The sequence below is a fragment of the Lysobacter sp. CCNWLW3 genome, from assembly GCF_036697405.1.
In the GTDB taxonomy this organism is placed as follows: Bacteria; Pseudomonadota; Gammaproteobacteria; order Xanthomonadales; family Xanthomonadaceae; genus Lysobacter.
In genome coordinates, this window is the sequence record NZ_JBAHWA010000007.1 from 115,344 (window position 1) to 171,938 (window position 56,595).

Annotated in this window: 53 protein-coding genes (1 of these 53 cut by a window edge); 23 read left to right on the top strand and 30 right to left on the bottom strand. The window is 69.3% G+C overall.

The genetic code is table 11. The features are described from left to right. From V1318_RS13250 to V1318_RS13260, 3 genes are all read right to left on the bottom strand, one after another. On the bottom strand, positions 1-515 hold the 5' portion of the coding sequence (locus V1318_RS13250) for an ESPR-type extended signal peptide-containing protein (protein ID WP_332940161.1). The gene continues 7,828 nt to the left of window position 1, outside the view; the window shows 515 of its 8,343 coding nt (coding positions 1-515); the start codon lies at positions 513-515; the stop codon falls past the left edge of the window. Between the two features lie 13 nt (positions 516-528). Further along, positions 529-915, bottom strand: coding sequence for a hypothetical protein (locus V1318_RS13255; protein ID WP_332940162.1), 387 nt, complete (start codon positions 913-915; stop codon positions 529-531). A 187-nt stretch (positions 916-1,102) separates the two neighbouring features. Beyond that, positions 1,103-1,534 carry a hypothetical protein gene (locus V1318_RS13260; protein ID WP_332940164.1) on the bottom strand — a complete coding sequence of 144 codons (432 nt, stop codon included), beginning with the start codon at positions 1,532-1,534 and terminating at the stop codon, positions 1,103-1,105. Between the two features lie 249 nt (positions 1,535-1,783). Between V1318_RS13260 and V1318_RS13265 the strand changes: the two genes are divergently transcribed. Further along, on the top strand, positions 1,784-3,157 hold the full coding sequence (locus V1318_RS13265; protein WP_332940165.1) for an ATP-binding protein: 1,374 nt from the start codon (positions 1,784-1,786) through the stop codon (positions 3,155-3,157). A 20-nt stretch (positions 3,158-3,177) separates the two neighbouring features. Here the strand turns inward: V1318_RS13265 and V1318_RS13270 are convergent, their stop codons facing one another. Together V1318_RS13270 and V1318_RS13275 are read right to left on the bottom strand one after the other, a co-directional pair. Beyond that, positions 3,178-5,499: a two-component regulator propeller domain-containing protein gene (locus V1318_RS13270; protein WP_332940167.1), complete on the bottom strand. Its 2,322-nt coding sequence runs from the start codon at positions 5,497-5,499 to the stop codon at positions 3,178-3,180. A 72-nt stretch (positions 5,500-5,571) separates the two neighbouring features. Next, positions 5,572-6,270, bottom strand: coding sequence for a response regulator transcription factor (locus V1318_RS13275; protein ID WP_332940169.1), 699 nt, complete (start codon positions 6,268-6,270; stop codon positions 5,572-5,574). Between the two features lie 165 nt (positions 6,271-6,435). Between V1318_RS13275 and V1318_RS13280 the strand changes: the two genes are divergently transcribed. The 11 genes from V1318_RS13280 (at position 6,436) to V1318_RS13330 (ending at position 17,715) form a co-directional block, all read left to right on the top strand. Then, complete coding sequence (locus V1318_RS13280; RefSeq protein ID WP_332940171.1) at positions 6,436-6,738, top strand: hypothetical protein; 303 nt, start codon at positions 6,436-6,438, stop codon at positions 6,736-6,738. 584 nt (positions 6,739-7,322) lie between these two features. Then, entirely contained in the window at positions 7,323-9,368 is a 2,046-nt protein-coding gene (gene pgaA / locus V1318_RS13285; RefSeq protein WP_332940172.1) for a poly-beta-1,6 N-acetyl-D-glucosamine export porin PgaA, read from the top strand. A 70-nt stretch (positions 9,369-9,438) separates the two neighbouring features. Next, positions 9,439-11,259, top strand: coding sequence for a poly-beta-1,6-N-acetyl-D-glucosamine N-deacetylase PgaB (gene pgaB / locus V1318_RS13290; protein WP_332940283.1), 1,821 nt, complete (start codon positions 9,439-9,441; stop codon positions 11,257-11,259). A gap of 4 nt (positions 11,260-11,263) precedes the next feature. Continuing rightward, positions 11,264-12,517 (top strand): poly-beta-1,6-N-acetyl-D-glucosamine synthase, encoded by a 1,254-nt coding sequence (gene pgaC, locus V1318_RS13295; protein WP_332940173.1) that lies wholly within the window; start codon positions 11,264-11,266, stop codon positions 12,515-12,517. Then, a complete protein-coding gene (gene pgaD / locus V1318_RS13300) occupies positions 12,514-13,023 on the top strand; it encodes a poly-beta-1,6-N-acetyl-D-glucosamine biosynthesis protein PgaD (protein ID WP_332940174.1) in 510 nt (169 codons plus the stop codon). The genes pgaC and pgaD overlap by 4 nt, the downstream gene beginning before the upstream one ends. A gap of 367 nt (positions 13,024-13,390) precedes the next feature. After that, positions 13,391-13,858, top strand: a complete 468-nt coding sequence (locus V1318_RS13305; protein WP_332940175.1) for a hypothetical protein — start codon at positions 13,391-13,393, stop codon at positions 13,856-13,858. A 69-nt stretch (positions 13,859-13,927) separates the two neighbouring features. Continuing rightward, positions 13,928-14,569 (top strand): hypothetical protein, encoded by a 642-nt coding sequence (locus V1318_RS13310; protein ID WP_332940177.1) that lies wholly within the window; start codon positions 13,928-13,930, stop codon positions 14,567-14,569. Between the two features lie 52 nt (positions 14,570-14,621). Beyond that, positions 14,622-14,960 (top strand): YciI family protein, encoded by a 339-nt coding sequence (locus V1318_RS13315; protein ID WP_332940178.1) that lies wholly within the window; start codon positions 14,622-14,624, stop codon positions 14,958-14,960. An 89-nt stretch (positions 14,961-15,049) separates the two neighbouring features. Continuing rightward, entirely contained in the window at positions 15,050-15,661 is a 612-nt protein-coding gene (locus V1318_RS13320) for a hypothetical protein (RefSeq protein WP_332940180.1), read from the top strand. Positions 15,662-16,004: 343 nt separating this feature from the next. Continuing rightward, positions 16,005-17,048: a helix-turn-helix domain-containing protein gene (locus V1318_RS13325; RefSeq protein WP_332940181.1), complete on the top strand. Its 1,044-nt coding sequence runs from the start codon at positions 16,005-16,007 to the stop codon at positions 17,046-17,048. A gap of 460 nt (positions 17,049-17,508) precedes the next feature. Then, entirely contained in the window at positions 17,509-17,715 is a 207-nt protein-coding gene (locus V1318_RS13330) for a hypothetical protein (protein ID WP_332940182.1), read from the top strand. Between the two features lie 193 nt (positions 17,716-17,908). On the opposite strand, the gene V1318_RS13335 is transcribed toward V1318_RS13330, so the two are convergent. Further along, the gene (locus V1318_RS13335) at positions 17,909-18,754 is read right to left on the bottom strand and encodes a uracil-DNA glycosylase family protein (protein WP_332940183.1); all 846 of its coding nucleotides are present in this window, start codon (positions 18,752-18,754) and stop codon (positions 17,909-17,911) included. Between the two features lie 283 nt (positions 18,755-19,037). Between V1318_RS13335 and V1318_RS13340 the strand changes: the two genes are divergently transcribed. Then, positions 19,038-19,442 (top strand): hypothetical protein, encoded by a 405-nt coding sequence (locus V1318_RS13340; protein ID WP_332940184.1) that lies wholly within the window; start codon positions 19,038-19,040, stop codon positions 19,440-19,442. A gap of 54 nt (positions 19,443-19,496) precedes the next feature. Here V1318_RS13340 and V1318_RS13345 read toward each other — a convergent pair whose 3' ends face one another. The 4 genes from V1318_RS13345 to V1318_RS13360 form a co-directional block, all read right to left on the bottom strand. Beyond that, positions 19,497-20,498, bottom strand: a complete 1,002-nt coding sequence (locus V1318_RS13345; protein WP_332940185.1) for an NADP-dependent oxidoreductase — start codon at positions 20,496-20,498, stop codon at positions 19,497-19,499. Positions 20,499-20,566: 68 nt separating this feature from the next. Next, positions 20,567-21,430, bottom strand: coding sequence for an alpha/beta hydrolase (locus V1318_RS13350; RefSeq protein ID WP_332940186.1), 864 nt, complete (start codon positions 21,428-21,430; stop codon positions 20,567-20,569). A 60-nt stretch (positions 21,431-21,490) separates the two neighbouring features. Beyond that, positions 21,491-22,279 (bottom strand): SDR family oxidoreductase, encoded by a 789-nt coding sequence (locus tag V1318_RS13355; protein WP_332940284.1) that lies wholly within the window; start codon positions 22,277-22,279, stop codon positions 21,491-21,493. A gap of 96 nt (positions 22,280-22,375) precedes the next feature. Beyond that, positions 22,376-23,470, bottom strand: coding sequence for an alkene reductase (locus V1318_RS13360; RefSeq protein WP_332940187.1), 1,095 nt, complete (start codon positions 23,468-23,470; stop codon positions 22,376-22,378). 168 nt (positions 23,471-23,638) lie between these two features. Here V1318_RS13360 and V1318_RS13365 point away from each other — a divergent pair, with 168 nt between their 5' ends. From V1318_RS13365 to V1318_RS13375, 3 genes are all read left to right on the top strand, one after another. Next, entirely contained in the window at positions 23,639-24,211 is a 573-nt protein-coding gene (locus V1318_RS13365; protein ID WP_332940188.1) for a TetR family transcriptional regulator, read from the top strand. A 441-nt stretch (positions 24,212-24,652) separates the two neighbouring features. Next, positions 24,653-25,129: an Hsp20/alpha crystallin family protein gene (locus V1318_RS13370; protein WP_332940189.1), complete on the top strand. Its 477-nt coding sequence runs from the start codon at positions 24,653-24,655 to the stop codon at positions 25,127-25,129. 73 nt (positions 25,130-25,202) lie between these two features. Further along, entirely contained in the window at positions 25,203-25,469 is a 267-nt protein-coding gene (locus V1318_RS13375; RefSeq protein WP_332940190.1) for a hypothetical protein, read from the top strand. A 181-nt stretch (positions 25,470-25,650) separates the two neighbouring features. On the opposite strand, the gene V1318_RS13380 is transcribed toward V1318_RS13375, so the two are convergent. The 12 genes from V1318_RS13380 to V1318_RS13435 all read right to left on the bottom strand — a co-directional run bounded on the left by V1318_RS13380 (position 25,651) and on the right by V1318_RS13435 (position 40,117). Then, positions 25,651-26,388, bottom strand: a complete 738-nt coding sequence (locus V1318_RS13380) for a methyltransferase domain-containing protein (RefSeq protein ID WP_332940191.1) — start codon at positions 26,386-26,388, stop codon at positions 25,651-25,653. Positions 26,389-26,577: 189 nt separating this feature from the next. Next, a complete protein-coding gene (locus V1318_RS13385) occupies positions 26,578-28,881 on the bottom strand; it encodes a CocE/NonD family hydrolase (RefSeq protein ID WP_332940192.1) in 2,304 nt (767 codons plus the stop codon). An 89-nt stretch (positions 28,882-28,970) separates the two neighbouring features. Continuing rightward, on the bottom strand, positions 28,971-30,239 hold the full coding sequence (locus V1318_RS13390) for a glutamate-5-semialdehyde dehydrogenase (protein WP_332940193.1): 1,269 nt from the start codon (positions 30,237-30,239) through the stop codon (positions 28,971-28,973). Continuing rightward, entirely contained in the window at positions 30,236-31,417 is a 1,182-nt protein-coding gene (gene proB, locus V1318_RS13395; protein WP_332940194.1) for a glutamate 5-kinase, read from the bottom strand. Before proB ends, V1318_RS13390 begins: the two co-directional genes overlap by 4 nt. Then, positions 31,414-32,703, bottom strand: a complete 1,290-nt coding sequence (gene argH, locus V1318_RS13400) for an argininosuccinate lyase (RefSeq protein ID WP_332940195.1) — start codon at positions 32,701-32,703, stop codon at positions 31,414-31,416. The genes proB and argH overlap by 4 nt, the downstream gene beginning before the upstream one ends. Before the next feature lie 11 nt (positions 32,704-32,714). Next, positions 32,715-33,659, bottom strand: a complete 945-nt coding sequence (gene argC, locus V1318_RS13405; protein WP_332940196.1) for an N-acetyl-gamma-glutamyl-phosphate reductase — start codon at positions 33,657-33,659, stop codon at positions 32,715-32,717. After that, a complete protein-coding gene (locus tag V1318_RS13410; RefSeq protein WP_332940197.1) occupies positions 33,652-34,281 on the bottom strand; it encodes a GNAT family N-acetyltransferase in 630 nt (209 codons plus the stop codon). The genes argC and V1318_RS13410 overlap by 8 nt, the downstream gene beginning before the upstream one ends. Before the next feature lie 3 nt (positions 34,282-34,284). Then, positions 34,285-35,613 carry an acetylglutamate kinase gene (locus V1318_RS13415; protein WP_332940198.1) on the bottom strand — a complete coding sequence of 443 codons (1,329 nt, stop codon included), beginning with the start codon at positions 35,611-35,613 and terminating at the stop codon, positions 34,285-34,287. Further along, the gene (locus V1318_RS13420; RefSeq protein ID WP_332940199.1) at positions 35,613-36,704 is read right to left on the bottom strand and encodes an acetylornithine deacetylase; all 1,092 of its coding nucleotides are present in this window, start codon (positions 36,702-36,704) and stop codon (positions 35,613-35,615) included. Before V1318_RS13420 ends, V1318_RS13415 begins: the two co-directional genes overlap by 1 nt. A gap of 211 nt (positions 36,705-36,915) precedes the next feature. Continuing rightward, entirely contained in the window at positions 36,916-38,112 is a 1,197-nt protein-coding gene (locus V1318_RS13425; RefSeq protein ID WP_332940200.1) for an argininosuccinate synthase, read from the bottom strand. 149 nt (positions 38,113-38,261) lie between these two features. Continuing rightward, positions 38,262-39,269 (bottom strand): N-acetylornithine carbamoyltransferase, encoded by a 1,008-nt coding sequence (locus V1318_RS13430; RefSeq protein ID WP_091635085.1) that lies wholly within the window; start codon positions 39,267-39,269, stop codon positions 38,262-38,264. A 374-nt stretch (positions 39,270-39,643) separates the two neighbouring features. Further along, positions 39,644-40,117 carry a hypothetical protein gene (locus V1318_RS13435; RefSeq protein WP_332940201.1) on the bottom strand — a complete coding sequence of 158 codons (474 nt, stop codon included), beginning with the start codon at positions 40,115-40,117 and terminating at the stop codon, positions 39,644-39,646. A 252-nt stretch (positions 40,118-40,369) separates the two neighbouring features. Between V1318_RS13435 and cysS the strand changes: the two genes are divergently transcribed. The 3 genes from cysS to V1318_RS13450 all read left to right on the top strand — a co-directional run bounded on the left by cysS (position 40,370) and on the right by V1318_RS13450 (position 43,559). Next, positions 40,370-41,740: a cysteine--tRNA ligase gene (gene cysS / locus V1318_RS13440; RefSeq protein ID WP_332940202.1), complete on the top strand. Its 1,371-nt coding sequence runs from the start codon at positions 40,370-40,372 to the stop codon at positions 41,738-41,740. Positions 41,741-41,856: 116 nt separating this feature from the next. Further along, complete coding sequence (locus V1318_RS13445; protein WP_332940203.1) at positions 41,857-42,309, top strand: SufE family protein; 453 nt, start codon at positions 41,857-41,859, stop codon at positions 42,307-42,309. After that, complete coding sequence (locus V1318_RS13450; protein ID WP_332940204.1) at positions 42,306-43,559, top strand: MFS transporter; 1,254 nt, start codon at positions 42,306-42,308, stop codon at positions 43,557-43,559. The genes V1318_RS13445 and V1318_RS13450 overlap by 4 nt, the downstream gene beginning before the upstream one ends. Before the next feature lie 217 nt (positions 43,560-43,776). Here the strand turns inward: V1318_RS13450 and dksA are convergent, their stop codons facing one another. Continuing rightward, positions 43,777-44,850: an RNA polymerase-binding protein DksA gene (gene dksA / locus V1318_RS13455; protein WP_332940205.1), complete on the bottom strand. Its 1,074-nt coding sequence runs from the start codon at positions 44,848-44,850 to the stop codon at positions 43,777-43,779. Positions 44,851-45,128: 278 nt separating this feature from the next. Here dksA and yidD point away from each other — a divergent pair, with 278 nt between their 5' ends. From yidD to V1318_RS13470, 3 genes are read left to right on the top strand one after another with little or no spacing between them, the layout of a single operon-like run. After that, positions 45,129-45,377 carry a membrane protein insertion efficiency factor YidD gene (gene yidD / locus V1318_RS13460; RefSeq protein WP_200943927.1) on the top strand — a complete coding sequence of 83 codons (249 nt, stop codon included), beginning with the start codon at positions 45,129-45,131 and terminating at the stop codon, positions 45,375-45,377. Then, the gene (locus V1318_RS13465; RefSeq protein WP_332940207.1) at positions 45,362-46,693 is read left to right on the top strand and encodes a dihydroorotase; all 1,332 of its coding nucleotides are present in this window, start codon (positions 45,362-45,364) and stop codon (positions 46,691-46,693) included. Before yidD ends, V1318_RS13465 begins: the two co-directional genes overlap by 16 nt. Then, entirely contained in the window at positions 46,690-47,589 is a 900-nt protein-coding gene (locus V1318_RS13470; protein ID WP_332940208.1) for a M23 family metallopeptidase, read from the top strand. The genes V1318_RS13465 and V1318_RS13470 overlap by 4 nt, the downstream gene beginning before the upstream one ends. A gap of 21 nt (positions 47,590-47,610) precedes the next feature. Here the strand turns inward: V1318_RS13470 and V1318_RS13475 are convergent, their stop codons facing one another. The 7 genes from V1318_RS13475 to efp all read right to left on the bottom strand — a co-directional run bounded on the left by V1318_RS13475 (position 47,611) and on the right by efp (position 55,310). Then, positions 47,611-49,254, bottom strand: coding sequence for a diguanylate cyclase (locus tag V1318_RS13475; RefSeq protein WP_332940209.1), 1,644 nt, complete (start codon positions 49,252-49,254; stop codon positions 47,611-47,613). Positions 49,255-49,736: 482 nt separating this feature from the next. After that, positions 49,737-50,669: a GTP cyclohydrolase FolE2 gene (gene folE2 / locus V1318_RS13480; protein WP_332940210.1), complete on the bottom strand. Its 933-nt coding sequence runs from the start codon at positions 50,667-50,669 to the stop codon at positions 49,737-49,739. A 146-nt stretch (positions 50,670-50,815) separates the two neighbouring features. After that, positions 50,816-51,571 carry a squalene/phytoene synthase family protein gene (locus V1318_RS13485; protein WP_332940211.1) on the bottom strand — a complete coding sequence of 252 codons (756 nt, stop codon included), beginning with the start codon at positions 51,569-51,571 and terminating at the stop codon, positions 50,816-50,818. Further along, a complete protein-coding gene (locus V1318_RS13490; protein WP_332940212.1) occupies positions 51,568-52,254 on the bottom strand; it encodes a phosphoglycolate phosphatase in 687 nt (228 codons plus the stop codon). The genes V1318_RS13485 and V1318_RS13490 overlap by 4 nt, the downstream gene beginning before the upstream one ends. After that, positions 52,251-53,000: a bifunctional 2-polyprenyl-6-hydroxyphenol methylase/3-demethylubiquinol 3-O-methyltransferase UbiG gene (gene ubiG, locus V1318_RS13495; RefSeq protein WP_332940213.1), complete on the bottom strand. Its 750-nt coding sequence runs from the start codon at positions 52,998-53,000 to the stop codon at positions 52,251-52,253. Before ubiG ends, V1318_RS13490 begins: the two co-directional genes overlap by 4 nt. Before the next feature lie 43 nt (positions 53,001-53,043). Next, the gene (locus tag V1318_RS13500) at positions 53,044-54,384 is read right to left on the bottom strand and encodes a TRZ/ATZ family hydrolase (protein ID WP_332940214.1); all 1,341 of its coding nucleotides are present in this window, start codon (positions 54,382-54,384) and stop codon (positions 53,044-53,046) included. A gap of 359 nt (positions 54,385-54,743) precedes the next feature. Continuing rightward, positions 54,744-55,310 (bottom strand): elongation factor P, encoded by a 567-nt coding sequence (gene efp / locus V1318_RS13505; RefSeq protein WP_091635119.1) that lies wholly within the window; start codon positions 55,308-55,310, stop codon positions 54,744-54,746. Between the two features lie 214 nt (positions 55,311-55,524). Between efp and epmB the strand changes: the two genes are divergently transcribed. Continuing rightward, positions 55,525-56,556 (top strand): EF-P beta-lysylation protein EpmB, encoded by a 1,032-nt coding sequence (epmB, locus tag V1318_RS13510; RefSeq protein WP_332940215.1) that lies wholly within the window; start codon positions 55,525-55,527, stop codon positions 56,554-56,556. Positions 56,557-56,595 lie beyond the last annotated feature (39 nt).

Here is a 56,595-nt window from a genome sequence, read left to right on the forward strand (position 1 = left end):
CCCGCGGCGATGGCATGGGCAGCACTGGCGGTCACGTCCGTGCCGATAGCGATGGCGCCGTCCAGCAGTGCGCCCGTGCCCGCGGCGGTGCGCGCGCCCAGATAAATGGAGTTGCCGCCCGCGGAATAGGCCTGGAACCCGAGAGAAATGGAATTCTGCGCGGCGCTGCGGGAGTTGTATCCGACCGCGAGCCCGCCGAGGAGATCGACGCGCGCCAGAGAACCCAGCGCGGTCGCACCGATCCCCGAAGCCACGGCGTTGAGGCCCATGCACGATGCGGTGCCGTTGTATTCGTCCCAAGGCGCCGTGTCGCAGTTCACCGCCTGCGCCTGCGCCGATGGCGCCCATCCGACCCAGCCGATCGCCAGCAGCGCGGCCACGATTCCGGTGCGCGCGATCCGCGCCGAGGCCCGCCGCCCGCCCGCGCGCCCCTTGCCGCGCGGCGCGGCCAGTTCGGACGCGACCACCAGCTGATTGAGGGAAGGACTCCATACGAGGCTGTAGATCTTGTTCATTAGGTGTTTCCCTTTAGCTAGCCAATGCGGCGGTCAGCGGATCGAGGCGGTCGGGTCCGTGGTCGGTAGCGGGAGGTCGGGATCGCAAGCTCGAACGCCGTGGCCGGTTTCCGTCGTCGCTCCACTGCCCATAGCGGTCCATGCCGGACTCTCTCTCCCGTTTGATCTTTGGCTCCGGCGCGGCGCCCTGGGCCGCTGTCCGGCGACGCCCGCATGCGCGGGCGCGATGGACGTCGGCCGGATCGGCGCCCACATTCGGGCTGAGGTTCCGATCGGCGCGCAGGCCGGCGATGTCGTCGGCGGCCGTACTCGCGCATACCGGCCGCGACGCGTTGGCAACCGAGGTAGCGATGGCCATGCGCACGAACGTCCGCAGCGCCCGCAACATCGACGGCAGCAAGGCCGCGTATCCGCATGGTCCCTGGCCTGCGACAGACTCGGTCCCTGCCGTCGCACCGCCACTACGTCCGTCGATAGTCCGCTTCATGCACTGCCCATCCTGATGGCGGTCCGAAGCGCGCCGCTTCCGCTGTGCGGAGCCGCGCTACTGGTCTTACGTGACGAACGTTAGCGAGCGAAAACCGCGATTACACGCACGATTGCTCACGAAATATTTTCGGCGGCGCGCCTCGCGTGAAGCGCATGGGATCGACCCGGAACGCTCGATCGCGTGCGCCGATCGCGGCCCGCCGTTCGCTCGATTCCGGCGGCCTGCCACAGAAGCGTCTTGCCCGACTGCAGCGCAAAACAGCGGCGTGTTCCGATGGCCGGACCCGGTGGACGCGCGCTTGCGAAATCGGGCGCCCTTGAACCTCGCGCATGCGTCCGCACCGCAGGTATCGGGCTCGCCAACGAAACGAAGCTTCGATGCCGCGTCGCCAGAATTCGCGCGCCAACGACGACGCGCGCCGCGGCGCATGCGCGCGCGCAATCAAACGCTCACGGGCGGTGAGAAATCCAAGAAACGACGCCGAACGCCGGGCTCGGGCAAAGTCAGGCACCAAAAAGGTGACTTCCATTACGTTTTTCTGCTGAGACAGTGAGCCGTCCGTTGCCAGGCCGGACCACGCTGCTACTCTGCCACCGGTGGTCATTCAAGCCAGGAAACCGCGACCGGCCGCGTCCTCGAGTCGAGCGTGCGAGCGCTGCGCGGGAGGCTCCCGCCGCTCTCCGGCCAGCGACCACCACCCCATGCGCCCACGCCACCGATGACCTTCCGCGTATCGCTTTCCTCCTCATGGCATCGCGTCCTCGCTTGGGTGAGGCGCGTGCCCACGGCGGCCCACGACCAGCGCAACGCGCTGACGCTGCAGGCGCTGCTGGCCGTCACCTGCGTCACCTCGACGCTGCTCGCGATCGGCTCCTGCGCGGCCGCGGAAGACATGACCCGGATCACCGAGAACTGGCTGACGCTGGTGATCGGCGCCTATGCCTGGCTTTGCCTTTGCCTGCTGCGCAACGGCCTGTTCCGGCTGTCGGCCGGTCTCACCGTCGTCGGCGGCCTGGTCCTGATCGGCATGAGCTATCAGGCCTACGGATTGCGCGCGCAATCCGGGCTGCAGATCACCCACCTGCTGCCGTTGCTGTTCGCCGGCCTGCTGCTGGGGCGCAGCGCCGTGTGGTGGACGGCGCTGACGTACGCGGCGGTGCTGGCCCTGGGCACGCATACCGATCTGCGGCTGGCGGCGGATTCCAGCCAGGCCTCGGAGGCCTTGGCCAACCTGCTGCTGGCCAGCATGAATTTCCTGGTCCTGGCGACCATCCTCGATCGCCTGATCCTGTCGTCGCAGCGGGCGATCAAGCGCAGCGAGGAACTGGACGCAGCCTGCCGCGAACTCCGACGCCAGGTCGAAGAAAAGGAACGCGCCTACGAACGCCTGCTGCAGACGCAGAAGATGGAGACCATCGGCCGCCTGTCCACCGGCATCGCCCACGATTTCAACGCCATCCTCAGCGTGATCCTGGGCCATGCGACCTCGGTGGACATGCGCGGCGGTTCGATCGACGCCGTCCTGCCCGGGATACGTCAGGCCGCGCGGCGCGGCGCCACCCTGACCCGGCGCCTGCTCAGCTTCAGCCGCACGCATGTCCGGCAGATTTCCAGCTTCGACCTGGCCGAGGCGGTCGAGGAACTGCGGCCGCTGATCCTGCCGATGTTCCCGCGCTCGATCCAGGTGTCGCTGGACACCTCCGTCGCCGGCCTGACGGTCCAGGCCGACCGCGACGAATTGGTGCTGGCGCTGCTGAACATCGCCAGCAACGCCTGCGACGCCATGCCGCAGGGCGGCCGCTTCCAGGTAAGCGTCGCGGCCGACGGCGACCGCGCCTTGCTGACCCTGGAAGACAGCGGCATCGGGATGACACCGGAGGTACTGGCGCGCCTGTACGAGCCCTTCTTCACCACCAAGCCCAAGGACAAGGGCACCGGCATCGGCATGGCCACCGTGCATCGCTTCGTGGCCGACCACGGCGGCGACATCGAGGCCGACAGCGCCCCGGGCCGCGGCACGCGCATCCGGATCCGCCTGCCGCTGGCGCGAGCCGGGCAGACGGTCCACGACGATGCCGGCCATGAAGGCTCGCGCGAACTCGCGCGCACGGCGGAGTCGGCCATGATGCGCAACCGCGCCGTCGGTTCCTGAGCACGGCCCGGCGTCGCCGCCTAGTCGGAATGTTCCCCGCGCCCCAAGCCCATGTGGTTCGCGCCGAACTGGGTGCCGCCGACCAGGGCCAGCAGGCTCAACGAGGTCGCCAGGATCAGGATCCAGGTCCGCAGATACCAGGGCTGCGGATTGAGAATCTTCAGGCGGGCCGGAATCGGCGACCATCGTCCGCCCTGGGTGCGGGCCTGGACTTCGAACACATGCTCTCCCCACGGAATCGACGGGTAGAGAATGCTGCGGTTCTGCCCCGCTTCCACCCAGTCGGCATCGAATCCGCGTAGACGGAAACGGAAATAGGTTTCCCGCGGCCGGCTCAGATTGACGGCCGTATAGTGAATTTCCAGGCTGCGCGCGAACGGCTCCAGAGCCAGCGACGATCCGGCGATCTGCTGCGCGCGTCCGGAGACCGCGACCCCTTCTATGCGCGGCTTGAGCCGCACAGGCTGGACGTCGGGGAAGTCGGCCGGATCGAACACGGCGAACCCTTCCACCAGGGCGAACCAGAGCTTGCCTTGCGTATCGCGGTGGCAGGGAGTCGAATGCCCGCCGTTGATTTCGGAAGGGATCAGGCCATCGTTGGCTGCGTAACCGATGGACTCGATCTCGGCCGCGGCGTTCCGCGGCGCCGGCAACAGGGTGATGCCGCGATTGCCGCCCAGCCACAAGCGTCCGCGCTCGTCGCGCAGGATGCACGACACCGTATCGTCGAACAGGCCGTTGCGGCTGTCGTAGCGGAACACCTGGCCGTTGCGGATGCGGTTCAGACCGCCGCCGTAGAGTCCTACCCAGAGCGTGGCGGTGTCCTTGTCCTCGTACAAGGCCCGGGCGAAACGCGAGGACAGGCCTTCCCGCGGCGTCCATCGCTCGACCACCCGTTTATCGACCACTCGCCACACGCCGCGGTCGCCGACGAACCAGTCGCCGCCGCGCGCGGCGGGAACGATGTTGTTGACGCTCATGCCCTCCAGCGCGGGAATGCGCTGCTGCGCGACGATGCGCCCCTGGCTGTCGGTCCGGACATCGAACACGGAGCGCTGGGAGCTGACCAGAAAACGCCGGTCGCCGCGCTGCCAGACATTGATCGCGTTACCGATCGACCAGGCCCCGACCGCCGTGGCCTGGCCGTCGGCCACGCGTATCAATCGCCCCTCGACCGTTCCCACCCAGAGCGTGCCCTCGCGATCCAGGGCCAGGCTGGCCACGCAGCCGTTGCCCTGGCCCGACTGGATCGGATGGCGCCGCATGCTGCCGTCGGACGATCGATGCCACAGCCCCGCGCAAGCCGATCCCAGCCACAGCCCGCCGTGGCCGTCGGCGACCACCGCGCGTCCGGCCATGTTCATGCCCGATCCAGTGACCGAGACAAGCCCGAACAGCGGCTTGCGCACGCGCAACAAACCCTTGCCGCCGCTGCCTATCCACAGATTGCCTTCGTCGTCCCGCGCCAGACTGGTGATGCCCAGGCCGAACAGTTCGGGCACGTCACGCCATTGTCCGGAGTCGGACTCCCGGAACAGATGCCCGGATACCGTAGCCACCCACCATCGGCCGTCCGCGTCCTTCACGGCGGCCTTGGGGCCGATCACGCCCAACGGTTGCCAGTGTTCGCGCGCGGGATCGTAGCGATAGAGCGTGCGCTCCGTGCCCACCAGCAGGCCGCTGCCGCTGGCTTTCAGCAGCGGTATCCGCCGCTCCCCGTCGGGCAAGGGGATGCGTCGCAGGCGCCCATCGGCGACGACGAAGAAACCTTCGTTTCCAGCCACGTGGATGCGCCCCTGGCTGTCGCGCGCCAGGCGGGCGTAGCCGGTGCTGCCAGGATCGATCCAGGTTTCGCGCCCACGCACGGGATCCAGATTGAGCACGCCGACGCTGGTGGCCATCCACAGCGTGCGATCCGGCGTCTGCAGGATGTCGTTGATCTGACAGATGCCGCCGCAGATCGGCAGGTGGTGGAACATGCCCTGCTTGCGCACGCTCAGCCCGGCGTCCTGGGTGCCGACCCAGAGCCAGTCGCGATCGTCCTGATACAGCGCCAGGATGCGATCGCTGGCGGGGCCCGCTTGCGGTGCGCGTTCGGAAACGGGCGCATCGAACGTGGGCTTTCCGCGGAATATCGTGAACGCCAGGCCGTCGAAACGCGCCAGGCCGCCGAAGGTGCCGATCCAGAGATAGCCGTCGCGGCTCTGGACCACGGTATTCACGCCCGACTGCGGAAGGCCGTCGTCGCTGCTGAACGCGTGCGCGCCCACCCGGTGTCCGGGCAGCTCGGAGGGCGCCGCCGCAGCGGAGCCGCACAGGCCTAACACGGCGGCCAGCGCCATCCGTCGCAGCCGGATCCGCAAACTACTCACACGGCTCTTTTCCAAACGCCTGCCCGGCCCCGGCCCGATCCGCTACCAGTTCAATACGTATCCGACGCTGCGCACCGCGCGCAGCGGCAGTTCTTCTTCCGCGGCCTGCTGGCATTTCTTGCGCAGGCGGTGAATCAGCATTTCCAAACGATGCGGATCGAAATCGTGAGCGTTCTTGACCAAACGCGCGATCAGCGCCTCGCGCTGCACCGGCATGCCGGCCGCCGCGGCCAGCATCGCCATGACCTGGCGCTCGGCCAGATTCAGCTCGATCTGCATGCCTCTGGGGGTCAGGATGCACCAGCCTCGCTCGTCCAGGCGCCATCTCGCATGCGTGTGCACGGGGCTGGCTTCCGGAACGACCCAACGCGCCAGATTGCGCAACGTCGTCACCACCTCTTCCATGTCGACCGGCTTGGGCAGATAGGCGTCCGCGCCCGCGCGCAAGCCGCGCAAGCGGTCCTGAGTGGAGTCGTATCCGGTCAACATCACGATGCCGATGCGCGGTGCCAAGCCGCGCAGATGCGCGGCGATGCTGAAGCCGTCTTCGTCGGGCAGGCCGATGTCCAGCAGCACCAGATCGTAGGAGCGCCGCGTCATCGACCGGTACAGCTCCAGCGCTCCGCCCATTCCCACGACGGAGAATCCGGAATGGCTCAGCACGGGCATCAGCACGTCTTCCCTGAATGTCCGGTCGTCCTCCACCACCGCGAGCGTGGGCAGCCGATCCACGGCTTCCATCAAGCTTGCGACCATCGCCATTCCCCCTGCGGAACCAGATCCAGCTCCCTAGAAACACGCGAGTTCCGTTCCTGTTTTCGCGCGCGATCAAAGTAGCATGGCGTCATTCGCGGCAATGATTACGGACACCGCTTCCGTGATCAAAGTCACAGCGTCACATCGGCCATGCAAGCGCGCGATCTTGGCGAGGAATCGTTCTTGCGGTACGTGGGCAGATTGAGCGAGCGACCGCCGCAGGTCCACTACGACCTTCGTACTATTGCGGCGTTCGGCGCCCGGCGCCGGCCGTCGATGCGCAAGCATCCCGAACGCGGCAGCCGACCCGAGCCGCACGATGCGCGGCTGGTCGGCGCGCGATCGCGCATCGCGGATTTCCGCCGCTCCGACATCCGAGCTGGCTACGCACGACGCGGCGGATTCGCAGGCCGGCGTTCCCGCAGCAGCCAGCCATCGATACCCGCCGATTAATTTCGCGGCATCGGTTGTGGTCGTCCCTATCGACGCCGGTCCGAATGCGTTCGAAGACCAGCGGCTAGCCTCGGGCGACGCGCAATATGCCGAGTCTGTCGTTTCGCCCTCGCTTTGGCGCAAACCGCATCGTTGCGGCTCAACCGTATGCGGCGCGGCCGCATCCGTAACCGTGGCTCGCGTATCGTCGCCGCCGGCGCCGGGCGCGCAGCGACCGAGGATCGGTCCTGCCGACGCAGCTGCGACGAATCGGCCGCGGCGATCATCCCTAGGACTACGGGCCCGCCCCTGCCGGTCAGATTCGGCGCAGGCGGCCAGCTTTTGACAGGTTCTGCTCCTGTCCCCCAAACCGGCCCCGTGCCGGTTTTTTTTCGACGGCGCCGAGCTGGCGAACCTGAACGGGCCGCAAGCCCCCCTAGGGGGCCTCCAGCGCCTAAGTGCCTGCTCTAAATGAACAAAACCAGCCGGATGACTCACGCTGGCACAGACTTTGCGTCCACAACCTGTGACTTAGCTCACATTTTATAAGCCAGGTCTCCGGGGCCGCCCCAGCCCCCTCCAGCCACACGGGATACGGATCATCCATGCCGTCTTTACACCGACTCACGCTGTCCCTGGCCCTGGTACTGGCCGGTGGAACCTTCCACGCCACGTCAGTAGCTGCCGCTGAAGGGCAGGCCGCGACCGCGATCCCCTACCCCCGGATCGAACAACTGCGCGCCGACCGCGATTGGCTGGCGGCGCTGGCCCTGATCGAGCAACAGCTCGCCGCGCACCCCTCCGATGCGCGCTTGTACCGCTTGCGCGTGCTGACCCTGGCCGACATCGGCAGCCGCGACCGCGCGCGCCTGCTGTATCAGGGCCGCCCCGAACTGTTCAGCGCCGAAGAGGCGAGCCGCCTGGAAGCCGCCGGCCTGGCCCGGCGCATCGTCTGGAGCAAGCTCTACGCCGTCGACGAAGCAACCCGCTTGGAAGAAGCGCGCGCCGCCGACGCCGCCATCGACGCCTATCGCGCCCAGCTCGCGCGCAGCGGCACGCCGGAGCCCGACAGCCTGGCCTACGACCGCCTGATCGTACTCAACCGCCTCGGCCGCCATCAGGAAGTCGCCGACGACTACCAGCGCCTGGAGGCCGGCGGTCGTCCGGTACCCGGTTACGCGCTGGGCGCGGTCGGCGACTCGCTGCTCGCGCTGCGCCGTCCGGACGAGGCCGCGCCGGTCCTGGAGCGCGCGGTGCGGGCCGATCCCGACGATCCCGATTTGCCGATCCAGCTCGGCTACGCCCAACTCGAACGCGAACGCTACGACCTGGCCCTGCCGCTGCTGCGCGGGCTGGTCGACGCGCGCGCGCCCTGGCCGCGCGCGCCCGGTGCGCGCCGCGGCTACGAGAACTGGCCGCGCTACGACGCCGAAACCAACTACGCCCTCGCCCGCGCCTTCGGCGAGGACCTGCCCGGCGCCCAGGCCATGATCGAGCCGCTGGCCGCGATCGGCCCCAACAACGCCGACCTGCAGGCCACGCTCGGCTCCATCTATATGTTCCGCGGCTGGCCGACACGCGCGCTGGAACGTTTCTCGATCGCCAGCACCCTGGACGAACGCAACGTCGAAGCGCGCATCGGCCAGGTCGAAACCCTGTCGACCCTGCAGCGCTACGACCTGGCGCGCCCGATCCACGACCAGCTACTGGCGCGCTACCCGAACGAACCGCACGTGCGCTCGATGGACCGCAACTGGCGGATGCGCCGCGGCTGGCAGGCGCGCGCGTACGCGGCCGGCGGACGCAACCGCGACGGCGGCGGCGCCTCGCCGCTGGGCAACCGCGACCGCGAGTACGGTATCGAAGCCGCCACGCCGCTGATCGACGACCGCTGGCGCCTGCTCGCGCGCAGCGGCCGGCGCTGGGCCGATTTCCAGGGCGACCGCAGCGTCGCCCAGCGCAACGAAGTCGGCCTGAGCTACGCCTACGACCGCCTCGACGCCCAACTGCATGTCGGCCGCGACCGCGACGGCCTGGGCGGCACCGCCGTCGCCGTCGACGCCGGCTGGCGCATCGACGACCGTTACGCCCTGCGCGCGCGCGTCAGCCGCAACGACGCCGCCGCCTCGCTGCAGGCGCGTGCCTCCGGCATCGCCGGCGACCTGATCGAAGTGGGCGCCGACTACCGCCCCAGCGAACGCACCGCGCTGAGCGCGACCGCGCAACGCTGGCGCTACGACGACGGCAACGACCGCGACCAACTGAGCCTGGCATTGGACCAGCGTCTGCTCAGCCGCCCGCACCTGCTGATCAACGGCCTGGCCAGCCTCGGCGCCGGCCGTGGCAGCCGCGACGACGCGCCTTATTTCAATCCTTCGCGCGATGCCTCGGCGGAATTCGGCATCCGCCTGGACCATCTGGCCTGGCGCCGTTACGACCGCCATTTCCGCCAACGTCTGACCCTGTCGTCGGGCGCCTACTGGCAGCAGGACTACGGCACGGCCTGGGTGCCGTCGCTGCGTTACGAACACGAGTGGCAGTTCGCCCCGGGGCGGGTGCTGAGCTACGGCCTGAACTGGTCGCGCCCGGTTTACGACGGCCAGCGCGAACAGCGCCTGGGCTTCGATGCCGAATTGCGCTGGGGAGAATGAGATGAACCGTCCGCACCGCCCCTCGCGGCTGATCCTGATCGTGCTGGTGCTGTACGCGCTGGTGTTCTGCATGCTGCTGCCCGCGGCCGCGCGCGCGGCCGAACCTCTGCTGGTGCTGAGTTACCACGACGTGCGCGACGACGTCGCGCGCAAGGGCGACGGCGACGCCTACGCCGTCAGCACGCAGAACTTCGCCGCTCATCTGGACTGGCTGTCCGGCCACGGCTACCACCCGGTTTCGCTGTCTCAGGTGATCGCCGCCAACAACGGCGGCGCCGCGCTGCCGAGCAAACCGGTGCTGATCACCTTCGACGACGGCCTGCGCAGCCTGTACACGCGCGCCTTTCCGCTGCTGCGCGCCTACAACTACCCGGCCCTGGCCGCGGTGGTCACGCATTGGGTCGAGCTGCCCGCCGGCGAAAGCGTCGACTACGGTCCGCGCCCGTTCACCGGCGAAGACTTCGTGACCTGGGCGCAGCTGCGCGAGATGCAGGCCAGCGGCCTGGTCGAGGTCGCCAGCCACAGCGACGACCTGCACCACGGCATCGTCTCCAATCCGCAGGGCAACTCGACGCCGGCCGCGGTCACCCGCCGCTACGACCCGGCCACCGCACGCTACGAGACCGAGTCCGAATACCTCGCGCGCGTGCGCGCCGACCTGGAACGCAGCAAGCAGCGTCTGCAACAGGAACTCGGCCGCGCCCCGCGCGCGGTGGTGTGGCCGTACGCGGCCTACAACGGCGTCACCAACGGCATCGCCGACCAACTCGGCATGTCGGTCTCGTTCGACCTGGAAGGCCGCAGCACGCCGATGCCGTCCGACCTGCACGGCCTGGCGCGTCTGCTGGTGATGAACAACCCCAACGTCGGCGATCTGGCCTATCAGCTGCGCCACGACGAAGAGCGCACCGGCGTGCGCGCGCTGCAGGTGGACCTGGACTCGGTCTACGACGCCGACCCGGCCCAGACCGAGCGCAATCTCGACGCCCTGATCGAAAGGGTCAAGCAGATCGCGCCCAGCCATGTGTTCCTGCAGGCCTTCGCCGACCCGGACGGCAACGGTTCGGCCGACGCCCTGTACTTCCCCAACCACGCCCTGCCGATGCGCGCGGACCTGTTCAACCGCGTCGCCTGGCAGCTCAAGTCGCGCGCCGGCGTGGTGGTCTACGCCTGGCTGCCGGTGCTGGGCTACGAACTGCCCGACCCCGCCCAGCGCGCCGCGCTGGCGATCCACAGCACGGGCGCCGACGAGGTCTACCGCCTCGACTACACCCGGCCGGAAGTGCGCCGCCTGGTCGCCGGCATCTACGCCGACCTCGCCGCCGGCTCCTATCTGGAAGGCCTGCTGTTCCACGACGACGCCTACCTGCGCGACACCGAACTCCAGGGCAGCGCGGCGCCGGAATCGCAGGCGCGCACCCAAGAGCTGATCGACTTCACCCTGGAACTCAAGCGCGCCGCCGAACGCTGGCGGCCCAAGCTCAAGACCGTGCGCAACCTGTACGCGCGCCCGGTGCTGGAGCCGCAGAGCGAGGCCTGGTTCGCCCAGCGCCTGGACAGCTTCAACCGCGCCTACGACTACACCGCGCTGATGGCGATGCCGTGGATGGAAGGCAGCCGCCAGCCCGAACGCTGGCTGGACCGGCTGGTGGCGGCCGCGCGCGGCCACGACCCGCAGCTGACCCAGACCTTGTTCGAACTGCAGACCGTGGACTGGCGCAACCGCCAGCCGATTCCGGCCGAACGCCTGAAGGCGCAGGTACGGCGCCTGCTCGCCCAGGGCGTGCGCCACATCGGCTGGTATCCGGACGACTTCGTCGCCGACCGCCCGGACACCGCCGACGCGCGCGAAGCGCTGTCGGCGCGTTCCTTCCCTTACCTGGAAAAGTGAGGAAATGGCCATGTATCGTTTCCTTCACCTCCTGTTCGAATTCGCGTTCTTCTATCCGATCCTGATGTCGTTCTTCTGGATCTCGGGCGGCCTCTACTACTACCTGCGACGCGAGCGCCACGCGCGCCCGCGCACCGACCCGCCGCCGCTGGTGGAGACGCCGCCGGTGTCGATCCTGATCCCCTGCCACAACGAAGGCGACAACGTCCAGGAGACCATCGCCGCGGCGATGGCGCAGCGCTATCCGGACTTCGAAGTCATCGCCATCAACGACGGCAGCCGCGACGACACCGCCGAGAAACTCAACGCGCTCGCCCAGCAGTACCCGCGCCTGCGCGTGATCCACCTGGACCGCAACCTGGGCAAGGCCAACGCCATGCGCATGGGCGCGCTGGCCGCACGTTCGGAATACCTGGTCTGCATCGACGGCGACGCCCTGCTCGACGAGTACGCCACCCACTGGATGGTCTGGCACCTGGCCTCGGGCCAGCGCGTCGGCGCGGTCACCGGCAACCCGCGCATCCGCAACCGCTCCACCCTGCTCGGCCGTCTGCAGGTCGGCGAGTTCTCCTCGATCATCGGCATGATCAAGCGCGCCCAGCGCGTGTACGGTCGGCTGTTCACCGTCTCGGGCGTGATCTGCGCCTTCCGACGCACCGCCTTGCACCGGATCGGCTACTGGTCCGACAACATGGTGACCGAGGACATCGACATCAGCTGGCGCTTGCAGATGGACCACTGGGACATCCGCTACGAGCCCAACGCCATGTGCTTCATCCTGATGCCGGAAACCCTCAAGGGCCTGTGGCGCCAGCGCCTGCGCTGGGCCCAGGGCGGCGTCGAGGTGCTGCTGCGCCACAGCCGCGACCTGCTGTCGTGGCGCAAGCGGCGCATGTGGGCGGTCATGGCCGAGTACCTGCTCAGCGTGATCTGGGCCTACGCCATGGCCTTCATCATGCTGTTGTGGCTGATCGGGCTGGCCGTGCCGCTGCCGCCGGAGCTGTACATCCGCAGCCTGCTGCCGTCCTGGCACGGCATGATCCTGGCGATGGTCTGCCTGCTGCAGTTCGCGGCCAGCATCATCATCGACCGCCGCTACGAGACCGGCGTCGGCCGCAACTACTACTGGATGATCTGGTACCCGATGGCGTACTGGTTGTTGAGTTTCGCGACCACGGTCACCGCGTTGCCCAAGGCGCTGCTCAAGCGCCGCGACACGCGCGCGACCTGGGTCAGTCCTGACAGGGGAATCCGATGAACACCGCTCAAGACGTCCGCAAGAACGCGGCCAAATTCGACTCGCGCCTGATCCAGAAGCGGCGCGCGCAACCACGCCTGCGCCGCACCGCCTGGGGCTTCGTGACCGCGGTGTTCTGGGGCATGTACGTCTACCTGTGGATGCCGGTGATCACCTTCGTGCTGTGGGTGCTCGGCATACGCAACGCCTACTTCGAGCTCTACATGCGCGAGCACCGGGTCGAACCCTTCCTGCTGATCGCGCTGCCGAGCCTGGCCTTGTGCGCGGCGGCGGTGCTGATCGCCTGGGCCGAATACAACCGCTGGCGCTTCGCCGGCAAGGACCGCCGCGGCGCGCCGGCCAGCGCCACGCTGGACGAGATCGCGCTGGCGCTGGGCGCCAACGCCGAAGTCGGCACCGCGCTCAACGCCGGCCGGGTGATGGTGCTGCACATGGACGCCCAGGCGATCCCGCGCGGCGTGCGTCCGGTGCTCGCGCCCGCCGACGGGGTCCTGGTTTCCGCTTGAGGCTTGCAGGAGCGGCGCCGTCCGCGCCCGCGCGACGGCCCGTGACGTCAGCGCGCGGCCGCGGATCGCGCCGCTCTTGCAAAGCCCGCCTCCACGCCATCCGGCGCCGGGCCCTCCAACCCAGCCGAGCCGGGCCGCATCCCGACAAGAATTCCGCTTTCGAACCATTGCGGACCCGGCTCAAGAACGCCGGCGCATCCCCGGGTACGCAGGACGGAACGCCCGGCCGGCTATGCGCGGCTCGTCGGCTGGAGCCGGCAGCCACAAGGAGCGGTCGGCATCGAGGGTATAGTGCTCGCCAGGATGCGCTGGCGACCGCTCGCACCCGCGGATGGCCACGAGTCGAGGGCAGGGATCGGAGTTCTGAATGGGACAAGCCTTACAGGAGCAGGCCTTACAGGAGCAGGCCTCACAGGAGCAGCCCCCACAGGAGCGGGCACCACAGGAGCAGGCCTCGCACGTCAGCCTGGACACGGCCGTGACGCTGTCTTTCGACTACCTCAAGCAGCTGGGGACCATCGCCATGACGGCGGCGGCCGGACTCATCGCCCTGGTCCAGTTCGTGGAAGGCGACAAGAAATTCTTCGTCAAGCTCATGATCGCCGCCAGCCTCATGTTCCTGTCGGCGCTGCTGGCTTTCTTCGTGCAGTTCTCGCTGATGGATCGGATCCGGCAGAGCCATGAGATCCTGCGAAAGAGCGAACACGCGAGTTATTCCCACAAGAGCGCGATGAAGCTCGAAAGATTGTTCGAGGGAACGGCGCTGTGGACGCTGTCCATCGGCATGGGCATCGCCTTGCACGCGCTGGTCAGCGCCGGCATGCCGGTCAAATAGCCACTCGCGCCGATGCCGCTTCCCGGCACGGCTTCATGCGCCATATCCGGGCGCCCCCAACGATCCGCCATGACGCCGCCTTCCCTCGACCCCCAACTCGTTTTCGCCTGGCAAGCCGCCCACTCCATCGCCCGGGGCGCCCCGCCGCCGGTTCACGATCGTGGCGGCTTTCGCGTCGATACCCGATCGGACAAGGAAGTCACGCGCTGGGTGTTCCCGCAGCCGTGCGACGGCTTGCGCGAAATCGCCCACGAGATTTCGGCGCCGCGCCACTACTTGAAGCTGTGCGGCTCCGACGAGGAGCTGCGTAGCGCGCTGCCCGCGCGCTGGGAAATTCAGCCGACGAACTATTTCATGACTACCGCAGCGGCCGTCCGCGAGACCAGACCGTTGGCGGACGGATACCGGATGGAGCTGCGGCAGGCCGGATCGGTCACGCGCGCCAGCGTCATCGCGCCGGCGGGCGACGTGGCCGCGACCGGGTCCGCGGCGGAGACCGCGGAAGTATTCATTTACGACCGTATCGAGACGGCGCAGGATCATCGGCGCAAGGGCTTGGGCATCGCGGTGATGGCCGCACTGGCGGCGGCGAGACGATCCCCCGCGAGTTTGCCGCTGCTGGTCGCGACCGAAGACGGCCGCCGGCTCTATACGACCCTGGGCTGGACGGTGATGGCGCCGTTGGCGGCAGCCGCCATCCCGGAGGCGTGACCCCGACGCGGGCCGATCCTGCGGCCCGGCCATTGAGCACAGGAGAGCCGACATGGAGCGATACCTGATCTCGTTCGACGACGGATCGATGAGGATTTCCGAAGCCGATCTGCCCGCGGTATCGGCTGCCTCGCGCGCCGTGGTCGGCGAGGCCAAGGCGGCCGGAGTCTGGATCTTCGGCGGCGGCCTGTTAAGCCAGCAGGCCAGCATCGTGGCCAGCGACGGCTCGGTCTCCGCCGGCCCCTACCCGGAGACCAAGGCGGTGATCGGCGGCTTCTCCATCTTCGAGGTGGCATCGCGAGACGAGGCGCTGAAGTGGGCGGCCAAGCTCGCGGCGGCCTGCCGCTGCGCCCAGGAAGTGCGCGAGATCATGTACGACCCGGAGTCCTGATCGCGGCGCCGGTCGCGCATCGCCGGCCGTGCCGCTGTCGTCCCAGCGAACGCTTGGCCGATTCCGGCGGTCCCCATTACCATGCGCGCATGCCGACGCCCAGCACGTACGACCACGTCGACGGTCACGTCATCCATCTCGTACCGAAGCTGGAAGCACCGTCGCTCGCGCAGGCGCCCCAGGCGCTGGGCTTTCCACGCCGCATGGGTCGCTCGGGACGCGCCTGGTTCGCCTTGTTGAACCTGCTCGCCTCCATCGGCGCCATCTGGGGGATCTACCAGCTCTGGACGGACGAGACCCCCGGCTGGTGGTTCAACCTCATCTTCACCGTCATGCTGGGCGGCCTCGCGGTCGCGCTTTGGGCCATTTTGTATGGCTCGATCCAGCAGGCGAAGCTGGAAGCGCGGCTGCAAGCGGTTTGGCGCGCGATCGGCCCCCGTGCGGTCGCGAGCGGCGGCCGGGTGACCGAACGGCGCTGGAAACTCGCCGAAGAAGGGGCGGTCACCGCCTTCTCGCTGGTCGTGCAGATTTCCGACGATCGCCCGGTTCGCGGCGAGTGGCACCCCGTGGACTCACGCGCGTACCTGCTGCAGACCCAGGTTCCCGGCGTCGGCGCCGAGGTGCGCGTGTGGCGCGCAGCGAATGCCGCCGACGACGCGCCGATGGTGATCGAAGTCGCCGACCCTTCGGTAGTCGGCTGAGCCGCGATCGAGCGCGCCCTCACCGCTCACCGTAGGCTGCGGTGAGCGCAGCGAACCGCATCTGCGCGCAAGCCAGGCCAATCCTGTAAACCCGATCATCGCTGCAGCGGCTGTCCATCGGCTCCAGAGCGAGGTTCCCGTACGGAAGCTCGATGGGAATGTTGGCCGCACGGGGCGAGGTTGCAATGGTCGAGCGGCCCTTGCGGCAAGGCCCATGGCTGAAAGCCGTCCCGGCCCGACTGGCGGCTTCCGTCGGACGAGGGATTGTTCTCGTTCCATCTCCCAAGCCGTATCCTCCAGCGATGTGGTCCTCGCCCAGGCCGACTCCGTCCATGTCGCCGTCATGATCGCCCCCTACCTGCTGTTCTTCTTCGCCGGCCTGGGCGCGTTCAACGGATCGGCCCTGGCCGCTTATCTGCTGTTGCGGCGCCCGGTCACACCGGCGCAGCGGTGGCTGGCGGTGTTGATCCTGGTGATCAGCATCCGCACCGGCAAATCGGTGCTGTTCTATTTTTACCCGGAGATTTCCAAGACGGTTCTGCAGGTGGGCCTGACCGCCTGCTTCCTGATCGGGCCCTGCCTGGTCGGCTTCGTGCGGGCCTGGGCGGATCCGAAGGGCGAGCGCACGCGCCGGGACTGGCGGGTCGCCGCCAGCCTGCTCGTTGCCGCCACGGCTTTCGGCGCGGCCTTCCCCTACACCGACCATCCGCAATGGTGGGGCATGCCGGTTTGGCACGCGGTGACTTACAGCTGGCTGGCCTGTCTGCTGGCCGCCGTCGGCCTGTACCTGCGCGCCGTCCGGCAAACCGATCCACCGGCCGCCGTCGACGGCATCGGCCGGGGCCATGCCGCGGCGGTGATCGCCGGGGTCGCGGTCGTCTGGCTGGCGTATTTCACCGCCGGGCTGACCTCGTACATCGTCGGCGCGCTGTCGTTCTCGCTGGTGCTGTACCTGGGCGCGGTCGTGCTGCTCGCCCGGCGCAAGGCGCGCGTCGCCGCCCAGCCCTACCAGGACCGCAAGATCGCCGAGAACGAGGCGCAGGCCGCGTTGCAGTCCCTGCACCGGCTGATGACCGAGGAGGCGCTGTACCAGGACGCGCGCCTCAGTCTTGCCAGGGTCGCGCGGCGCCTGAATCTGCCGCCGGCGCGTTTGTCGCAACTGCTGAACGACAACCACAAGACCGCCTTCAAGCCCTACCTGATGCAGCTGCGGGTGGAGGCCGCCAAGCGGCGGTTGCGCGAACCGGAGCAAATGGCGATGGAGCAAGTGGCCGAGGCCTCCGGCTTCCTGTCCATGTCCACCTTCTACAGCAGCTTCAAGAAGCTGGAAGGCATGACGCCCGCGGCCTGGCGGCAGGCCCAGCTCGTCGGTGCGCGCGACTCCTGAAACAGGTTTCGGGAGTGCGGCAAGGCGCATAAGGAAACCGATCCGGCGCGGATTTGGCCAGACTGGGCGGCGGTCACCCAGCGGAGCGATCCATGCCAGCAGCCTCGCCGAAACTCACGCCATCGTCGGTGGCCGCCGCGGCCTTCCGGCGCTGTCTGCTCGCCGCCCTGCTGGCCTGCGCGCCGGCGGTCGCCGGCTGGGCGCAAACCGCCGGCAGCCCAGCGACGGCCGGATCGGCAACGGGCACTCCGGGCAAGACGCCGTCCGGACATGGCTTCGTCGCTCCACCGGATTGGACCCAGGCACGGCGCGACCATGCGGTCGTGCTGCAAGCTCCCGAAGGCGGATCCAGGATCGCCCTGGTCGAAACCGATGCCGGCAATGGACGTTCCCGGCCGACCGCGAACACGCCGCCCTGCTGGCGCCCCGCTATCGCAACGAAGTGCTAGGCGAACTGCGCGTGGAGCGATCCCAGGGCGAGCTGCGCTTCCGCTTCGACGCCTGGGACATGCCGGTCGCCTCGCGCCGCGGTGCCGAGAGCGTGACCGAATTCATCGGCGCCATCCCCAGCCCGCCCCCGCCCCTGGTCGCCGGCCGTTCCGCGTCCGGGCGCACGCTCAGCTTGCGAGACGCGCAGAACGAGTATGTTTTCGTCGAAGCCGATTGAAAGCGTATCGCCGCGCGCGCGATACGCTGGCGATGGCGGCGTAGGCCCCTGACCGGGAACCGGCATTGGCCGACCGCTCCCGACCCGACGCCGACGCAGCGAAGCGGCACTGCCGTTGCGCTGCGCGATCGCGGCCCGAGCCGCGCTCGGAGCGCGCGCACCGACGGCCGGCTACCGCCGAACGGGCCCGCCCTTAGGGGACTTCGATCGAAATATTGGCCCGCTCGGTGCCGGGCGGATCGCCCAGCGTCGCCCAGAAATCCGTGTTGCGCATCCAGGGCTGCAGGCCCATCGGGAAGTCCCGGCTCGGAATCGCCGGCAGCTCGGCCGCGGTGAAATCGTTGCCGTAGGGGACCAGGGCCTTGCTCACGTCCGGGTTGAGGATGTGCGGGCGCAGCTTGTTCAGGGCGACATTCCAATTGTCGAGCAGATCCTTGCGCGTGATCGGCCCGCCGGGCTTGTCGGCCGTGGGATGCAGCGCCTTCTGGTGGAAGGCCGTCACCGCCTGCCCCGCCGGCGTCGCCTTGAACGCGGTCCAGGCATTGAACGCGGCGTTGCCGAAGGTGACCACCGCTTCGATCTTGCCCTTGGCGAACGCCGCCTCCAGCCACTGGTGGCGATAGGCCTGAATCCCCGGATCGTTCAAGTGCGGCATCGCCATGTCCTGATTGAAGATGCCGTACGCGAAGGCGTTGATCATCAGGTAGCTTCGGGTGAAGCCCAGCTTCTCGACGAAGCCCTGCACGCGGCGGCCGGCCTGTCCCGACAGGATCCGGCGCGTGAACGCCTCGGTCTGGGCCGGGTCCTGGCCGATGACCAGCAGACGCGCGCTGCCGTTCGCGCGGCCGCGGTAGAAGATGGGCCCCCACAGCGAACGAAAGCCGTCCGCGCCCCGGTAGACCGTATCGTCGGGATACTTCTGGCACAGCGTCCGGAATGTGCCCGTAGGGCCGGTGTCGAACGGGTCCGTGTTCATCGTTGCCTCCATGGCGTTGCGCCGTCGCTCTCTAGAACGGAATCTTTCCGGGCCGGCGGCCATGCGCGCCGGCCCCGCCGGAGGTTCCGCGCCTGCCGCACCGGCTGGCCGCATCCGGCTTGCATAAGTTCAAGGGCTTGGGTCTCATACCTCGGGACCGGCGGGGCCGATCGCCGTGTTCCGGCGGAGCCCTGTGGGCAGGCGGCCGCCACCCTCCAAGCAAATAGTGGAAACGCGCAAGCAGCCGGATGCTGCCCGATAGCCCTGAAGCCTTGAGTTTTCGACCCTTGACCTGCGCGCGCGGCTTAGGCCGCGTCGCAGCCAGACATACGCCGGGAGATGCACCGTGACCTTGAGATGGATCGTAATGAGCGCCGCGCTGTTCTGTGGCAACGCCCTGGCGGTGGACAGGTGGGTCGCGCCGCCGGCTCCCGAGGTCACCGAAGGGACGCCCATACGACCGGAAGCGGAAGTCGACGGCGACAGCCACTACATCATTCACCTGCCCAAAGCGGAACAAGCGGACTTCCGCAGCACGCGTTACAGCGTCTACCTGGAGCGCAACGACGAGCAGGCCTTCAGCGCCACGCTCGAAACCCAGGCCTTCGGCAGGGACGACGAAGTCGTGTTCCTCACCATTCCGAAAGGCAGCAAGGACAAGTACGAGCTGGAAGTGGTCGACCGGGCCAGCTACCCCCATGTCCGAGTGTTCAAGGCCAGTCTAGGCAGCATCCAAGAGATCGTGGATTAGCGTCGAGCCTCATACAGATTCCCGCGATTACCGCCGTTCCTCCCATAGAGGGAACTACAGCATCTGCACCACGACCTTGCCCTTGGCACGGCCGCTCTCAGAGTAGGCCAAGGCCTCGTGGGTGCGCTCAAACGGGAACACCCTGTCGACGACCGGGCTGATCGCATCGGATTCGATGAGAGAGGCGATCTCGCGCAACTGCGCCCCATCCGCGCGCATGAACACGAAGGTGTAGCGGACGTGCTTGCGCTTGGCCTGGCTGCGGATGCCACGGCTGAGCAGGCGCAGCACCTGCCTGAGCGGCCAGGCCAGTCCGCGCGCGGCGGCGAATTCCGGCGTGGGCGGCCCGGATATGGAGACGAGATGCCCGCCCGGCTTGAGGATCTGCAGGGACCGGCTCAACTCGTCCTTGCCGAGGCTGTTGAGCACCACATCGTAGTCGCGAAGCTCGGTGGCGAAATCCTGCCGTTTGTAATCGATGACGACGTCGGCGCCCAAGGCTTTCACCCAGCCCACGTTGGCGGTGCTGGTGGTGGTGGCGACGAAGGCGCCCAGATGTTTGGCAAGCTGGATGGCGACGGTACCGACGCCGCCGGAACCTGCCTGGATGAAGACCCTCTGCCCCTTCTTCAGCTGGGCGGTTTCGACCAGCACCTGCCAGGCGGTCAGCGCCACCAGCGGAACGGAAGCGGCCTCGACCATGCCGAGATTGCCGGGCTTGAGCGCTACCGAGGAGGCATCGACGGCGATGAACTCGGCGAAAGTGCCGATGCGATCGTCGTCGGGGCGCGCGTACACCTCGTCGCCCGGCTTGAACCGGCGTACCCCGGCGCCGACGCGCACGACCGTGCCGGCCACGTCGTTGCCTAGAACGAGCGGGAGACGATAAGGCAGGATCAACTTGAACTCGCCGCTCTTGATCTTGGAGTCCAGCGCGTTGACGCCCGCGGCATGGACCTGGATCAGGACGTCGTCGTCCCGCAGGTCCGGCTCTGGCATGTCGTCGATGCGGCCGGTTTGCTTCTTGCCGTAGCGGTCGATGATGAAGGCTTTCATGGGTGTGCCTCTGGGTGGCGGGTTCGGTCAGACCGAAGCGCAGTGCGGCGATGTCGAGCGGGGCGCTGTCAGCTGGCGAGAAACGCCAAGGCTTTCGGCACGAACTCGGCGTGATATTGAAAGATGCCGCCGTGCCCGGCGTCCGGGTAGATGACCAGTTGCGAGTTGGGAATGCGGCGCGCCAGGTCGGTGCTGTTGGGTGTGGGCACCATCATGTCCTTGTCGCCATTGGCGATCAGGACCGGGATGCGGATGCCGCCCAGGTCCTGGGGCGGCTGCCTGCCCCAGGCGGTGATCGCCCTCAACTGCCGCAGGAACGCACGCGGCGAGGCGCCCTGGTCGCGGTCGCTGCGGCGCTCCTTGAGCCGCTGCAGGAAGGCACGGGCGGCCAGCCGGCCGCCGGCGCTGGAGCTGAAGAACAGGTAGTACTTGGGGTCGCGCAGCGTCAGCAGGCCCTTGGCGATCAAGGGCCAGGACACCCGCCCCACCCGCTCGATGCCTTGGCCGCCGGCGGGCCCGGTACCGGTCAGGATGAGCCTGCGCACCAGGCCGGGCGCTTTCAGCACGACCTCCTGCGCGACGAAACCGCCGAGCGAGAAGCCGAGCAGATCGACCTGCGCCAAGTCCAGCGCACGAATCAGCGCGATGGTGTCCCGCGCCATCTCCGCGATGGTGATCGGCGCCTGCCCGCCCGACCCACCGATGCCCCGATAGTCGACGGCGATGACGCGATGCCTGCGGGCCAGGCCGTCGACGATGCGGGGGTCGAAGTTGTCCAGCACCGCGCCCCAGTGGTTGAGCATGATCAACGGGGTTCCGTCCTGGCGCCCCAGTTCGCGATAGGCGAACGTGGTGCCGCCGACATCGATGCGACGGTTGGGCGCATCCTGGAAGGACGGGCCCGATACGGGAGGTATGCCGGTCTGCGTCATGGTGGAGTACCTGTATCGGCTCAGGGCGGGCCAGGAAATCGAGGCTGTCTTGCTGCCGCGTCAAGCCGCCGTGCGATATCGCTCGGCGGCCTGCGCCTGGCGGATATCCGCGAGCAGGGCTTGGCGCGCGCCGTCCAGCGTGTCCCAGCGGGCGGCCACGTGCAGCGGCGGAATGGTCACGGTTTCGCGGCGATCGAAGCCCACCAGGGCCGCATCCACCAGCTCGCCGACGTCCATCACCTCAGGCAGCGTATTGATGTCGATGCCGGCCCGCTCCCAGATCTCGGTGCGCGTGGCGGCGGGCAGGACCGCCTGCACATAGACGCCCCGGGGCGCCAGTTCGAGACTCAGTCCCTGCGACAGGAACAGCACGAAGGCCTTGCTTGCGCCATAGACCGACATCGCGAACTCCGGCGCCAGGCCGACCACCGAACCGATGTTCACGATCGCGCCTTCGCCGGCGCCGGCCAAGCGCGGCGCGACGGCGGCGGCCAGACGCGTCAGCGCGGTGGTGTTCAAGCTCAGCAGCCGTTCGATGCTGTCGGCCGATTGTTCGACGAAGCCGCCGGACTGGGCGATGCCCGCGTTGTTGATCAGGATGCCGATGCGGGCGTCGTCGCACAGCCTGGCCTCGACGGCGGCCAGCTCGTCGCGCTGGGTGAGATCGGCCGGAAGCACATCGATCGCGACCCCGGTTTCATGGCGCAGGTGTGCGGCCAGCGCTTCCAGTCGCGACTGATCGCGCGCGACCAGCACGAGATCGTGGCCGCGCCGGGCAAAGCGTTCGGCATAAACGGTGCCGATACCGCTGGAGGCGCCGGTGATGAGGACGGTAGGACGAGTGTTCATGATGTGCTTCTCGGTAGGTGGGATGTGGCATCTGAGCGGTGCAAGGTGCCGGGCCATCAGGGCGAGGCCACGTGGATCGCGGCCTCGTCGGCGGGCTTAGCGCGAGCCGGTGCCGGTCAAGGCCGGATAGTCGATGTAGCCTTCCGCGCCTCCGCCGTACAGCGTGGCCGGGTTCAATGCCGCCAGCGGTGCGTCGGTCGTGAAGCGCTCGACCAGATCGGGATTGCTGACGAACGCACGGCCAAAAGCGAACAGGTCCGCCTTGCCGTCGGCGAGGCGTGCGCTGGCCAGGCCCAGGTCGTAACCGTTGTTGGCCAGATAGGTGCCCTTGAATCGGCGGCGCAAGCCATCGAAGTCGAACGGCGCCGCATCGCGCGGGCCGCCCGTGGCGCCTTCGACCACGTGCAGGTAGACGATGCCCAGGGCGCTGAGCCGATCGACGATATAGTCGTATTGCGGCTGCGGATCGCTGCTGGAAATGGCGTTGGCCTGCGACACCGGAGAGATCCGCACGCCCGTGCGTTCAGCACCGATCTCGCCCGCCACGGCGGCGACGACTTCCAGCAGCAGGCGCGCGCGGTTCTCGATGCTGCCGCCGTAGGCATCGGTGCGCCGGTTGGCGCCGTCCTTGATGAACTGCTCGAGCAGGTAGCCGTTGGCGCCGTGGATTTCCACGCCATCGAAGCCCGCCGCGATCGCATTGGCGGCGGCTTGGCGGAAATCGTCGACGATGCCCGGGAGCTCGTCGATGGCCAAGGCACGCGGTTCGGAGACATCGACGAAATCATTGCCGAGGAAGGTCTTGGCCTGCGCGCGGATCGCCGAAGCGGATACCGGCGCGGTGCCTCCCGGTTGCAGATCGACGTGCGAGATGCGGCCGACGTGCCACAGCTGCACGAAGATGCGCCCGCCCCGGGCGTGGACGGCGTCGGTGACATTGCGCCAGCCGTCGATCTGGTCCTGCGTGTACAAGCCCGGCGTGTCCTGATAGCCCTGGGCCTGGGCCGAGACCTGGGTGGCCTCGGAGATGATCAGGCCTGCCGAGGCGCGCTGGGCGTAGTAGGTGGCGGCCAGCGGGCTGGGCACCAGGCCGGCGCCGGCGCGGTTGCGGGTCAGCGGCGCCATCACGATGCGATTGGCGAGGGGCAGCGGACCGAGCGTGTACGGCTGGAAGAGCGTCGTGTTCGTCATGTCGTGTGCTTGCATGGTCGTGGATGGGGGCGGAGCGGCGATGGCCGCGGTTTCATCCGGGCAGACATCAATGATGATGACCGTAATCTTTAATGTCAATAGTTTGATGATGAACATCATCTATGTGATAGAATGCGGCCTTCGCTACTGGACGTCAGGCGACTGGGTATGAAGGTCACCAAGGCACAAGCGCAGGCAAACCGGGCGCACATCGTGGAAACCGCCTCCGCCCTGTTCAGGGAACGGGGCTACGACGGCGTAGGCGTGGCCGACCTGATGGCGGCCGCCGGCTTTACCCACGGCGGCTTCTACAAGCACTTCGGCTCCAAGACCGACCTGATGGCGGAGGCGGCCAGCTGCGGCCTGGCGCAATCCGCCGAGGCCGCGGCCGACATGGATCTGGCCGACTTCCTGAGCCACTACCTCTCCCGGGAACACCGGGACGCGCCAGGCAAGGGTTGCACGATGGCCGCGCTATGCGCCGATGCCGCGCGCCAGCCGGCATCGGTCAAAGCGGCGTTCGCCGCCGGCATCGAGGCTCAGGTATCGAACCCGGGCCCGCACGGCCAACCGGACGAGAAAGCCGGCACCGAGCTGCGCGCACGCCGGATCGCCCTGATGGCGCAGGCCGTGGGCGCGGTGGTGCTGTCGAGGTCCTGCCCGGACGATGCGCCGCTGGCGGACGAAATTCTCGATATCTGCCGGGCCGACATCCTCAAGCGGCTGGCCAGCAAAGGCTGATCCGGAGACGTCCGCGCCGGGCCTCACCTACGTCGGCGGCAACGGCGCCCACTTCCGCCGCTGTCGCACAGCGCGTCCACTTTCCCGGCGGAACGGGCTGTCGCCTGTCGCGCTGGGCCCGCCCTGCCCCGGGGCCGCCCGGTTGGCGCCGCTCTGGGTTGCCCGCGATTCGGACGACCGATCCATCGGGGCTTCGATCTTCCGCTCCTGGCCGAAGCTGCCGGTCGATCCGTGAGTAACCGACCTGGGACGCCTTCCGTCCGTTAACAGGCCACCCAGCCCTTAGGCATGGAGCTCGCCAACGGCCATCGCGCTTTGGCTGAACGAAAGTTCAATATCGGGCGCAGGGGGCCTTTCGATCCTTGAATCAGATTCGGCCGAGCCTATCTGCGGAATGGGCGGCGTATTGGCCGTCCTCATACGCCCATCGGAGACCCTGCCATGAACAAACTGGTTCGCTCTTCCCAATGGCCTGGCCAAGGCTTCGCGCATGACCCGATCAAGCAAGTCCTCGACCGTCTTTTCGAGGGCAGCATGTTCCAGAACGAGTCGACGGACGAGTCGTCGGTGGTCACCAGCCAATGGGTGCCCCGCGTCGACATCAAGGAAGAAACCGACCGCTTCGTGCTCTACGCCGATCTGCCCGGGGTCGACCCTCAGGAGATCGAGGTGCAGATGGAAAAAGGCATGCTGACCATCAAAGGCGAGCGGCGTCTCGAAGAGAAGCTGGAGACGGAAAGCTTCTCGCGCATCGAGCGCCGCCACGGCAGCTTCCACCGCCGCTTCGCTTTGCCCGACAGCGCCGATCCCGACGGCATCACGGCCTCGGGACACAACGGCGTTTTGCAGATCGTCATCCCCAAGCGCCCGGAGACCACGCCCCGGCGCATTCAAGTGGGTTCGGTCTACAACTCGTAGTGCCGAATCGTAGTGCCGACTCTCGCTGCCCGGGCTCGGCCCGGGCAGCGATCTTGCCGATGAGGAAGCGGCCATGGACAGAGAGAACGAAGAGGTCATTTGCGACCTGCAAGCGCAGGTCTACGTATTGCGTGTCGCCTTGCAGGCCCTGGCCCAAGCCCATGGGGAGCCGGACGCCCTGCTGGCGAGCTGGCGCGAAGCGCTGAAGGTCGCCTCCCTGGGCCCGGTGGTGCCCGCCTATGCGCGTCGCAGCGAATATCTGGCCGAGCGCTGCCAGGCCTTTGCCGAGGACTGGACGGCGGAGCTGGCCGAACTGGCGGTACCGACGCGGCGCAGCTGACGCCCGACCGGATCAGGCATCGCCGGCGCGGGATCTGCACTGACTGCGGTTCGCAAGGACCTTCGCCTGGCGCTCCTTCATTCGTTGGCGATGCAACGAGGACCGCCAAGACATGCGGGCGAACTCCCGGCCTCGACGGTCATTTCATACACGAGTGCGGCGGGCATGCGAGCCCGCCGCATCAGCCGCATCGGGCGCTGACGATCCACGCCCGCGAGTCGAACCACACGCCGTCATCGCGATAGTGTCCGGCGACGACCTCGCGCAGCCGCGCCTGCTCGCGTGCGGCGGCGTCGGCGTCCAGCGACTGCAGGGCCTTGCGGGTGGCCTGGAACTGCCCGATCCAATCCAGGGCCGCCTGGATGCTGTCGCCGTAGTACACGGGCTCGTGCACGTCCTGGAACGCGACCTGCGCAAAGCCGGCCGCATCGAGCAGGCGCTGCGTCGCCTGGCTGTCGGCGAGCGAGAACGCGGCCATGGATTGCGCGTGCTCGCCATGGACGGCGATGGACCACTCGTTGGCCTCGCGCGCCTGCCAGACCATCATGACCAGACGGCCGCCATCGGCCAGGGCGCCGCGGATGTTGCGGAACGCGGCCAAGGGGTCGGCGAAAAACATGGTGCCGAACCGGCTGATGGCGACATCGAAGCCGTGCGCGGGGAGCGGATGGGTTTGCGCGTCGCCGTGTTCGAATCGCAGGTTGCGCAGGCCCTGCGCGGCGGCGCGTTGGCGCGCGCTGGCGATCGCCGGGGCCATGACGTCGATGCCCAGCGCACTGCCGGCCACGGCGGCGCGCGTCGCGTCGCAAGTGGTCTGCCCCGCTCCGCAGCCGATGTCGAGTACGCGTTCGTGCGGCAGGATGGCGCAGGCGCGCTGGAATGCGCGGTTGTGCAACTGGAGTTCCGAGTCGAAATCCACGGGACCGCCGCCCACCTTCGGGCGCCGGTCCGGCGACGCTGTTTCTGGAAACGTCATGGCCCCGCCCTGCGCCCGCAATCGGTCCTGCGAACCCTAGCACTGCACCCCGTGCCAGGCCACGACGCCTTGCACAAGGGCGCCAACCCGGTCTGTTGACCGGGCTGAGCGGCCTGGGCCGCAACCCGCCCATCAACGGCTGAGCGGGATCTCCAAATAGCTGTCGCCGTACCATTTCACCTGCACCGGCTCGCCCGCATCGGCGATGGTCTCCTCGGCTACCGGCTTGCCGCTGCCGTAGTTGATCTGCTGCTGCGGATTGCGCAGCACGCTGAGCACCGCGACCAGGCGGCTGCCGGCCTGGAAACGGCGGCTGGTCAGGCGGCCGCTGCTGAAATCCAGTTGGCTGCGCTTGCCCGGCGTGAGCAGGGCACGCTGCGACAGGTCGGCGACGTAGCTGGCGCGCGATTGGTAGCGCGACAGTTCGAAGTACTCGCCCTGTGGGTTGAGTTCGTACAGACCGATGTTGAAATCGAAGTCGCGCTTGTTCACGGCCAGGTCCAGATGCCCGGAGAACAGGCCGCTGAATTCACCGGCCTGGGCGAACGGCTCGCTCACGAACACCAGGCTGTCGGCGGTGTCGATGAGCTTGTCGACGATGCCGCCGCCGGGCACGAGCCGATCGGCGTCGCTGCGGTCGCGCATATCCAGGGTTTGGGTGACGTAGGCGTCGGGCCCAGGCGACTGCGATGCGAAGCGGTAGCGGCCGCCCTGGCCCAGCGGGCCGAAGTGGAAGCGCTGGCGGCGTTCGCCCATCGCCGCCAGCGAGGGCGCGTGCTTCCAGACGTTGGCGCCCATGACCTGGTAGTTGATGCGGTCGGCCAGCAGCGCCGGCTTGGGCGCGCCCTTGAATACGTAGTCGAACCACTGGTAGCGCAGCAGGCCGATGTCCAGTTGCGCGACAGGATCCAGTCGGTAGCCGCGCAGCCAGTCGCCGGTGGCGACCGTGCCGCGCTGGCCGCTGATGTGGTTGTAGGGCCCGACCACCAGGTAGTGCTCGGCCTGCGGGCGGTAGCGGTAATGCTCGCGCAGGTAGTACAACGCGCCGATCTGGGCGCCGTCGTAGTAACCGGTGGTGGTCAGCACCTTGAGATCGAGGCCGGCGAACTCCTCGCGGTAGGGGATCATGGCCTGCCAGTAGGCATCGTAGTCCGGATGCGAGAGCCAGCGCAGGTAGAACGGGTTGGGCGTGCCGTCGATCTGCGGCAGGTCGTTGTAGGCGCGGCCGCCGAGGTACCAGGCGCGGTGCATGCGGTCCCAGCGCGCGTAGTCCTCCATGACGGGCGTGTCGACCTGGCGGTTGTTGCTCACGTAGAACGGCCAGTAGTACTGGAAGCCGTAGAAGATGCCGCCTTCCATCGGCACGTCGATGCCGGGCGCGCCGGTCACCGAGGGCATCAGGGCCTTCAGCGCCTTGGGCCGGTGCTTGGCCGCGGCCCATTGGGTGTAGCCCTCGTAGCTGCCGCCGTACATGCCGACGCGGCCGTCGCTCCAGCGCTGGGCGGCGATCCAGTCGATCAGGGCGGCGGCGTCGCGGCCGTCGTGTTCGTAAGGCACGGGCGCGTCGCTGCTGCAGCCCTTGCCGCGGCTGGTGCCGGTGACGCCCACATAGCCGTTGGAGGCCGAGCGGCGCGCTTCGTTGAGGGTGGTGACCGGATCGGCGTAGATGGTGAAGTTCAGCAGCGTGGGCTGCCGCGCCGGCGCCTTGCGCTGGCGCACGATCTGGGCGCAGACGGTGGCGCCGTCGGGCATGGCGACCGCCACGTCGCGCTGGATCAGGTAGCGGCGCGCATCGTCGGCGGCCACCAGCGCGGGCAGCCGCGGCGCCAGCACGGCGTAGTGGCGCTGCACCTGGTAAGCGCGCGACAGGGCCAGCGCGGCGTCGCGGCTCAAGACCGGCTGCGTGCGCAACGGCGCCAGCGCATCGGCCAGCGCGCGCTGCTGGCGCGGCAGCTCGGCCGGTTCGATGTTGAGCACGCGCAGGGCCACGGCGGAGTCGCGATCGTCCATGACGGCCACCAGTTGCTCGAACGCGCGCGCCAGCGCGGCGTCGAAGCCCAGGCCCGGTTCGGCCGCCTGCAGCGTCAAGGCGCGCGCGTACAGCCGGTATTGGACGAGGTTGGGCCGCACCGGCACCGGGCCCTGGCTGGGCGTTGCGTTGATCTCCTCCAGGGTGCGTTCGGCGGCGGCGGGCTCGCCGGCCAGCAGTTGCAGGCGGAAACGCTGGTTGGGATCCAGGCCGCGGCCTTCCTCGCCCGCATCCTTCAACAAGCGCTTGGCCATCGCCGGCATCACCGCATCCAACCAGACCGGATCGTCGGCCACGGCGGCGGGCACGGGATAGGTCGGCGCCTTCGCTGCGGGCGCGGGCGCCGCCGCGGCGGCGCCGCACAGAGCAAGACCGGCGATGGCCGTCACCACGATGATTCGGAGCATTCGCCCTCCCAGGCGTCATGAGTCTCCTGGCTGGATGCGGCCAGCGGGCCGAATGGTCGCACGCCGGCCGCGCATCGTGCGGCGGCCGGTCAGGCTTGCAGCGATTCCGGGTGCCGCACCTGCCCTGCCCCGCGCACCACGTAGCGCTCGATGGTCAGCGATTCCACGCCCATCGGCCCGTAGGCGTGCAGGCGCGTGGTCGAGATGCCGATCTCGGCGCCCAGGCCGAGCTGGCCGCCGTCGTTGAAACGCGAGGAGGCGTTGACCATCACCGCCGAGCTGCGCGTGCGGCGCACGAAGGCCTCGGCGGCGGCGACGTCCTCGGTCACGATCACTTCGGTGTGGTCGGAGCCGTGGCGGGCGATGTGAGCGAGCGCGGCGTCGAGGTCGTCGACCACGCGCAGGCTCAGGATCAGGTCCAGGTACTCGGCATCGTAGTCGGCTTCGCTGGCCGGCAGCACCGCGTCCGAATACGCCCGGCTGCGCTCGCAGCCGCGTACTTCCACCCCGCGCGCGGCCAGGGCCGCCAGCGCGCGCGGCAGGAAGCCGGGGGCGATGTCGGCGTGCACCAGCAGGGTTTCCAGCGCGTTGCACACGCCCGGGCGCGAGGTCTTGCCGTCGATCAGCAGGGCCAGCGCGCGCTCGGGGTCGGCGGCGCGGTCCACGTAGAGGTGGCACACGCCTTTGTAGTGCTTGATCACCGGCACCCGCGCATGTTCGGCGACGAAACGGATCAGGCCTTCGCCGCCGCGCGGGATCGCCAGATCGATCAGGTCCGACAGCTGCAGCAGTTCCAGCACGTGTTCGCGCGCGGTGTCCTCGATCAGGGTCGCGGCGGCCTCGGGCAGGCCCTGTTCGCGCAGGGCGGCGTGCAGGCAGGCGGCGATGGCGCGGTTGCTGTCGCGCGCTTCCGAGCCGCCGCGCAGCAGCACCGCGTTGCCGGCCTTCAGGCACAGCGCGGCGGCGTCGGCGGTGACGTTGGGGCGCGCCTCGTAGATCATCGCGATCAGGCCCAGCGGCACGCGCTGGCGTTCGATGATCAAACCGTTGGGGCGCTGTTCGCGGCGCGTGACCTCGCCCAGCGGATCGGCCTGCGCCGCGACTTCGCGCAAGGCATCGGCGATCGCCGCCAACCGCGCGGGGTCCAGGCGCAGGCGGTCCAGCATGGCCGGCGACAGGCCGGCTTCGCGGCAGCGCGCGAGGTCGGCGGCGTTGGCGGCGAGCACCTGTTCGGCCTGCGCGTCGATCTGCGCGGCCATGGCTTCGATCAAACGCCGGCGGGTCGCGCCGTCGCTGGCCGCGAGCACGGCCGCGGCCGCGCGCGCCTGTTGCGCCAATCCGCGCACGTAACCGCTCATGCCGCTGTCTCCGTGTCCGTGGCCAGGGTGTCCAGCAGCACCAGGTCGTCGCGGTGCACGATCTCCTCGCCGTAGCGGAAGCCGAGCAGGCTCTCGATCTCGCGGCTGTGGCGGCCGGCGATGCGGCGGATCTCGGCCGCGTTGTACTGGGCCAGACCGCGCGCCAAGGGCGCCGCGGCGGGATCGTCGTGTGGGCGCAGTTCGAGCACGTCGCCGCGCCGGAACTCGCCCACCACCTCGACCACGCCGCCCGGCAGCAAGGACGCGCCGCGCGCTTGCAGCGCCGCCACCGCACCGGCGTCGATGCGCAGCGCGCCGCTGGCGGGCGCATGCCGCAGCCATTGCTTGCGCGCACGCGCGCGGTCGCGACGCGCGGCGATCAGGGTGCCGTGCAGTTGGCCTTCGCCGAGCGCGCGCACGACCTGCGCATCGCGGCCGCAGAACAGCGCGGTGGCGATGCCGGCCATCGCGGCCTTGGCGCCGGCTTCCAGCTTGGTGCGCATGCCGCCGGTGCCGAGTTCGCCCGCGCCGCCGCTGGCGGCGGCGAGCAGCTCCGGCGTCACCACGCTCACCCGCTCGATCGGTCGTGCCGTGGGATCGCGCTGCGGATGGCCGCTGTAGAGGCCGCCGATGTCGGTGGCGATCAGCAGCAGATCGGCGTCGACCAGCGAGGCCACGGCGGCGGCGAGGTTGTCGTTGTCGCCCAGCTTGAGCTCGTCGACGGCGACGGTGTCGTTCTCGTTGATCACCGGCAGCGCGCCAAGGCGCAGCAGCTCGCGCAGGGCGGCGCGCGCGTTGAGGTAGCGCCGGCGATGGCGCAGGTCGTCGTGGGTCAGCAGCACCTGCGCGACCGGCGCCGGCGACAGCGACTGCCAGAACGACACCAGCGAGGCCTGGCCCAGCGCGGCCAGGGCCTGGCGCAGCACCAGGCCGTCGCCTCCGGTCTTGATGCGGCCGCGCCCGGCCGCGACCGCGCCGGAAGACACCAGCACCACTTCGCGGCCCGCGGCGCGCGCCTGGGCGATGAAATGGGCGAGCTCGGCGGCGTAGCGCGGATCCAGGCCGTCCGCGGACGGCCGGTCGGGGGCGCCGGCGAGCAGGCTGCTGCCCACCTTCAGCACCGCGCGCCGCCAGGACGGCAAAGGCTGCGCTGCGAAGTCCTTTGCCGTCGTGCTCATGTCAGGGCCTGCAATCGTTGCCGCAAGGCGTCCAGGCGCAGATCGGCGGCGGCGCCGGGCGAAACGCGCGCGGCCAGGCTGGCTTCGGGATCGCCCTGGGCCCAGCGCGCCGGATCGGCGGCCTGCCTGTAGGCGTCGCGGAACGGCAGGCCCTCGCGCGCCAGGTCGACCGCCAGGTCGGTGGCGTACATCGACGGGTCCAGCGCGGCGCGCAGGCGCTCGGGCTTCCATTCCAGGTTGCGCAGCAGGTCGGGCAACAGCTCCAGCGCGGCCAGGCCGCGGCCGAAGGCGTGGAAGATCGCGCCCTTGGAGAACTGCAGGTCGCGGTGGTAGCCCGAGGGCAGCGACAGCAGCTGCTCGATCTCGGTGCGCGCGGCGGCCGCGGCCGAATAGCTGGCGCGCATCAGCTCGATCACGTCGGGATTGCGCTTGTTCGGCATGATCGAACTGCCGGTGGTGTACTCGGCCGGCAGGGCGACGAAGTCGAACTCGGCGCTGGTGAACAGGCTCAGGTCCCAGGCCAGGCGGCGCAGGTCCAGCAGCGCCGAGGTCAGGGCCTCGATCGCGCCCATCTCGAACTTGCCGCGCGACAGCTGCGCGTACGCGGCCGACACCTGCAGGCGGCCGAAGCCCAACGCCTGGGTGGTGTGGTCGCGCGCCAGCGGCAGGTTGACGCCGTAACCGGCGGCGCTGCCCAGCGGATTGGCGTCCACCCAGTCCAGGGTCTGGCGCGCTCGCACGGCGTCGTCGATATAGCCCTCGGCCCAGGCCGCCCACCACATGCCGGCCGAGGACACCACGGCGCGCTGCAGATGGGTGTAGCCCGGCAGCGGCAGCGCGGCCTCGGCTTCGGCGCGGTCCAGCGCGACCTGCGCGCTTTCGCGGCACAGCGCGGCCAGGCGCGACAGCCGGTCCTTCAACCACAGGCGCGTGGCGACCAGTATCTGGTCGTTGCGGCTGCGGCCGGTGTGGATCTTGCGGCCGGCGTCGCCGAGGCGTTCGATCAGGCGCGACTCGATCGCCGAGTGGCCGTCCTCGAAGCGCTCGTCGAGGACGAAGTCGCCGGCGCTGAAATCCGCGGCCAGCGCATCGAGTTCGCGCGACAGGCCGGCCAGCTCGTCGGCGGACAGGATGCCGATCCGCTGCAGGCCCTGCGCGTGCGCGCGGCTGGCCTGGATGTCAAACAGGAAGAACTCGCGGTCCAGGATCACGTCCTCGCCGGCGAGGAAGCGCTGGATGCGCGCGTCGACCTTGACGCCGGGTTTTTGCCAGAGCAGATCGGACATGGAACGTTCCTTCAAAGGGGGATGCCGGCGGTCTCGGCGAAACCGAATGCCAGGTTGAGATTCTGCAGCGCCTGGGTGGCGGCGCCCTTGAGCAGGTTGTCCTCGGTCGCCACCACGACCGCGCGGCGGCCGTCGTCGGACAGCGCGAAGCCGCCCAGCTCGACGTGGTGGCGGCCCGCGATCGCGCTGACCCAGGGCGCTTCGTCCAGCACCCGCACCAGCGCTTCGCCGGCGTAGCGCTGGCGATAGCGCGCGAGCAGCGCTTCGCGGCTGAGCGCCTGGCTCAGGTGCAAGTTGGCGGTGATGGTCAGGCCGCGGAAATGCGGGGCCACGTGCGGCAGGAACTCGACCGCATGGCCGAGCTGGCGCGTAACCTCGCGTTCGTGCACGTGGCCGGTCAGCGCGTACGGCATCAGGTTGTCGCGCAGCTTGTCGGGGTCGTTCTTGTCCGAAGGCGTGGTGCCCGCGCCGGAGTAACCGGACACGCCGAAGCACTGCACCGGTCCGTCCAGCAGGTCCAGCAGCGGCGCCACCGCCAGCTGCATCGCGGTGGCGTAGCAGCCCGGATTGCTGATCCGACGTTGGCCGGCGTAGCGCGCGCGGGTCAGCTCCGGCAGGCCGTAGTACCAGCCGTCGTCGAAGCGGTAGTCGGCCGACAGATCGACGATCGCCGGATCGGCGCCGGCCGCGTCGAACGCGGCCACGCAGTCGGCGGCCTTGCCGTTGGGCAGGGCCAGGATCACCGCGTCGACGCCGTAGCCCGGCAGCTGTTCGTGCGAGGGCGCGCTGTAGCGCAGCTCGCCGCCGACTTCGGGGAAGTGCTCGGCCACGCGCTGGCCTTCGCGCTCGCGCGAGGACACGAAGCCCAGCTCGAACTCGGGATGCCCGGCGATCAGGCGGATCAGCTCCGCGCCGACGTGGCCGCGCGCGCCGACGATGCCTACGGTCTTAGTCATGGCTCGACGCTCCCTGGGAATGCTGTTCCAGCCTGTATTGAAGATTGCGTTTCACCGCCGGCCATTCGCTGTCGATGATCGAGAACGCGACGGTGTCGCGGCGGCTGCCGTCGGCATGGCGGCGGTGATTGCGCAGCACGCCGTCCTGTTTGGCGCCCAAGCGGGCGATCGCGGTGCGCGAGGCCAGATTGAACCAACTGGTTTCGAAGCCGACCGCGATGCAGGCCATGCGCTCGAAGGCATGCCCGAGCAGCAGCAGCTTGGCCTGGGTGTTCAGGCCGGTGCGCTGCACGCGCGGCGCGTAGAAGGTATAGCCGATCTGAACGCGCGGCACCGCCGGGTCCATGTCGTAGTAGCGCGTGCTGCCGACCACTTCGCCCGCCGCGTCGAGCACGGCGTAAGCCCAGGCGACGCCCTTGGCCTGCATCGCCAGTGCGCTGTCGATATAGGCATCCACGCCTTCCGGCGCCGGCACGTTGGTATACCAGGCTTTCGCCAGCTCGCCACCGGCCAGCGCCGCGCGCAGGCCGTCGGCGTGCGTGCGGCTCAAGGGTTCCAGCACGACGTGCCGGCCGCTCAACCGCGGTTGCGCCCCCCAATCGGCGCCGGACGTGTCGCCCATCGCTCAATCCTCCAGGGTCGGCGTGCGCCGGCCCGCGTAGTCCACGCATGCGGCGATCTCGTCGAAGCCGTGCATGCCGTACCAGAACACCTTCCACTTCTCCTGCTTCAGGCAGCCGTCGGACTCGGAGTAATAGAACGGGTTGACCGGGTTGCCGTGGCGCGAGCGCCAGAACACGCTGGGATTCTGCTCGCGCATGACCTGCCACACCGCCCGTCCCAGGCCTTCGCCCTGGGCGTCGTCGAGCACCGCGAACTTGTCCAGGTAGGTGCGGCCCTCGGCCTCGATCAGGATCACCGCGGCGCGGTAATTCTGGCTGACGTAGGCGCGCTTGAGCGCGGTGTTTTCGAAATAGCCGTCGACCAGCTTGCGGCCGAACGCGGACTCGATCAGCGAACGCAGCCGCACCAGGTCCAGTTCGTCCCAGCGCTGCGCCTGCAGCACGCGTTCGCCGCGCCGGACCAGGGTGCCCGAGCCCTTGTGGGTGAACAGTTCCTTGGCCAGTTCGGCCGGCTTGGTGATCGACACCGACGAGGTCAGCGGCAGCTTGTCCAACAGGTCCTTGATCTGCTCGATCTTGACCCGCATACCGCCGTTGATCCACGGCTGCTGGATCAGGTCTTCGTATTCGGTGGACAGGTTGATCGAATCGATCACCCGGCCGTTGTCGTCCAGCAGGCCGCCGGTGCCGGTCAGGAACACGATCTTGTAGGGCTGCAGCACCTGCACCAGTTCGTTGGCGGCGAAATCGGCGTTGACGTTGAGGATCTGCCCGCCCGCGGTCTCGCCCAGGCTGGCGATCACCGGGATCGAGCCGGCCTGCAGGCTGGCTTCGATCGGCGCCAGATTGACCTTCTTCACTTCGCCGACCAGGCCGTAGGTGTCGCGGTCCAGGTAGTCGGCCTCGAACACGCCGGAGATGATGGAAGTCGCGCGGCCGTCGCCGGACTGCAGCGCCTCGACCAGCTTGAGGTTCTGCGACTGGAACACCCGGCGCACGATCGCCAGCGCCTCCGGCGAAGTCACGCGCAGGCCGTTGACGGTCTGCTTGACGATGCCGGCGGCCGCCAGTTCGTCGTCCAGCTGCGGGCCGGCGCCGTGGATCACGATCGGGGTCAGGCCCACGTCCTGCAGGAAGGCCAGCGACGAGGTCAGCGCTTCCAGGTCGTCGCGCAGCACCGCGCCGCCGACCTTGACCACGGCGAAGCGCTTGGCGTCCAGCTGGGAGAAGCGCTTGAGGTACTGCGAGATCTCCTTCGCGCTGGCCATGCTGGACAGCAGGCGCACGATGGTCTGGCGGGTTTGCAGGTGGTTGTCCATCGACACGGCCATCAGGCGTGGCCTCCCATGATGCGGGCGACGCTTCGGGCGTAGCGCTCCAATTGTTCCAGGGCCACCCATTCGTCGGCGGTATGGGCCTGGGCGATGTCGCCCGGGCCGTACACCAGCGCGGTCAGGCCGGCGGCGGAGAACAGCGAGGCCTCGGTCCAGAAATCGACCGCGTTGCCGATCGGCAGGTCCAGCGCGTCGGCCAGGTCGCGCGCCTCCAGGCGGCGCTGCTCGGCGGTGGCGACATCGCCGGCGGGCAGCGAGGGACCACGGAAGGTTTCTTCGTAACGCTCGATCGCGCCGGCGTCGATCAGGGTGCCGAAGGTTTCGTGCAGGGCGTCGATGGACATGGACGGCAGCGGACGGAAGCCGAAGCGCAGCTCGGCGCTGGGCGCGATCATGTTGGCCTTGATGCCGCCCTCGACCCGGCCGATGTTGAAGCGCAGGCCGGTGAGGCCGCCGAAGCGCTGGTGCGACTGCGATTCCACGTAATCCAGGGCCTTGCCGCCCCAGCGCATGGTCTGGTGCAGGGCGCTGGCCTGCATGGCGTTGGCGCCCGAGGCATGGCCGGCGACGCCGCGGAACTTCAGCAGCACCGAGCTGATGCCACGATGGGCGAGCACCGCTTCGCACATCGTCGGCTCGGCCACCACGACTTCGTTGAAGCCGTGCTGGGTGGCCAGGAAGCCGGCGATGCAGCGCGGGTCGTTGGCCTCCTCGTCGGTGCTGAACAGGAATGCGGCGTCGCCCGACGTGAGCGCGGCGGCGGCCAGCAGGCCGGCGGCGGCGCCCTTGATGTCGCAGGCGCCCAGGCCGATCGCGCGGTCGCCGCTCACGCGCAGGGTATGCGGGTCGGCGCTCCAGGCGTCCGAAGACGGCACGGTGTCGAGATGGACATTGAACAGGCGATGCGGGTTGCCGCGCACGGCCAGCATCGACACCGCGCCGTCGCCGTAGTCGACGACCTCGACGCGGAAGCCGGCCAGCTGGCTGCGCAAGTAATCGAAGATACCGCCGGTGCCGATCTGGCGCGGCGGATTGCGGGTGTCGAAGGACACCAGGGCTTCGAGGTGTTTCAGGACTTCGGGGAGCATGGATTTCGTGGCTCGTCGTGTCTGGGCGGTGGTTCGGTTACGTTTGAATCGCGGCGTCGGCCTGTTCCCCTCTTCCGCTTGCGGGAGAGGGCCAGGGTGAGGCGCTGTTGCTGTGCCTTTTAAGAAACAGCACGGCGAAAAGCAGCTTGCGCCTGCGGCGCTCGCATCCCTCACCCCAACCCCTCTCCCGCGGGCGGGAGAGGGGCTCAGGTCACTGCTTGCGGTTGATCTCCGCCCACAGCGTGCTGCTCATGCCGAACAGCTTGATGAAGCCCTCGGCCTCGGCCACGCCCCAGTCCGCGGCCTGGGCGTAGGTCGCGCCCTTGGCGTTGAGGATGTGCGGCGAGCTGATCGCGACCGCGTTGACGATGCCGCCGTTGGTTTCCAGCACGACTTCGCCGTTGACGGTGGACTGCGAGCTGGCCAGGTAGGCCTCCAGGTCGGTCTTGAGCGGATCGTGGAAGAAGCCTTCGTAGACCAGCTCCACCCACTTGCGCGCGACTTCGGGCTTGAAACGGTTCTGCTGCTTGGTCAGCACCGCTTCCTCGAGCGCGCGGTGCGCGGTCAGCAGCGCGATCAGGCCCGGGGCCTCGAAGATGATCCGGCCCTTGAGGCCGATGGTGGTGTCGCCGGTGTACAGGCCGCGGCCGACGCCGTACTCGGCGAACAGGCCGTTGAGCTTGGCCAGCAGCGTGTGTCCGGCGATCTTCTCGCCGTCCAGGGACACCGCCTCGCCGTTCTCGAAACCGATCGTCACCTTCAGCGCCTGCGCCGGCCATTCCGCGCGCGGCTTGCACCAGCCGCGCGCGCCCTCGCCCGGCGCCTGCCAGCGGTCGATCTCGCCGCCGGACATGGTCAGGCCGAGCAGGTTCTCGTTGATGGTGTAGGCCTTCTGCTTGGCGCGCACGCCGAAGCCGCGCTGCTCCAGGTACTGCTGCTCGTAGGCGCGCACCTCGGTGTGCTCCTTCTGGATTTCGCGGATCGGCGCGACGATCTCGTAGTCGCCCAGGGCCTTCACGGCCAGGTCGAAACGCACCTGGTCGTTGCCCATGCCGGTGCAGCCGTGCGCGATCGCCTTGGTGCCCAGCTCGGCGGCGCGCGCGAGCGCGGCCTCGACGATCAGGTAGCGGTCGGAGACCAGCAGCGGGTACTGGCCCTGGTAGCCCTCGCCGGCCCACACGAAGGGCTTGACGAAGCCCGACCAGATCGCCGGGCCGCCGTCGACGGTGACGTGGCTGGCCACGCCGAGCTCGGCCGCGCGCTGTTCGATGAAGGCGCGCTCTTCCGCGTCCACGCCGCCGGTGTCGGCGAACACGGTGTGCACGGCCCAGCCGCGCTCCTGCAGATACGGCACGCAGAAGCTGGTGTCGAGGCCGCCGGAGAAGGCTAGGACGATGTCTTTGCTCATTTCTTTAGTCTCTTGTCTTTGCCCCCTCCCCCGCGTGCGGGGGAGGGTTGGGGTGGGGGCAATCGGATGCGGTGTAGGTTGCGAGGCGAAAGCGAAAGCGCCCTCACCCCAGCCCCTCTCCCGCTTTGCGGGAGAGGGGCTTTAAAGGGTTACTGTCCGATCAGCGCAGCCATGATCGCCTTCTGCACGTGCAGGCGGTTCTCGGCCTCGTCGATGGCGATGCACTGCGGCGAGTCCATCACCGCGTCGGTGGCCTTGACGTTGCGGCGCAACGGCAGGCAGTGGCTGAAGACGCCGTTGTTGGTCAGCGCCATCTTGGCCTCGTCGACGATGAAGTGCTGGTACTGGTCGCGGATCGGCTTTTCCGGGCCCCAGTTGCCGAAGTACGGCAACGCGCCCCAGCTCTTGGCGTAGACCACGTCGGCGCCGCGGTAGGCGCTTTCGATGTCGTGGCTGACCTGCAGCGAGCCGCCGCTCTCGGCGACGTTCTGCTCGGCCCAGCCCATGTAACGCTCATCGAGCACGTACTCCGGCGTCGGGCACAGCAGGGTCACGTCCATGCCCAGGCGGGTGGCGATGGTCAGGGCCGAGTTGGCGACCGCGGTGTTGAGCGGCTTGGGGTGGTAGGTCCAGGTCAGCACGTACTTCTTGCCGCGCAGGTCGGAGGTGCCGAAGTGCTCCTGCAGGGCCAGCGCGTGCGCGAGCTCCTGGCAGGGATGGGTGATGGTCTCCATGTTGATGACCGGCACCGGCGAGTACTTGGCGAAGCTGGCCAGCACTTTGTCCTGGCGGTCGTTGGCCCAGTCGACGAACTTCGGGAACGCACGCACGCCGATCAGATCGACGTAGCGGCCCAGGACCTTGGCGACCTCGGCGATGTGTTCCTCGGTGTCGCCGTCCATGACCGTGCCCAGTTCGAACTCGATCGGCCAGGCGTCCTTGCCGGGCTGCAGGACCACGGCATGGCCGCCGAGCTGGAACGCGCCCAGCTCGAAGCTGGTGCGGGTGCGCATCGAGGGGTTGAAGAACACCAGCGCGATCGACTTGCCTTTCAACTGGTCGCCGAGCTTGCTGCGCTTGAACGCGGCGGCCTGCGCCAGCAGCGCATCGAGGTCGGCGCGCGACCAGTCCTGGGTGTTGAGGAAGTGTTTGATCATGGCTGGGATTCGGGATTCGGGTTTCGGACAGCGGCGGGACGGCGGAGGGAGGCGTGAAAGGCGACGGTGTCGTAGTGCTGCGCTTACGAATCCCCGATCCCCAATCCCGAATCCCGGCGGTAAAAACAAAAAAGCCCAGCGCTAAGGCTGGGCTTTTCGTGTGTGTGGCTTGTTACACGAACGACGGCGAGCACCGTCACCCAGCGGATTGGCGGGGCAACGGTCGGCGCGCGCGCGAGGTCATGCCCGCCGCCATGTAGGCGGAGGTGAGGACGTCGGCGTCGGCGCGCAGGTGGCTCATTAGGGGGCGAATGCTCGCATGCGGCCCCGGGGGACGCAAGTCGAAACCCGGCGCGGCTTATGCCGGATCGGCATCAGCGCGAGTTGAGCGGGGCCACCACCGGGGTCACGGCGACCCGGATCCGCAGCCGGTTGCCCGGGTCCTCGGGCAGGCGCGAGCGGTACTTGGAGCCCTTGTAGACGTAGTCCACGTCGTAGGCGATGGGCTGGCGGAACTCGCGCTCCACCGGCACCGAACGGCAGTTCTCGGCCGCGGCCTGGCGTTCGCGCTCGTGGCGGTCGCGGGTCAGCACGTCCTTGACCGCGCCGACCATGCGCGACAGGCGCGAGTCCTCGGTGGCCGGCTTCGGGCTCTGGTCGCAGCGCTTTTCGATGCTGGTCGCGGTGAGGGTCTGGTAGACCGGGGTCACGCGCAGCACCTGGGCGTACTCGTAGCGTACGTTCTCGGCCTGGATCACCGTCGTGCTCTGCGCGGACGCAGCGCCGGCCCAAAGGGCCCCCAGGGCGCCAGCCAGCAACAGTGGGACTACCAGGTCAGGACGGTTCATCGGGCTCGCATCGGTTCCGTGAACAAATTGTAAGGACCGGAGTGTAGCCACGACCTGAATCAACCCTCCAGTCCCCGAACCCGCGTGGCTCGCGAGCGCCCGAGCCGGGCGCATCGATTCTCATTCCGCACCGCGGGCGCGGTCGGAGCGCTTCCGGCCCGATCGGGATCGCGACCGGCCCCAGCGGCAAGGCCGGCGGCTGCGCGCGCCTGTCCGCTGCCGCTAGAATGGCCCGAACCACAGCGTGCCCCCATGAGCCTGCATCTCTACAACAGCCTGACGCGACGGGTCGAGCCGTTCGTACCCATCGATCCCGCCCGCCCGACCATGTACGTGTGCGGGCCCACCGTCTACAACTACGTGCACATCGGCAACGCCCGCGGCCCGGTGGTGTTCGGTGTGCTCGCCGACCTGCTGCGCCGCCGCTACGGCGGCCTGGTGTACGCGCGCAACATCACCGACGTCGACGACAAGATCAACACCGCCGCCGCCGAGCAGCGGGTGCCGATCTCGGCCATCACCGACCGCTACGCCGCCGCCTACCGCGAGGACATGGCCGCGCTGGGCGTGCGCGCGCCGGACCTGGAACCGGCCGCGACCGCGCATATCGATCAGATCATCGCCATGATCGAGCGCCTGATCGCCAACGGCCACGCCTACGCCGCCGAAGGCCACGCCCTGTTCGCGATCGCCAGCTTCGACCGCTACGGCAAGCTCTCGCGCCGCGATCCGGAGGAGATGCTGGCCGGCGCCCGCGTCGAAGTGGCGCCGTACAAGCGCGATGCCGGCGATTTCGTGCTGTGGAAGCCCTCCACCGGCGACCTGCCCGGCTGGGATTCGCCCTGGGGCCGCGGCCGCCCGGGTTGGCACATCGAATGCTCGGCGATGGCCGCCGCCCACCTGGGCGAGACCATCGACATCCACGCCGGCGGCGTCGACCTGCAGTTCCCGCACCACGAGAACGAGATCGCGCAGAGCGAGTGCGCGCACGGCGGCAAGACCTTCGCGCGCTACTGGCTGCACAACGGCATGCTCAACTTCGGCGGCGCCAAGATGTCCAAGTCGCTGGGCAACATCGAGCGCGTGCACGATCTGGTGCGCGAGCAGTCGCCCGAGGCGCTGCGCTACGCCCTGCTCTCGGCCCACTACCGCCAGCCGCTGGACTGGTCGGACGCGCTGATCGAACAGAGCGTGCGCACCCTGGACCGCCTGTACGGCACCCTGCGCGATCTGACCGATATCGGGCCGGTCGACGGCATCGGGATTCCGGCCGCGATCGAAACGGCGCTGGAAGACGACCTCAACACGCCCAACGCGCTGGCCGAGATCGCGCGCATCGCCTCCGAGGCGCGCAAGGCCGAGGGCGAGGACCGCGCGGCGCGCAAGCGCGAGCTGTTGGGCGCCGGACTGGCCCTGGGCCTGCTGCAACAGGATCCGGCGGCCTGGTTCGCGCGCGGCGCCGACAGCGGCGACGACGCGCGCATCCAGGCCCTGATCGACGAGCGCAACGCGGCCAAGAAGAACCGCGACTTCGCGCGTTCCGACGCGATCCGCGACCAGCTCGCCGGCGAAGGCGTGCTGCTGGAGGACACGCCGCAGGGCGTCAGGTGGAAGCGGGCCTGATCCATCCCGCCGCCTGCGCGAACCCGCGGGCGGCGAGGCCGGCGAGCATCGCCATGCCGGTTGCCGCCCGAGTCGGTGCCCCTGCCCGGTCCGGGCAGGCGTAAAATCTTCCCGTAATGAACGCCATCGCCGCCCCGACCAGCCCCTTCCCGCTCGAACCCACCGCCGCGCAGGCCCAGGCCGCGATCCGCGAGGAGTTCGCCTTCTTCGGCGACTGGTCCGAGCGCTATCAGTACCTGATCGACCTCGGCCGCAAGCTGCCGGCGCTGCCGGAGGAGTGGAAGACCGAGGAGCACCGCCTGCACGGCTGCCAGTCGCTGGTCTGGATCGTCGCCGAGGGCGACGCCGGGCGCCTCGATTTCCACGCCATCAGCGATTCGGCGATCGTGTCCGGCCTGATCTTCCTGGCCCTGCGGGTCTATTCCGGCCGCAGCGCCGCCGAGATCGCCGCCACCGAACCCGACTACATCGCCGACATCGGCCTGGCCAAGCACCTCTCGCCGACCCGCAGCAACGGCCTGTCGGCGTTGCTGGCCTTCATCCGCGACCAGGCCCGTCGCCGGCTGTGAGCGGGGCGGCGACCGCGCCCGAGCCGTCGCTGCTGCATAACCGCGGTTTCGTCGGCCTGCTGGTCTACCGGCTGCTGGCGATGATGTCCTACCAGATCGTCGCGGTGACGGTGGGCTGGCACATCTACAAGCTCACCAACGACCCCCTGGCGCTGGGCCTGATCGGCCTGACCGAGGTCGTGCCCTACTTCTGCTTCGCCCTGTTCGCCGGCTACGCGGTCGACCACCTGCCGCGGCGCAAGCTGGGCATGTTCGCCTGCCTGGGCCTGTTGCTGACCACGCTGATGCTGGCCGGCGTCGCCAGCGGCCGCCTGCCCGCGGGCGCCTTCGGCATCGGCACCCTGACCATCTACGCCGCGATCGCCGGCAACGGCGTGGTGCGCGCCTTCCTGTCGCCGGTCTACATGTCCTTGTTCGCGCGCGTGCTCAAGCGCGAGCAGTTCGCGCGCGGCGCCGGCGTCGGCAGCGTGGTGATGCAGACCGGGTTGGTGGTCGGCCCGGCCGTGGGCGGCGGCCTGATCGCCTGGGGCGGGGTGACCTCGGCCTATCTGACCTCGGCCGCGTTCGCGCTGGCGGCGGCGATCGCCATCGTGTCCTTGCGCGTGACCGAGCCGGCGCCGCCGGCCGAGCGCGCGCCGGTGTTCAAGAGCATCGGCGAAGGCCTGCGTTTCGTGTTCAACAACCAGGTCGTGCTGGGCGCGCAGGCGCTGGACATGTTCTCGGTGCTGTTCGGCGGCGCGGTCGCGCTGCTGCCGGCCTTCATCCACGACGTGCTGCATTACGGCCCGGAAGCGCTGGGCGTGCTGCGCGCGGCGCCGGCGGCGGGCGCGGTGCTGATCGGGCTGTGGCTGGCCCGGCATCCGCCGCAGAAGAACGCCGGGCGCCTGCTGCTGTACGCGGTGGCCGGCTTCGGCCTGTGCATCATCGGCTTCGCGCTGTCGCGGCAGTTCTGGCTGTCGGCGGCGATGCTGCTGCTGTCGGGCATGTGCGACGGCGTGTCGGTGGTGCTGCGCTCGACCATCCTGCAGCTGTCCACGCCGGACGAGATGCGCGGCCGGGTATCGTCGATCAACGGCATCTTCATCGGCTCGTCCAACGAATTGGGCGCGTTCGAGTCGGGCGTGGCGGCGAGGCTGCTGGGCCTGGTGCCCTCGGTGGTGTTCGGCGGCTGCATGACCCTGCTGGTGGTCGCCGCCACGGCCCAGCTGGCGCCGAAGCTGCGTCGTTTGAATTTGCGCGACTTGCAGTAGGGGCGTGGCGGGTTGCTGGGCACTGCGATCGCGCGGGCCTTAAAAGCAAATCCCGCCTACCCCTTGTTCAAAGGGGGGAATAGACCTCCCCCCTTTGAAAAAGGGGGATTGAGGGGGATTTGCCTCTACCTGCGCACAGGGGATCGCTACTACCCGTGCTCAAACGAAAAAGCCCCGCTCGCGCGGGGCTTTCGTCGGACGATCCGAGCCGGCAGGCTCAGTCGCCCATCTGCTTCTGCATGTGCTCCCAACGCTCCTGCGCATCGATGGTGCGCTCGGCGGTGAGGCGGGCTTCCAGGCGCTCCAGGCCGATCTCTTCGCCGGTGTCGACGCAGAAACCGTAGTCGCCCGAGTCGACGCGCTTGAGCGTGCTGTCGATCTTGCTGATCAGCTTGCGGTAGCGGTCGCGGGTGCGCAGTTCCAGCGAGTTCTCGGTTTCGCGGGTCGCGCGCTCGGCTTCGTCGCCGACGTCGCGGACTTCGTCCTTCAGGTTCTCGATGGTCTGCTTGGATTCCTCGACCAGGTCCGCGCGCCAGCTCAACAGGCGCTGGCGGAAGTACTCCAGCTGGAGCGGACTCATGTATTCCTCGTCCACGGCCGGGCGGTAGCCCTGCGGCACGATCGGACGGCCGGTGGCCTCATCGTTCTGGTACGGGACGACCTTCACCTTGGCCTTGGGCGCGGGCGCCTGGGGCTTGGCGGCCACGGCCACGGCGACCTTGCCCAGGGGGCGGGTCGCGGCGGGCTTGGCGGCGGGCGGGGTCGCAGCGGCGGGGGACTTGCTGGAGACTGGCTGGGTCACTGTGCTCTTTGCGGTTTCGTTCTTGCTCGCGGGCGCCGCCACCGGTGCGGTCTTGGTCGGCGGGCGCGCGGCGGGTTTCTTGACGACGGTGGGCTTGGGCTCTGGCTTCCTTGCCGCGGCCGCCGGGGCCACCACGGGTTTCTTGACCGGGGTCTTGCTGGCTACGACGGGCTTCTTGGCCGGCGCGGCGGGCTTGGCCGCGGGCTTCTTCACGGGCGCCGCCTTCTTGGCGACGACCGGCGATTTCTTGGCCGCAGGCTTGGGCGCGGGCTTCTTGGCCGGCGCGGCCTTCTTGGCCACGGGTTTCTTGACTGCGGGCTGCTTGGCGACCTTCTTGGCGGCGACCTTGGCCGCGGGCTTCTTGGCCGCCGGCTTCTTGGTCGCGGTTTTGCTGGCCGCAGTCTTGGAGGAGGCGGCCTTCTTCACGGCCGGCTTGACGGTCTTCTTGGCCGCCTTGGCGGCCTTCTTCGCAGGTTTTTTCACTGCCACGAGCGGCTTGTCCTTCTATTCCCTGAGGGAACTCCCGGACCGTTCCGGAAGCTTCGCGGACCGCGAGGTCCGCTCGGCGATCAAATACACAAATGCGCGACCGCCGCAAGCGAAATCCACCGTACCCGGTATTTTTCGCCTCGTCAGGCCAACCCTGTCACTGGGGTTCGCCCGGCCTTGCCTTGCGCTTGCCTTGTGAGAGGAAAGCGCGCTGTTATACCCTGCCCCGACTACTGCGGCAACCGCAATCCGACGCCGGTCGCCCGCATTAAGGAAACGTGATCGACCGCCTCCTCATCGTCCTGCTACGCGGTTACAAGCGCTGGATCAGTCCACTGCTGGGACCGCGTTGCCGCTTCTATCCGACCTGTTCGGAATACGCGATGCAGGCGATCGCCCGTTTCGGCGCCTTCAAGGGCAGCTGGCTCGCCCTGCGGCGGATCCTGCGCTGTCATCCCCTGCACCCCGGCGGCCACGACCCGGTGCCGCCCCTGGACCCCGGAAAGCACTCATGTCATCGACACTGATCGTCAACGCCCGCCTGGTCAACGAAGGCCGCGAATACGACGGCGACCTGCGCATCGAGGACGGCCGCATCGGCCGGATCGGCGCCGGCCTGTCCGCGCGCGACGGCGAGGTCGTGGTCGACGCCGGCGGCCGCCGCCTGCTGCCGGGCATGATCGACGACCAGGTCCATTTCCGCGAACCCGGCCTGGAGTACAAGGCCGACATGGCCACCGAGTCGGCCGCGGCGGTGGCCGGCGGGCTGACCACGTTCATGGACATGCCCAACACCAATCCGCCGACCCTGAATGCCGAGGCGCTGGAGGACAAGTACCGCCGCGCCGCCGGCCGCGCCTGGGCCAACTACGGCTTCTACCTGGGCGCCAGCAACGACAACCTGGCCGATATCCAGCGCCTGGACCCGCGCACCGCGCCGGGCGTGAAGGTGTTCATGGGCGCGTCCACCGGCAACATGCTGGTCGACGACCCGGCCACCCTCGACGCGATCTTCCGCGACGTACCCACGCCGATCATCACCCACTGCGAAGACACCCCGATGATCGACGCCGAACTGGCCCGCTACAAGGCCAAGTACGGCGACGACATCCCGGCCGAATGCCACCCGGACATCCGTTCGCGCCAGGCCTGCAAGAAGTCCACCGAACTGGCGATCTCGCTGGCGCGCAAGCACAACACCCGCTTGCACGTGCTGCACATCAGCACCGCCGACGAGCTGGCCCTGTTCGAGCCCGGCCCGATCGAGGGCAAGCGCATCACCGCCGAGACCTGCATCCACTTCCTGCGTTTCGACCGCGCCGATTACGCCGCGCTCGGCCACCTGATCAAGTGCAATCCGGCGATCAAGGACGCCAGCGACCGCGAAGCGCTGATCCGCGCGATCGCCGAGGACGTGATCGACGTGCTCGCGACCGACCACGCCCCGCACACGCTGGAAGAAAAGGCCCGCCCCTACACCTCCGCGCCCAGCGGCCTGCCGCTGGTGCAGTACGCGCTCAACGCGGCGCTGGAACTGGTCCACGAAGGCCGCCTGAGCACCGCCCAGGTGGTCGACAAGTTCGCCCACGCGCCGGCCAAGCTGTTCGACGTCGAGGGCCGCGGCTTCCTGCGCGAGGGCTACGCCGCCGACCTGGTCCTGATCGACGACACGCCGTTCACGGTGCGCCGCGAGGACGTGCTGTCCAAGTGCGGCTGGTCGCCGTTCGAAGGCCGCAGCTTCCATTCGCGGATCGCCTCGACCTGGGTCAACGGCGTGCTGGCCTGGGACGGCACGCGCCTGGTCGGCGCCGCCAACGGGCAGCGCCTGGCATTCGCACGATGAGGTCGGCCGCGGCCGCGCTGGCGGCGCTGGCCCTGGCCGCCTGCGGCGCCGCACCCACGGTGCGAGCGCAGGCGGTGCAGGCGACGCAAGCCCCGATCGCCGCGCCGCCGCCCGCCGCCGAGGCGCGCGTGGTGTTCCCGCCTTCGGTGCAGCAAGGGGCGATGGTGATCGGCAAGGTGCCGGCCGGCGCCAGCGTTCGCTACGGCACGCGCAGCTTGCGCGCCACGCCCTACGGCACGGTGGTGTTCGGCGTCGGCCGCGAGCAGGGCGCGCCGGTCGAGGTCGAGGTGATCGACGCCGACGGCCGCAGCCAGCGCGTGAGCATCGCGGTGACGCCGCGCGACTGGCCGATCGAACAGATCAACGGCGTGCCGCCCAAGACCGTGAACCCGCCGCCGGAGATCGCCGAACGCATCCGCCGCGAGCAGGCCCTGGTCACCGCCGCGCGCGACCGCGACGACGAACGCGCCGACTTCGCCCAGGCCTTCGTGTGGCCGGTGCAAGGCCGCATCAGCGGCCGCTTCGGCAACCAGCGCGTCTACAACGGCCAGCCCGGTTCGGCGCATTCGGGCATGGACATCGCCGCCGCCTCCGGCACGCCGGTGCTGGCGCCGGCCGCGGGCGTGGTCACCTTCGCCGCGCCCGACCTGTACCTGACCGGCGGCACCCTGCTGCTGGACCATGGCCACGGCATCAGCTCCAACTTCCTGCACCTGTCGCGCATCGACGTGAAGGTCGGCGACCGCATCGCGCAGGGCCAGGTGGTGGGCGCGGTCGGTGCGACCGGGCGCGCGACCGGGCCGCACCTGCACTGGGGCATGAACTGGTTCGATGTGCGCATCGACCCCCTGCTGGTGCTGGAACGCGGGGATGCGGTGCGGGCGGGTGCGAAGTAACGCGCGGCCGCACGCGCGAAATCAGTTCACCAACTCCTGCACGCGCGAGGCGTTGTGCCCGGTCACGCGATCGCGGCCGGCCGACTTGCTGGCGTACAGGGCCGCGTCGGCGCGCTCGAGCAGGTGCTCGGCGGTTTCCTCGTGCATCAGCTCGGCCACGCCCACGCTGAGGCTGGCCGCGAGCAGGCGGCCGTCGATCGACAGCGGCCGGCAGTTCACCGACGAGCGCAGGTTCTCGGCCACGCCCAGGGCCTCGCGCAGTTGGGTGTCGGGCAGCACCACCAGGATCTCGTCGCCGCCGTAGCGGCCGAACAGGTCGTAGGTGCGCAAGCGGTTGCGGGTGCGCAGGGAAATGATGCGCAGGGTCTGATCGCCGACCCGATGGCCGTGCTCGTCGTTGATGCGCTTGAAATGGTCGACGTCGAAGAACACCACCGACAGCGGCCGCCGGCTCTTGTGCGCGGATTCGACCGCGGCCTTGAGCCGGGCCTCGATCGCCGGCCGCGTCATCGCCCCGGTCAGGGCGTCGTAGGTCGCCAGCCGGCTGGCCTGGTCGCGGTCGCGGCGCAATTGCTGCAGCTTGTCTGACAGCCCGATCATCAGCACCAGGCCGCCCAGGGCGAAGCCGGCCGGGAAGGCGTAGTCCATCCACTCCGGATTGCCCCACCAGCCCAACTGCGCGGCGAAGCGCAGCGCGGTCAGCGCGAACATCGGCGCCCACGACAGCAGCAGGAAATAGGCCTCGCGCTGGCGCCGCAACGCGCCGATCGCGCCGGCCGCCATCACGATGGCGTAGCCGAACAGCAGGATCAGGTTGGCCGCCACCGCGACCAGCGGCGCCACCGTGGCCAGGGTGACCAGCATCAGCAGCACGATCGCGACGTTGCAGCCCATCAGCACCCGCATCAGCCGCGGCTGGGTCTGGCGCAGGCTGAGGTAGTGGGCCATGAAGGCGTTGCTGGCCAGCACCGCGATCAGGCCGAACATGCGCCCGGTGCGCGCGTCGTCGCCGACCAGCATCGACAGCAGGGGAATCGAGCGCACCTCGCCGCCGTAGCTGATCAGGTACAGCAACTGCGCCAGCAGGGTCAGGCTCAGGAGCAGGTAGCTGCGTTCGCCGATCCCGGCCCAGAAACCGAACGCGAGGATCGCCAGCACCGCCATCGTGGTGAGCACGGCGGTGCGCCAGGCGACATGGCGCATGTCCTTGGCGTGCACCACCGCCAGGGATTCGATCGAGGCCGTCATCGGCAGCGGCGTCAGCGACCGCACGCGCAGATACACCGATTCGCCGGCGGCCAGGCCGTGGTTCAGCGGCACCACCAGGGCGCGCGTGGAGGCGCTGCGGTCGGCGCCGTGGCCCAGCAAGGCGCGCGGCAGCGGCACCGGCGACCCCGGCAGCCAGACCTCGACCCGGTTGAGATGCGGCGAGCGCAGCACCAGCTGCGGCTGATCGGCGCCGCCGCGATGGTGGGCCGCGGTCAGGCGCCACCAGCGCGGTGCGCGGTCGCGCTCGCGTATGGACAGATCGGGCACGGCGACGAAGCGATCGTCGAAGTCGCCGGCCAGCACCTGCACGGGCAAGGGGTCGGCATCCAGGCGCGACAAGGTGAGCGACTGCGCCGGCGCGGCGGCCGCCACTAGCATGCCCAACCAGACCGTCACGGCCTGCCACCTACGACGCGAGGGTTTCCCCATGACCCGCCCCGGCACCCTGCAACATTTCGAGCATAGCCCAAGGAACGTGATAGCGCGCACGGTTTGGCCACCGTCGGGCGGGGCGGGAGGGCCGATCGGGGCGCCGGGGAGGCGGCTGGGGCAGGTTTCGGTGGTTTGCCGCCTGCCGTCTCAAGGGAGTCGCCCTATTCAAGTCCCGGGCTGGGCGCCGAGGCGCGGCAACGCCGTCGGCATCTGCGCGAGCTGCGCGTGGCGAACCGGTCGGCCCATGAGCGGCGGGCTTGCGCCGCTCGAGTAGCCAATCCCCGATCGCCCATTTTCAAAGGGGGAAGACAGGCGGGGCCGGTCGTGGCTTCCGCAGCCGTTCGTGGCTGCATGAGCCCGTGGCGAGTCTGTCCAACCGGCCCGGCGGGGCCGTGCGGCGCCGCCGTGTCGAACCGGCGCAAGGCTTTCCGCCTGCGCCTGGCGCCTCAGTCGCGGGCGCCCTGCCCGCTGACCCGCGCGACCGCGTCGTGCGCGTGCAGGCTTTCGAAATGCGCCACCTGCGCCTGGTAACGGTCGATGCGCGGATCCGCCGACAAGGCCGCCGCGACCCGGCGCGCCGCGTCTTCGCAGAACATCAGGTTCTCGGCGTTCAGGCGCGCGAAGGCCTGTTCGTCCTCGCGCTTGACCGCGGTCTGCACCGGCGTGCCCAGGGCCTGCTCGATGGCGTCGATCAACGAGTTCAAGGGCAGCTCGTCGAAGGCCGGGCGCAGTTCGACCCGGATATCGGCGCGGCTGCGCTGCGCATGCGGAGTGGCGGCCAGGCCGCGCTCGGAGGCCAACCACTCGCCGACCACCGCGGTCGACAGCGGGTGCGCGGCGGCGAAGTCCTCGAGGAAACGCTCGGCGTTGAGCTGGCGCGACAGCGCCGCCGAGGCCGGGCAGGTGCTGGAGTATTCGACCGCGAAGCGCAGGCCCAGATGCAGATGGCCCTCGCGCAGGGTCGCGTCGATCTCGACCGGGTAGCGCTTCCAGCCGGCGTTGGCGCTGGCCAGGGCCGGCCGCAACAGCAGTTGTTCGTAGCGCAGCACCAGGCGCGCGGCGCTGGAGATGCCGCCCTGCCCTTCGATCAGGGCCTGCAGCACGCGGCGCAGGCCGGCCGGGGTCAGGGTTTCGCTGGCGAAGGCGTCCTGCAGTTGCAGGTACATGCGCGACATGTGGATGCCGCGCGCGTCGGCGTCGCGCAGGTCCACCGATACGTCGACCGAGGCCGCGACCTGGACCGGCTCGCCCTGGCCCGAGGCCACGCGCAGCGGCAGGGCGATGTTGGACATGCCGACCCAGTCCAGCGGACGCGCCGCGGCGGCGGCGTCGAAGGCGACATCGGGTAGGCGACGCGGGGTGTTGGATTGAATGGTCACGACAGCTTCATTGGGGCGGCGTGGGGGACCGCAACGCAGGCCATTCTACCGGCCGGGCCGGGCCCGCCCCTGTCCGGGGCTGAAACGCTGTGTCTGCGCGGCCGCGATTGGGCCGCCGACAGGCCGCGCCTATGTGCCGGCGCGACCTAGCGACGGCCGCGCGCGCCGCGCCAGGCGCTGAGCAGCGCGCGCCAGGGCGACAGCGGCCGGGCGGCGTCGCCGCCGGCCAGGCGCGCCAGCGCGAGCGCGGCCCACAGCCGCCTGGCCAGGGTGCTGGCCGGCGCGCCGGGCCAATGCGCGCGCAGTTCCTCGCCCCAGGCGACGGTCGCGGCGGCCTCGCCGGCACGCGCCAGCACGCCCAGGGGCACGGCGCTTTCGCCCTCGTGGGCGAGGCGCGCGTGCAGCAGGCAGGCGCCCGCCACGGCGGCATCCTCGGCGCGCGCGTCGGTACCGAACAAGGCCGCGTCGACCGCGGCCAGCGCGGCCGCGTAGGCCTGCAATTGCGCCGTCGCGTCGCCGCGATCGAGCGGTCGCTCGCGGGTCTCCAGCAGGGTCGGCAGCGCCGCAGCGAGCGCGGCCCAGGGCGCGGGCAGGCGTTGCAGGGCCTGCCCCAGCGGGTGCCGGCGCCGGCCCTGCGACCAGCCCTGCAGTTCTTCCAGCCACCAGCCCAGCTTGAGTTCGCCCGGACGCGCGTCGCGGCCGCCCCAGGCGGCGTCGGCCAGTTCCTGCTGCAGCGCGGCCCAGGCCAGCGCGCGCTCGCGCTGCGCGGCCGGCACGAAGGCTTCGGCCAGCGTCCACTCCGGCCAGCGCGCGCGCCATTTGCCGATGAAGCTGGCCAGCGCATCCTCGGGCGCGGCCGTGCCGTCGCCGGGAGCGCGCGCGTCGTCGGCCTGCTCGCTCATCGCGTGCCCGGCCATGCCGCCGCTTCGCACAGGGCGTCGGGCCGTTCGATCAGGCGATCGCCCTGCCAGGCCAGCGGATCGTCCTCGGCCAGGCGGTAGCCCCACAGCGCGACCACCGAGGGCATGCCGGCCGCGCGCGCGGCGATGATGTCGCGCTCGTCGTCGCCGACGTAGACGCAGTCGGCCGGGTCCACGCCGATGCGCTCGGCGGCCACGATCAACTGCAGCGGATCGGGCTTGCGCTTGGGCAGGGTGTCGCCGCCGATCAGCACCGCGCAGCGCGACTGCCAGCCCAGCAGCGGCATCAGCAGCTGGGCCAGGTATTCGGGTTTGTTGGTGACGATGCCCCAGACGCTGCCGGCGGCTTCGAGTTCGGCCAGCATCGCCTCGATGCCGTCGAAGGGCCCGCTATGGCGGCCGAGTTCGTTCTGGTAGTGATCGAGGAATTCCTGCAACCAGCCGCTGCGCTCTTCCGCCGGCACCTGCGGAAACGCGGCCGTCAGCATGGCCTGACCGCCGCGCGACACGTGCGGACGCAGCTGCGACAGCGGCATCGGCGCATCGCCGCGCTGCGCGCGCATCAGGTTCAGCGCCGCCAGCATGTCCGGCGCGCTGTCGAGCAAGGTGCCGTCCAGATCGAACAGCACCGCCTTGGGGAAAGCGCTGGCGGCTTCGCGGTTCATGCCGTCTCCGGCTTGCGCGCGCAGGCCAGGTAGTTGACGTCGGTGCGCGCGATCACGCGCGCGGCATTGCGCCAGGGCTCGTACATCAGGCCGCTCACGTCTTCCAGTTGCAGCTCGGCCGCGCGCAGCCAGGCCGCCAGTTCGGAGGGCTTGATGAAGTCGCGGTACTGGTGCGTGCCCTTGGGCAGCACGCGCGCGACATATTCGGCGCCGACGATGGCCAGCGCGAACGCGGCCGTGGTGCGGTTGAGCGTGGACAGGAACAGGCGTCCGCCGGGCTTGAGCAGCGTCGCGCAGGCGCCGACGATCGCCGCCGGATCGGGCACGTGCTCGAGCATCTCCATGCAGGTGATGGCGTCGAAGCTGCCCGGCTGTTCGGCCGCCAGCGATTCCACCGACTGCAGGCGGTAGTCCACGCGCACGCCGGTTTCCAGCTTGTGCAGGCGCGCGACCTTGAGCAGTTCGGGCGCCAGATCGATCGCGACCACCTCGGCGCCGGCGCCGGCCAGGGCCTCGCTGAGCAAGCCGCCGCCGCAGCCCACGTCGAGCACGCGCGCGCCGGCCAGGGCGCTGCGCTCGGCTACGTAGCCCAGGCGCGCCGGATTGAGCGCGTGCAGCGCCTTCTGCGGGCCCTGCGGGTCCCACCAGCGGTTGGCCAGGGCGCCGAACTTGTCGAGTTCGGCCTGGCTGAAGTTGTCGTCGGCGCCGGAGGGGGCCGGTTCGGACGCGTTGCCGTGTGCGCTCATGGACTGTGCCTGTGCAACGTAGGAATGAAGGGGGATGCGCGGCTCAACGGCCGAGCGCGGCGATCCGGCCGCGCCACTGGCGCGCATTGGCGATCAGGGCCTGCACGTCCAGGTCGACCAGCGTGCGCTCGCGCAGCTTGGCCGCGCCGGCGATCCAGACGTCGCTGACCTGGTGGCGGCCGGTGGCGTAGATCAGCTGCGAGACCACGTGGTGCAGCGGCTGGGTTTCGAGCTGGCCCAGGTCGACGCAGACCAGGTCGGCCTGCTTGCCGATCTCGATCGAGCCGACCTTGGTTTCGAAGCCCAGCGCGCGCGCGCCGCCCAGGGTGGCCGCGCGCAAGGCGCTGAACGCGTCCAGGGCCGAGGCGTCCTCGGCCACGGCCTTGGCCAGCAGCGCCGCGGTGCGGGTCTCGCCGAACATGTCCAGGTCGTTGTTGCTGGCGCAGCCGTCGGTGCCGATGGCCAGGTTGACCCCGGCGCGGTGCAGCTTGCAGGCCGGGCAGAAGCCCGAGGCCAGCTTGAGATTGGATTCGGGGCAATGCACCACGCTCACGCCGCGCTGCGCGCACAACTCGATTTCGGCGTCGCTGAGCTGGGTCATGTGCACCGCGATCAGGCGGTCGTTGACCAGGCCCAGGCGGTCCAGACGCGCCAGCGGGCGTTGGCCGTGCAGCTTGATCGAGTCGGCGATTTCCTGCGCGGTCTCGTGGGTGTGCAGGTGCACCGGCAGGTCGAGCTGGTCGGCGAGCATGCGGATGCGTTCGAAGTTCGCATCGCTGACGGTGTACGGCGCGTGCGGCGCGAACGCGGTCGCGACCAGCGGGTCGTCGCGCCACAGGTCGTGGACTTCGCCGGCGCGGTCGAAGTACTCGTCCGAACTCTGCGCCCAGGCGGTCGGGAAATCGATCACCGGCAGGCCGACCCGGGCGCGGAAGCCGTGGCGCTTGTAGACCGCGGCCTGGACGTCGGGGAAAAAGTAGTTCTCGTTGGCGCAGGTGGTGCCGCCGCGCAGCATCTCGGCGATGGCCAGGGTGATGCCGTCCTCGACGAACTGCGGCCCGATCACCGCCGCCTCGACCGGCCAGATGTGGCCTTGCAGCCACTCCATCAGCGGCAGGTCGTCGGCGATGCCGCGCAACAGGGTCATCGGGTTGTGGGTGTGGGCGTTGACCATGCCCGGAATCAGCGCCGCCTCCGGCCGCGACACGGTCTCGGCGGCCGCGTAACGCAGGCGGGCCTCGGCAGTCGGCAGCAGGCCGACGATCACGCCGCCGCGCACCGCCACGGCGTGGTCTTCCAGCACCACCGCATGCGGCTCGACCGGGACCACCCAGCCCGCTTCGATCAACAGGTCGCAGGGCTGGGCTGAAATATCGGTCGTCATTCGCGTTATCGGCTCTTCGTTACCGCGCAACGGCGGCGCATATCGACAGGGTAACGGGTCGGAAGGCGGTTGCGGTTACGCGCGGACGAGGGCGGGACGCGTCCGGACTTCCGGGGTCAGGCGGGTGGCCTGGGCGTTGCGGATACCCCGCTTGGGCGGGGTGATCTGGATTCGATTGCGAATGGGGCCCGGGGAGTCCTGCAGGACGCTGCAGCGGCTCCCCCGGCCCGAGCGCATAGCGCTCGGGCGTTCGGTCGTGCGCGAGCCAGTGGCTCGCAAGCGCACGCCCTCACCCCCCGCCTTCGCGGGGGTGACGCATCGGCAAAGCCGTGGCCGCGTTGCGGCCACGGGCCGATGCGTCACTTCACTCGGCTGACGTACTCGCCCGAGCGCGTGTCGACCTTGATGATTTCGTCCTGGCCCACGAACAGCGGCACGCGCACCACCGCGCCGGTTTCCAGGGTGGCCGGCTTGCCGCCGCCGCCCGAGGTATCGCCGCGCACGCCCGGGTCGGTCTCGGTGATCTTGAGCTCGACGAAGTTCGGCGGCTGGACCGCGATCGGCACGCCGTTCCACAGCGTCACCACGCACTCTTCCTCGCCCTTGAGCCACTTCTCCGCGCCGCCCATGCCGGCTTTGTCGGACTGGACCTGCTCGAAGGATTCCTGGTTCATGAAGTGCCAGTACTCGCCGTCGGAATACAGGTACTGCATGTCGGTATCCACCACGTCCGCCTGTTCCACGCTGTCGGTGGCCTTCATGGTCATTTCGACCACGCGGCCCGACTTGATGCTGCGGTACTTGATGCGGGTGAAGGCCTGGCCCTTGCCCGGCTTGACGTACTCGGTCTCGGTGATGATGCACGGGTCGTTATTGACCAGGATCTTCTGTCCGGTCTTGACGTCGTTCATGCCCAAGCTGGCCATGCTGAAACTCCTGCGAATGTAAGAATGAGGCGGTTGCGCCGGCGGGATCGCGGCCCCGACGGGTCGGGACCGCCGTACCGGCGGCGGGAGGCTAGAATGTCGGGCTGCGCCTGCCACCGCCGCCGAAAGGCCGGGCGGGACGCGAACGGGAGCGGTGCCGGGATACCCCTGGGCGCCGGACCCACGAAACCGGATCCATACAAGCTAGCCCCGCATGATACCCGCAGCCCCGGCCTCCATACAGCCGCAGCCCCTCCCGCAGCCCGCCGCGTCCGCGCGCTGGCAGGCGCTGTGGCGCGACGCGGTGCGCGACCCGCGCGAACTGCTGGCCTTGCTGGGCCTGGACGGCGTCGCCGCCGGGGTCTCGGACGAGGCCGCGGCGCAGTTCCCGCTGCGGGTGCCGCGCGGCTTCGTCGCCCGCATGCGCCGCGGCGACCCGCACGACCCCCTGCTGCGCCAGGTCCTGCCGCTGGACCAGGAGCTGCGGCCCATGCCCGGCTACGCCCTGGACCCGGTCGGCGACGGCCTGGCCAAGGCCGGCGACGGGGTGATCCGCAAGTACCGCGGCCGCGCCCTGCTGGTGACCACCGGCAGCTGCGCGATCCACTGCCGCTACTGCTTCCGCCGCCACTTCCCCTACGCCGAGGAAACCGCGGCCGCGGCCGGCTGGCGCGGCGCGGTCGGGCTGATCGCAGCCGATCCCGAGATCGACGAGGTGATCCTGTCCGGCGGCGACCCCTGGTCGCTGGCCACGCCCAAGCTGGCCGAGCTGAGCCAGGCCCTGGCCGCGGTCCCCCACCTCAAGCGCCTGCGCATCCACACCCGCCTGCCGGTGGTGCTGCCCGAGCGCGTCGACGCGCCGCTGCTGGACTGGCTGGGCGCCCTGCCCTGGCCGGTCACGGTGGTGCTGCACGCCAACCACGCCCAGGAGTTCGCCCCGGCCGTCGACGCCGCCCTGGCCCGCCTGCGCGCGGCCGGCGCGACCCTGCTCAACCAGGCCGTGCTGCTGCGCGGCGTCAACGATAGCGTCGATGCGCTCGCAGATTTGAGCGAGCGTGGTTTCCGTGCCGGCGTCCTGCCGTACTATCTGCATCAACTCGATCGTGTGCAGGGGGCTGCGCACTTCGAAATCGAAGACGAACGCGCCCGCGCGCTGCATCGCGCGCTGGCCGCACGGCTTTCTGGCTATCTGGTTCCAAAACTGGTGCGCGAGATCGCCGGGGATCCCGGAAAGCGACCGCTGTAACGCGGTTCGCATGGACTCCGGCCCGGCCTTCGTGTCATA

Bases quoted from the DNA above. Each gene is read 5' to 3' on its own strand.
- proB (WP_332940194.1), bottom strand. From the start codon at position 31,417: ATGAGCACGACGGCAAAGGACTTCGCAGCGCAGCCTTTGCCGTCCTGG.
- V1318_RS13490 (WP_332940212.1), bottom strand. From the start codon at position 52,254: ATGAACCGCGAAGCCGCCAGCGCTTTCCCCAAGGCGGTGCTGTTCGAT.
- V1318_RS13325 (WP_332940181.1), top strand. From the start codon at position 16,005: ATGATCGCCCCCTACCTGCTGTTCTTCTTCGCCGGCCTGGGCGCGTTC.
- V1318_RS13375 (WP_332940190.1), top strand. From the start codon at position 25,203: ATGGACAGAGAGAACGAAGAGGTCATTTGCGACCTGCAAGCGCAGGTC.
- pgaD (WP_332940174.1), top strand. From the start codon at position 12,514: ATGAACACCGCTCAAGACGTCCGCAAGAACGCGGCCAAATTCGACTCG.
- V1318_RS13365 (WP_332940188.1), top strand. From the start codon at position 23,639: ATGAAGGTCACCAAGGCACAAGCGCAGGCAAACCGGGCGCACATCGTG.
- argH (WP_332940195.1), bottom strand. From the start codon at position 32,703: ATGTCCGATCTGCTCTGGCAAAAACCCGGCGTCAAGGTCGACGCGCGC.
- V1318_RS13425 (WP_332940200.1), bottom strand. From the start codon at position 38,112: ATGAGCAAAGACATCGTCCTAGCCTTCTCCGGCGGCCTCGACACCAGC.
- pgaC (WP_332940173.1), top strand. From the start codon at position 11,264: ATGGCCATGTATCGTTTCCTTCACCTCCTGTTCGAATTCGCGTTCTTC.
- V1318_RS13445 (WP_332940203.1), top strand. From the start codon at position 41,857: ATGAACGCCATCGCCGCCCCGACCAGCCCCTTCCCGCTCGAACCCACC.
- V1318_RS13305 (WP_332940175.1), top strand. From the start codon at position 13,391: ATGGGACAAGCCTTACAGGAGCAGGCCTTACAGGAGCAGGCCTCACAG.
- V1318_RS13435 (WP_332940201.1), bottom strand. From the start codon at position 40,117: ATGAACCGTCCTGACCTGGTAGTCCCACTGTTGCTGGCTGGCGCCCTG.
- V1318_RS13355 (WP_332940284.1), bottom strand. From the start codon at position 22,279: ATGAACACTCGTCCTACCGTCCTCATCACCGGCGCCTCCAGCGGTATC.
- V1318_RS13420 (WP_332940199.1), bottom strand. From the start codon at position 36,704: ATGCTCCCCGAAGTCCTGAAACACCTCGAAGCCCTGGTGTCCTTCGAC.
- V1318_RS13335 (WP_332940183.1), bottom strand. From the start codon at position 18,754: ATGGCCGCCGGCCCGGAAAGATTCCGTTCTAGAGAGCGACGGCGCAAC.
- V1318_RS13385 (WP_332940192.1), bottom strand. From the start codon at position 28,881: ATGCTCCGAATCATCGTGGTGACGGCCATCGCCGGTCTTGCTCTGTGC.
- V1318_RS13320 (WP_332940180.1), top strand. From the start codon at position 15,050: ATGCCGACGCCCAGCACGTACGACCACGTCGACGGTCACGTCATCCAT.
- V1318_RS13470 (WP_332940208.1), top strand. From the start codon at position 46,690: ATGAGGTCGGCCGCGGCCGCGCTGGCGGCGCTGGCCCTGGCCGCCTGC.
- V1318_RS13360 (WP_332940187.1), bottom strand. From the start codon at position 23,470: ATGACGAACACGACGCTCTTCCAGCCGTACACGCTCGGTCCGCTGCCC.
- V1318_RS13270 (WP_332940167.1), bottom strand. From the start codon at position 5,499: ATGGCGCTGGCCGCCGTGTTAGGCCTGTGCGGCTCCGCTGCGGCGGCG.
- V1318_RS13485 (WP_332940211.1), bottom strand. From the start codon at position 51,571: ATGAGCGAGCAGGCCGACGACGCGCGCGCTCCCGGCGACGGCACGGCC.
- argC (WP_332940196.1), bottom strand. From the start codon at position 33,659: ATGACTAAGACCGTAGGCATCGTCGGCGCGCGCGGCCACGTCGGCGCG.
- V1318_RS13260 (WP_332940164.1), bottom strand. From the start codon at position 1,534: ATGGAAGTCACCTTTTTGGTGCCTGACTTTGCCCGAGCCCGGCGTTCG.
- V1318_RS13410 (WP_332940197.1), bottom strand. From the start codon at position 34,281: ATGGGCGACACGTCCGGCGCCGATTGGGGGGCGCAACCGCGGTTGAGC.
- V1318_RS13500 (WP_332940214.1), bottom strand. From the start codon at position 54,384: ATGACGACCGATATTTCAGCCCAGCCCTGCGACCTGTTGATCGAAGCG.
- pgaB (WP_332940283.1), top strand. From the start codon at position 9,439: ATGCTGCTGCCCGCGGCCGCGCGCGCGGCCGAACCTCTGCTGGTGCTG.
- ubiG (WP_332940213.1), bottom strand. From the start codon at position 53,000: ATGAGCGCACACGGCAACGCGTCCGAACCGGCCCCCTCCGGCGCCGAC.
- V1318_RS13390 (WP_332940193.1), bottom strand. From the start codon at position 30,239: ATGAGCGGTTACGTGCGCGGATTGGCGCAACAGGCGCGCGCGGCCGCG.
- V1318_RS13430 (WP_091635085.1), bottom strand. From the start codon at position 39,269: ATGATCAAACACTTCCTCAACACCCAGGACTGGTCGCGCGCCGACCTC.
- V1318_RS13415 (WP_332940198.1), bottom strand. From the start codon at position 35,613: ATGGCCGTGTCGATGGACAACCACCTGCAAACCCGCCAGACCATCGTG.
- V1318_RS13350 (WP_332940186.1), bottom strand. From the start codon at position 21,430: ATGACGCAGACCGGCATACCTCCCGTATCGGGCCCGTCCTTCCAGGAT.
- V1318_RS13275 (WP_332940169.1), bottom strand. From the start codon at position 6,270: ATGGAAGCCGTGGATCGGCTGCCCACGCTCGCGGTGGTGGAGGACGAC.
- V1318_RS13280 (WP_332940171.1), top strand. From the start codon at position 6,436: ATGCAAGCGCGCGATCTTGGCGAGGAATCGTTCTTGCGGTACGTGGGC.
- cysS (WP_332940202.1), top strand. From the start codon at position 40,370: ATGAGCCTGCATCTCTACAACAGCCTGACGCGACGGGTCGAGCCGTTC.
- V1318_RS13370 (WP_332940189.1), top strand. From the start codon at position 24,653: ATGAACAAACTGGTTCGCTCTTCCCAATGGCCTGGCCAAGGCTTCGCG.
- V1318_RS13345 (WP_332940185.1), bottom strand. From the start codon at position 20,498: ATGAAAGCCTTCATCATCGACCGCTACGGCAAGAAGCAAACCGGCCGC.
- V1318_RS13465 (WP_332940207.1), top strand. From the start codon at position 45,362: ATGTCATCGACACTGATCGTCAACGCCCGCCTGGTCAACGAAGGCCGC.
- V1318_RS13310 (WP_332940177.1), top strand. From the start codon at position 13,928: ATGACGCCGCCTTCCCTCGACCCCCAACTCGTTTTCGCCTGGCAAGCC.
- pgaA (WP_332940172.1), top strand. From the start codon at position 7,323: ATGCCGTCTTTACACCGACTCACGCTGTCCCTGGCCCTGGTACTGGCC.
- V1318_RS13315 (WP_332940178.1), top strand. From the start codon at position 14,622: ATGGAGCGATACCTGATCTCGTTCGACGACGGATCGATGAGGATTTCC.
- efp (WP_091635119.1), bottom strand. From the start codon at position 55,310: ATGGCCAGCTTGGGCATGAACGACGTCAAGACCGGACAGAAGATCCTG.
- epmB (WP_332940215.1), top strand. From the start codon at position 55,525: ATGATACCCGCAGCCCCGGCCTCCATACAGCCGCAGCCCCTCCCGCAG.